Origin of the sequence: Pseudoalteromonas sp. Z1A8 (assembly GCF_011378855.1) — a bacterium.
Lineage (GTDB): Bacteria > Pseudomonadota > Gammaproteobacteria > Enterobacterales > Alteromonadaceae > Pseudoalteromonas.
The window spans coordinates 1-57671 of the sequence record NZ_WTLB01000019.1; the positions used below are offsets into that span (position 1 = coordinate 1).

The 57671-nt window shown below is 38.9% G+C and carries 46 protein-coding genes and 1 pseudogene (1 of these 47 running past the window's edge); 21 read left to right on the forward strand and 26 right to left on the reverse strand.

The window, feature by feature from the left end:
- Positions 1-223 precede the first annotated feature (223 nt).
- The gene (locus GQR55_RS09240; RefSeq protein ID WP_240916839.1) at positions 224-496 is read right to left on the reverse strand and encodes a DUF2798 domain-containing protein; all 273 of its coding nucleotides are present in this window, start codon (positions 494-496) and stop codon (positions 224-226) included.
- A 302-nt stretch (positions 497-798) separates the two neighbouring features.
- Here GQR55_RS09240 and GQR55_RS09245 point away from each other — a divergent pair, with 302 nt between their 5' ends.
- The 5 genes from GQR55_RS09245 (at position 799) to GQR55_RS09265 (ending at position 5468) form a co-directional block, all read left to right on the forward strand.
- Positions 799-1866, forward strand: a complete 1068-nt coding sequence (locus tag GQR55_RS09245; RefSeq protein WP_166420349.1) for a hypothetical protein — start codon at positions 799-801, stop codon at positions 1864-1866.
- A 54-nt stretch (positions 1867-1920) separates the two neighbouring features.
- On the forward strand, positions 1921-2757 hold the full coding sequence (locus tag GQR55_RS09250) for a TonB-dependent receptor (protein ID WP_231615040.1): 837 nt from the start codon (positions 1921-1923) through the stop codon (positions 2755-2757).
- A 67-nt stretch (positions 2758-2824) separates the two neighbouring features.
- A complete protein-coding gene (locus tag GQR55_RS09255; RefSeq protein ID WP_166420351.1) occupies positions 2825-3610 on the forward strand; it encodes an ETEC_3214 domain-containing protein in 786 nt (261 codons plus the stop codon).
- Between the two features lie 9 nt (positions 3611-3619).
- Positions 3620-4918, forward strand: a complete 1299-nt coding sequence (locus GQR55_RS09260) for a transglycosylase SLT domain-containing protein (protein ID WP_166420352.1) — start codon at positions 3620-3622, stop codon at positions 4916-4918.
- Positions 4908-5468 carry an LPP20 family lipoprotein gene (locus GQR55_RS09265; protein WP_166420353.1) on the forward strand — a complete coding sequence of 187 codons (561 nt, stop codon included), beginning with the start codon at positions 4908-4910 and terminating at the stop codon, positions 5466-5468. Before GQR55_RS09260 ends, GQR55_RS09265 begins: the two co-directional genes overlap by 11 nt.
- A 61-nt stretch (positions 5469-5529) precedes the next feature.
- On the opposite strand, the gene GQR55_RS09270 is transcribed toward GQR55_RS09265, so the two are convergent.
- The 3 genes from GQR55_RS09270 to GQR55_RS09280 all read right to left on the reverse strand — a co-directional run bounded on the left by GQR55_RS09270 (position 5530) and on the right by GQR55_RS09280 (position 8954).
- The gene (locus GQR55_RS09270) at positions 5530-6147 is read right to left on the reverse strand and encodes a LysE family translocator (RefSeq protein WP_166420354.1); all 618 of its coding nucleotides are present in this window, start codon (positions 6145-6147) and stop codon (positions 5530-5532) included.
- A 71-nt stretch (positions 6148-6218) separates the two neighbouring features.
- Positions 6219-6491, reverse strand: coding sequence for a hypothetical protein (locus GQR55_RS09275; protein WP_166420355.1), 273 nt, complete (start codon positions 6489-6491; stop codon positions 6219-6221).
- Complete coding sequence (locus GQR55_RS09280; RefSeq protein WP_166420356.1) at positions 6492-8954, reverse strand: prolyl oligopeptidase family serine peptidase; 2463 nt, start codon at positions 8952-8954, stop codon at positions 6492-6494.
- A gap of 166 nt (positions 8955-9120) precedes the next feature.
- On the opposite strand from GQR55_RS09280, the gene GQR55_RS09285 reads away from it, so the two are divergent.
- The 3 genes from GQR55_RS09285 to GQR55_RS09295 all read left to right on the forward strand — a co-directional run bounded on the left by GQR55_RS09285 (position 9121) and on the right by GQR55_RS09295 (position 12685).
- Positions 9121-10116: a LacI family DNA-binding transcriptional regulator gene (locus tag GQR55_RS09285; RefSeq protein ID WP_166420357.1), complete on the forward strand. Its 996-nt coding sequence runs from the start codon at positions 9121-9123 to the stop codon at positions 10114-10116.
- Positions 10113-11342 (forward strand): glycosyltransferase, encoded by a 1230-nt coding sequence (locus GQR55_RS09290; RefSeq protein WP_166420358.1) that lies wholly within the window; start codon positions 10113-10115, stop codon positions 11340-11342. Before GQR55_RS09285 ends, GQR55_RS09290 begins: the two co-directional genes overlap by 4 nt.
- A gap of 116 nt (positions 11343-11458) precedes the next feature.
- The gene (locus GQR55_RS09295; protein WP_166420359.1) at positions 11459-12685 is read left to right on the forward strand and encodes a threonine/serine exporter family protein; all 1227 of its coding nucleotides are present in this window, start codon (positions 11459-11461) and stop codon (positions 12683-12685) included.
- Between the two features lie 321 nt (positions 12686-13006).
- Here GQR55_RS09295 and GQR55_RS09300 read toward each other — a convergent pair whose 3' ends face one another.
- Positions 13007-13354, reverse strand: a complete 348-nt coding sequence (locus GQR55_RS09300) for a hypothetical protein (RefSeq protein WP_166420360.1) — start codon at positions 13352-13354, stop codon at positions 13007-13009.
- A gap of 233 nt (positions 13355-13587) precedes the next feature.
- Entirely contained in the window at positions 13588-15312 is a 1725-nt protein-coding gene (gene poxB / locus GQR55_RS09305) for a ubiquinone-dependent pyruvate dehydrogenase (RefSeq protein ID WP_166420361.1), read from the reverse strand.
- 314 nt (positions 15313-15626) lie between these two features.
- Between poxB and GQR55_RS09310 the strand changes: the two genes are divergently transcribed.
- Positions 15627-17282: an RluA family pseudouridine synthase gene (locus GQR55_RS09310; RefSeq protein ID WP_166420403.1), complete on the forward strand. Its 1656-nt coding sequence runs from the start codon at positions 15627-15629 to the stop codon at positions 17280-17282.
- 36 nt (positions 17283-17318) lie between these two features.
- Here the strand turns inward: GQR55_RS09310 and GQR55_RS09315 are convergent.
- The 4 genes and pseudogenes from GQR55_RS09315 to GQR55_RS09330 form a co-directional block, all read right to left on the reverse strand.
- Positions 17319-18521 (reverse strand): annotated as a pseudogene (locus GQR55_RS09315) (IS256 family transposase).
- A gap of 63 nt (positions 18522-18584) precedes the next feature.
- Positions 18585-18803: a DUF6500 family protein gene (locus tag GQR55_RS09320; protein ID WP_166420362.1), complete on the reverse strand. Its 219-nt coding sequence runs from the start codon at positions 18801-18803 to the stop codon at positions 18585-18587.
- A 29-nt stretch (positions 18804-18832) separates the two neighbouring features.
- Complete coding sequence (locus tag GQR55_RS09325) at positions 18833-19087, reverse strand: hypothetical protein (protein WP_166420363.1); 255 nt, start codon at positions 19085-19087, stop codon at positions 18833-18835.
- 60 nt (positions 19088-19147) lie between these two features.
- A complete protein-coding gene (locus tag GQR55_RS09330; protein ID WP_166420364.1) occupies positions 19148-19402 on the reverse strand; it encodes a hypothetical protein in 255 nt (84 codons plus the stop codon).
- Between the two features lie 345 nt (positions 19403-19747).
- On the opposite strand from GQR55_RS09330, the gene GQR55_RS09335 reads away from it, so the two are divergent.
- Positions 19748-20173 (forward strand): hemerythrin domain-containing protein, encoded by a 426-nt coding sequence (locus GQR55_RS09335; RefSeq protein WP_166420365.1) that lies wholly within the window; start codon positions 19748-19750, stop codon positions 20171-20173.
- An 89-nt stretch (positions 20174-20262) separates the two neighbouring features.
- On the opposite strand, the gene GQR55_RS09340 is transcribed toward GQR55_RS09335, so the two are convergent.
- Both GQR55_RS09340 and GQR55_RS09345 read right to left on the reverse strand, forming a co-directional pair.
- Positions 20263-22779 (reverse strand): plasma-membrane proton-efflux P-type ATPase, encoded by a 2517-nt coding sequence (locus GQR55_RS09340; RefSeq protein WP_166420366.1) that lies wholly within the window; start codon positions 22777-22779, stop codon positions 20263-20265.
- Between the two features lie 284 nt (positions 22780-23063).
- Entirely contained in the window at positions 23064-23477 is a 414-nt protein-coding gene (locus GQR55_RS09345; protein ID WP_165741369.1) for a hypothetical protein, read from the reverse strand.
- 349 nt (positions 23478-23826) lie between these two features.
- On the opposite strand from GQR55_RS09345, the gene GQR55_RS09350 reads away from it, so the two are divergent.
- From GQR55_RS09350 to GQR55_RS09385, 8 genes are read left to right on the forward strand one after another with little or no spacing between them, the layout of a single operon-like run.
- Positions 23827-26187: a TonB-dependent receptor gene (locus GQR55_RS09350; protein WP_166420367.1), complete on the forward strand. Its 2361-nt coding sequence runs from the start codon at positions 23827-23829 to the stop codon at positions 26185-26187.
- A gap of 24 nt (positions 26188-26211) precedes the next feature.
- A complete protein-coding gene (locus tag GQR55_RS09355; protein ID WP_166420368.1) occupies positions 26212-28365 on the forward strand; it encodes a bifunctional TVP38/TMEM64 family protein/FAD-dependent oxidoreductase in 2154 nt (717 codons plus the stop codon).
- 2 nt (positions 28366-28367) lie between these two features.
- A complete protein-coding gene (locus GQR55_RS09360; protein WP_166420369.1) occupies positions 28368-29186 on the forward strand; it encodes a DUF547 domain-containing protein in 819 nt (272 codons plus the stop codon).
- Positions 29173-30507: an ABC transporter substrate-binding protein gene (locus GQR55_RS09365; protein ID WP_166420370.1), complete on the forward strand. Its 1335-nt coding sequence runs from the start codon at positions 29173-29175 to the stop codon at positions 30505-30507. Before GQR55_RS09360 ends, GQR55_RS09365 begins: the two co-directional genes overlap by 14 nt.
- Positions 30504-32258 carry an ABC transporter permease subunit gene (locus GQR55_RS09370; RefSeq protein ID WP_166420371.1) on the forward strand — a complete coding sequence of 585 codons (1755 nt, stop codon included), beginning with the start codon at positions 30504-30506 and terminating at the stop codon, positions 32256-32258. Before GQR55_RS09365 ends, GQR55_RS09370 begins: the two co-directional genes overlap by 4 nt.
- A gap of 56 nt (positions 32259-32314) precedes the next feature.
- A complete protein-coding gene (locus tag GQR55_RS09375) occupies positions 32315-32953 on the forward strand; it encodes an ATP-binding cassette domain-containing protein (protein WP_165740875.1) in 639 nt (212 codons plus the stop codon).
- Between the two features lie 44 nt (positions 32954-32997).
- Positions 32998-33678, forward strand: a complete 681-nt coding sequence (locus GQR55_RS09380; protein WP_166420372.1) for a CDP-alcohol phosphatidyltransferase family protein — start codon at positions 32998-33000, stop codon at positions 33676-33678.
- A complete protein-coding gene (locus GQR55_RS09385; RefSeq protein ID WP_166420373.1) occupies positions 33671-34462 on the forward strand; it encodes a sterol desaturase family protein in 792 nt (263 codons plus the stop codon). The genes GQR55_RS09380 and GQR55_RS09385 overlap by 8 nt, the downstream gene beginning before the upstream one ends.
- A 642-nt stretch (positions 34463-35104) precedes the next feature.
- On the opposite strand, the gene GQR55_RS09390 is transcribed toward GQR55_RS09385, so the two are convergent.
- The 8 genes from GQR55_RS09390 to GQR55_RS09425 all read right to left on the reverse strand — a co-directional run bounded on the left by GQR55_RS09390 (position 35105) and on the right by GQR55_RS09425 (position 44336).
- The gene (locus tag GQR55_RS09390) at positions 35105-36115 is read right to left on the reverse strand and encodes an alpha/beta hydrolase (RefSeq protein ID WP_166420374.1); all 1011 of its coding nucleotides are present in this window, start codon (positions 36113-36115) and stop codon (positions 35105-35107) included.
- 868 nt (positions 36116-36983) lie between these two features.
- Positions 36984-37583, reverse strand: coding sequence for a DUF6624 domain-containing protein (locus GQR55_RS09395; RefSeq protein WP_206012064.1), 600 nt, complete (start codon positions 37581-37583; stop codon positions 36984-36986).
- A 112-nt stretch (positions 37584-37695) separates the two neighbouring features.
- Positions 37696-37980: a hypothetical protein gene (locus GQR55_RS09400; protein WP_166420375.1), complete on the reverse strand. Its 285-nt coding sequence runs from the start codon at positions 37978-37980 to the stop codon at positions 37696-37698.
- A gap of 110 nt (positions 37981-38090) precedes the next feature.
- Complete coding sequence (locus GQR55_RS09405) at positions 38091-38366, reverse strand: hypothetical protein (RefSeq protein ID WP_166420376.1); 276 nt, start codon at positions 38364-38366, stop codon at positions 38091-38093.
- Between the two features lie 775 nt (positions 38367-39141).
- On the reverse strand, positions 39142-41985 hold the full coding sequence (locus tag GQR55_RS09410; protein WP_166420377.1) for a PQQ-binding-like beta-propeller repeat protein: 2844 nt from the start codon (positions 41983-41985) through the stop codon (positions 39142-39144).
- A 463-nt stretch (positions 41986-42448) separates the two neighbouring features.
- Positions 42449-42829, reverse strand: a complete 381-nt coding sequence (locus GQR55_RS09415) for an STAS/SEC14 domain-containing protein (protein ID WP_166420378.1) — start codon at positions 42827-42829, stop codon at positions 42449-42451.
- Positions 42830-42971: 142 nt separating this feature from the next.
- Complete coding sequence (locus tag GQR55_RS09420; protein ID WP_166420379.1) at positions 42972-43664, reverse strand: cupin domain-containing protein; 693 nt, start codon at positions 43662-43664, stop codon at positions 42972-42974.
- Positions 43665-43715: 51 nt separating this feature from the next.
- Positions 43716-44336, reverse strand: a complete 621-nt coding sequence (locus GQR55_RS09425; protein WP_166420380.1) for a glutathione S-transferase — start codon at positions 44334-44336, stop codon at positions 43716-43718.
- Positions 44337-44563: 227 nt separating this feature from the next.
- Between GQR55_RS09425 and GQR55_RS09430 the strand changes: the two genes are divergently transcribed.
- The gene (locus tag GQR55_RS09430) at positions 44564-45088 is read left to right on the forward strand and encodes a TetR/AcrR family transcriptional regulator (RefSeq protein WP_166420381.1); all 525 of its coding nucleotides are present in this window, start codon (positions 44564-44566) and stop codon (positions 45086-45088) included.
- Positions 45089-45195: 107 nt separating this feature from the next.
- Here the strand turns inward: GQR55_RS09430 and GQR55_RS09435 are convergent, their stop codons facing one another.
- The 5 genes from GQR55_RS09435 to GQR55_RS09455 form a co-directional block, all read right to left on the reverse strand.
- Complete coding sequence (locus GQR55_RS09435; protein ID WP_166420382.1) at positions 45196-46665, reverse strand: carbon starvation protein A; 1470 nt, start codon at positions 46663-46665, stop codon at positions 45196-45198.
- 270 nt (positions 46666-46935) lie between these two features.
- Positions 46936-47853, reverse strand: a complete 918-nt coding sequence (locus GQR55_RS09440; RefSeq protein ID WP_166420383.1) for a carbohydrate kinase — start codon at positions 47851-47853, stop codon at positions 46936-46938.
- Between the two features lie 2 nt (positions 47854-47855).
- A complete protein-coding gene (locus GQR55_RS09445) occupies positions 47856-49379 on the reverse strand; it encodes a mannitol dehydrogenase family protein (RefSeq protein WP_166420384.1) in 1524 nt (507 codons plus the stop codon).
- Between the two features lie 69 nt (positions 49380-49448).
- Positions 49449-51170, reverse strand: a complete 1722-nt coding sequence (locus GQR55_RS09450) for a hypothetical protein (RefSeq protein WP_166420385.1) — start codon at positions 51168-51170, stop codon at positions 49449-49451.
- Positions 51171-51450: 280 nt separating this feature from the next.
- A complete protein-coding gene (locus GQR55_RS09455; RefSeq protein ID WP_166420386.1) occupies positions 51451-52125 on the reverse strand; it encodes an HAD family hydrolase in 675 nt (224 codons plus the stop codon).
- Positions 52126-52542: 417 nt separating this feature from the next.
- Here GQR55_RS09455 and GQR55_RS09460 point away from each other — a divergent pair, with 417 nt between their 5' ends.
- A complete protein-coding gene (locus tag GQR55_RS09460) occupies positions 52543-54069 on the forward strand; it encodes a catalase (RefSeq protein WP_166420387.1) in 1527 nt (508 codons plus the stop codon).
- 100 nt (positions 54070-54169) lie between these two features.
- Complete coding sequence (locus tag GQR55_RS09465) at positions 54170-54685, forward strand: ankyrin repeat domain-containing protein (protein ID WP_166420388.1); 516 nt, start codon at positions 54170-54172, stop codon at positions 54683-54685.
- Between the two features lie 72 nt (positions 54686-54757).
- Here GQR55_RS09465 and GQR55_RS09470 read toward each other — a convergent pair whose 3' ends face one another.
- A protein-coding gene (locus tag GQR55_RS09470) for a M1 family metallopeptidase (protein WP_166420389.1) crosses the window boundary here: on the reverse strand, positions 54758-57671 show its 3' portion. The gene runs 242 nt beyond the window's last position; the window shows 2914 of its 3156 coding nt (coding positions 243-3156); its start codon lies off the right edge, out of view; the stop codon is at positions 54758-54760.

A 57671-nucleotide genomic window follows, 5' to 3' on the forward strand; every position in this document is an offset into this window, starting at 1 on the left:
TAGATAGTGGTTTGGCGATTACTATCAGATCAAATTCAGAGCATGTTTTCAAGTTTTATTCCTTAAGATCCAACCTATGAATAGTCCCTAGAAAGAACCCTTCGGGCAGCGCATGTTTGGTATTTATGCTGCGTTATCGCCTATTTATGGGGAATAACCACACTACATAGGCTCTACCTTGCCTAAAAATCAAACACACTGCTGCAAATTCAACCACTAAAGGTCAATACGCCCTAAGTAATAACTTATTAACTAGCTTATGCATTAAGGTTATCATTACAAAACCAACAGGCGTCATAACTAATACTGCACTTATAAACGAGGTAAACCAGTCGGCATAAAAATGCTCTGTAACACCCACATTCACATAAGTCATAATGCCAGTTAGAGTACCGCCGATTAGAGTGATAATACTTACCATAACCAGTATTTTATAAATAAGAGGCGTTTTTTTAGGCTCAACTAGTGCTAGATTTACGGTTACAGGAGTACTCATTTAGGCATACCTTAGGCTTTAAATTAGATGACAAAGTCTACCATAGCAAATTGATTGACAATGTCAACCAACTATAAGGCCAAACTGTTTTACAAATAATGAATTAATAAATCTGATTATTAACTGTAGTTTCTTACTAACTTTATTTTGGGCTTTCTAAGTTAATTAACTGTAATATACTCATCTAAAAATAAGAATAAAGGCTTATTTAAAAGTATATATTCATCTATATGGTTGACCCTCACAGTAACAAATGTTAAAAACACTTTAAATGAACGCTAACTTAATAAAGGACTAATTAGATGATAAAGGGAATAAAAATCGCTTTAATATCAAGCATAATGCTTTCTGGCTGTGTAGTTACTGACACTCTTAACAAAGGTATTACTAGTTTAAATAACTCCCTCACAACGGCTAAATTACCTATTATTTATACAGAAGCGGCAAAAGAAAGCGGCACTGAGAAAATGAAACGTATTGCGGTTATTTCAAGTAACAGAAGCGCGGCTACAAGTATAATTGAAACAAATCTTTCAAGCATTCGTGTGAATGGCCAATCTTACTTCACCTTTGTTGATAAAACTTCGCTTAGTAAAATTATAGAGCAACAACGGTTCAATGAAAGCGATATCACTAACTCAAAAAATAGAACCCGCTTAGGTAAACTTACAGGTGCAGATACACTTGTCACTGCTAGTTACACAGCAGATGTAGACACCTCTACTTACTACGAAAAAGACAGTGAATGTATACAAAAAGGTGATAAATGGTACAAGTGTGAAAAATCTAGAGAAGTAACGGTTCAATGCTCAGAAAAAATTGCGAAAGTATACTTTATGCCTAAGGCTGTATCTGTAGAAACAGGGCAAATTATTTTTACTAAACAATATTCACACCAATCTAGTAGTAAAGTATGTAAAGGTGACGACCCTCATCCATCTGATTCAGTGCTAAGAGGCAAAGCCCTCGCTGCTGTAATAGAAGAATTAAAACAAGATGTTGCACCACACCAAGTAACTAAAAACATAGAATTAATGGAATCTGATGATTCAGATTTAACTGATAAGGCAGAAGAGTTATTAGACCTAGCTATTGAGTTTGCAGAAAAAGACATGCCTGATAACGCTTGTAAAATCTTTGCCAAAGCCCAAAGCCAATATTCAGAATCATTAGCGATAAACTATAACAATGGTCTGTGTGCAGAAAGAGCAAACGATTTAGAATTAGCAAAAGCGTATTATGATAAAGCGAGCAACTTAACATTAGATGTTGACGAACTTAAGTTTGTTATTGAAGGCCAAGTAAGAGTTACTGAGCGTGAATCTGATAACGCAAAGCTAACTCTAGCAACAACCTCAAACCGTTTATAATTTAAGTTAAGGCCTATCATCTTTTTGTTAGGCCTTATTGCTATTGGTGAAACTATGACTACTAGAATACTCTCACTACTATTAGCGGCTATAGCATTAAGCCCTTTTTTTACTAATGCAGCATCACATTGTAGTTGCAGTTCATACTATTCAAAAAATACCCAACCTAAGTGGGTAGGAATCGATATTGTTGATGATGAAAAATTAGCTAGTTCAGGCTCCTCACAATGCTCTGGTTTAAAAACAATTGATGAACGTCGGTCAGCTAAAAATGCTCGTGAAGAGCTCGCAAAATTACTAAACACTGATATTTCAGTGAAAGAAATAATTAAAAACACCTCATCAAGCACAGTAAGCCATTCTGATTACAAATCGGTAATTGAGTCTCAAACCAATCAGCTATTAAAAAGCGCAAAAGTATATGATCGTTATGTAGACCCTATTAACTGTACTGTATATGCAGCTATTTCAATTAGTAAAGCCGATCTTGAAGAAGGCCAACAAGAAAAAATAAAACAACAACAAGCGATGCTAGGCGCAAAAAATAGTTGCTTAAAAGTAACGGGCGAAAATAGCTCTCAACTTACAGAGTTATTAACTGAGCAACTTTTACAGCATGGATATAAATTAACAAACTCGGCTTGCGAAGTGACCTATTTAGTTAAAAACTCGATAATAAAAGCACAAAGTAAACTTGTGATTACACAGTTAAAACTTCAAATAGATACACAAAGCAAAAAGTCTATTTGGCAACAACGTTTTGAAGGAAAAGGTTTGAGCTACTCTAAACGCTCAAAAACCGAGCTAACTCATTTAGCAAATCAAGACAGCACAACTAATTTAATAAATAGCATTGTAAAGTTAAAAAATACTGCAATCGATTCTTATTAGCGATTATGTTAAGCCATGTTTTAAACAATTATATTTAACACTGATAAACTATATTTTAAGGATGAAAATGTCTGTAGGAAATAACTTAGAGCCTGAGGCTAACACTGAAGAAAATAAATCTTTGTTAGCTAAATTGAAAGGTTACTTTATTTTACTTATGGTTACTTTAATGGGTCTTGGAAATTGGGCCGATAGTAAAGCACTCATAATTGAAGGGTACGACGGATTCGTTACTCACTTTACGAACCAAATCGAAGAAAAAAAGATTACTGCGCTAGATATTGGCAACTATTTACCTTACGCTGAAAAAAAAATAGGTATTCCGCAAGTAATTAAAACATCATCTTTGAATGCTGATTACGAATATAGGTATTACAAAAATACGAAATATTTACTCACACTTATTAATAAAAATACTCGTATAGTTGGCATCGCTGTGCACAGCTTAAAATACGATAAAGCTATGGTACCGGAGTTTACCCCCTTAATTCCTTTTAATAAAAAAATGCTCAGAGTTAATAGTCTAAGCGATGTTATAAAATCAAGTAACGAATTTTATTTTGATTCTCATAATATTAAATATTATATGCAGTCAAAGCAGTTAAATGCTCAAGGTATGTTTTTGAACCTTAGCGTTGGCTTTAGTAACTACGCACCATTACTTGATGAAACGCAAAAAGCTTTATTTAAACTTGATGAGTTAATGCTTACTCAAGACGATGAAAAAGCCTTAGCTAAAACAACCGAGATACTTGCTAACACTGCGGCTACATTTTATGCAGTTTCTGAGCTATCTAGTGAATACATCTCTGATTCATTACTGACCAAGTATGAATTTAACGCTTATTTTTAAGGATAAAAAATGCGTCACACTTTATTATTTTTTGCTTTATTTAGTGCTTACAGCGGGGCTACAACGCCGACGTTTGAAGAATTTAAAAAACAGCAACTTGTAAAACAGACCACTTTTAAAAACGATCATCAGTTGGAATATCAAGCATTCAGACAAGCATATCTCGAGGAATACGATAAATTTAGAGATGGATTATTGCAAAACTGGTCAAAACCAATACAAAGTTCATTATTAGAGCGTGTTGAATATAGTGCGGATAAAAAAACACGTATTATTATTGATGAACAAAATTCGACAGTGACTGTACAAACACTTGAAGACTCAAATGAAGCAGGGCTAAAAGAAAGTTCTCAAGAAGAATTATTAGCAACAAATCAACTGTTAAATAATGTTAAATTATCGCCAGTTCTAACTGATATTTTTAAGAGCCCTAGCTTACTCGATAAAGCAGTAAAAACAGCAAAAGTTGATATAAAAGCACAGCCAGACGAACATGAAAGTGAAGTCGCGTTAATTAATGAAATTACTTTTCAACATGAGCAATCATTGAGTAGTTTAGATAAAAACGAGCAATTACCTAAAGCACAAATTGATACCCAAAAAGAGCAACTTACCAAAGAAAAAAAACAACGTATTAGTAAGTTAAACAATGCGCTTAAAAAAACAAAAAAACAAAACCTTACCTACAAACGCATTAAGTCGCATACTTTCGCTTTACCCGATACTTATCTACAAAAAAAAGTAGCACCTTTTGTTACTTATTACAGCCAATTTTCTAAAGACCAATTATCTTTACTATTAGCTATTTCACATGCTGAGTCGTCATTTGATCCTAATGCAAAATCGCATATTCCAGCGTTTGGATTAATGCAAATAGTGCCAAATTCAGCAGGCTTAGATGTTGCTCGCAGACAATTTAAAAAAGATATAGCCCCAACAGCTAAAGAGTTATTCGACCCGAAAACTAATATAACTTACGGTGCCGGATACTTAGATATTTTAACTACCCGATATTTGCGCAAAATTAATAATCCTATAAGCCGAAGATATTGTGCCATTGCAGCTTATAATACTGGCGCTGGTAATGTAGCCAAGGCATTTAACTTAAATAAAAGTACGAATATAAATAAAGCGGTAGTCTTAATAAACCAATTAGATAGCGAAGGTGTGTACGCGCAACTTGTAAGTAATTTACCGTACGACGAAACAAAAAAGTATTTACAAAAGGTAAGTAAATTAGATATTCAATATCAAAAAAACTTAGAACAATGGAACCTAAACAATAAGGAAGTAAATCATGCGAAATAAACTTTTAATATTGGCAGTTGCTGGAGTTATTACAGCATGTGGTACAACGCCACAACAGTCTCAACCTCTTGCTGAAAACGATTCTGTTCCAAGCTGGGTTTTACAACCTACAGCACCCGAGGGCGGTTTGGCTTCATCTAGCTGTGTAGTGTGGACAGGAAATATGGCTGCAAGTAGAGCACAAGCTATTGCCAATGCACGTGCAGATCTAGCAACTCAAATTAGTGCTAAAGCGCAAGTAATGGATACACTAATAAACAAACAATCTCAACAGCAAGACTCAACGACGACTAATTCATCATTTACTCAAATAAGTAAACAGGTAGCTGAGCAAAGTTTAGTAGGAGCTATTGCTAAAGAAATTGGTTTTGCTCGCTTAGATGGAAAGAAGCAGTTATGTGCGCTTGTAACTATGGAAAATACTAAGCCTTTATTTGATAAATTAATCGAAACGTCAGGAAAGAATTTAAGCCCTAATGATGAAGATATGCTTTATCGTGAGTTCAGATTAAAAACAACAACTGATGAGCTTAAAGCGCTAGATAAATAAGCGTTTCATAACAACCCTAATATAAGTTAGGGTTGTTATATTAATTAGAGAACCTTAATAATTAGCCCAATGCTAACCACACACCTACTACAGCCATTAAGCTGCCTGCTATTCGGTTCATCCATTTGATGTTATCGCCACGGGCTAAAAATAAACGTAGGCTTTTACCACCTGTTGCGTAAGCTAACATGCATACAAATTCGCTGACCATTATTACACCAAGCAATACTAAAAGCTGAGGGGCTACAGCATGCTCAACACTAATAAACGGCGGCAGTAGTGAAATCATAAACGCCCACCCTTTAGGGTTAGCAATTGCGGTTACAAAACCTTGCGTAAATAGTGATTGCCTACTTACGTCACTTGGCTTTGAGGTATCGACCGACATTTTGCCTTTGGCTCGCCACATGTTAACGCCAATATAAATTAAGTATGCACCGCCTACCCATTTTAAAATAGCGAACGCATCTGGGTAATTTAGCATGATGCTTGCAACGCCTAATACCGCAGCTATGGCAACGGTTGCTACGCCTAGCAGCTCACCTATCATCATCCATAATGTGCGGCGCACGCCAATGCTCATACCGAGTGTCATGGCTAGCGTCATACACATACCTGGCGTTATAGACACAAAAAAGAAGGTAGGAATAAAAACCGCAAGTGCTGCTACATCAATCATTAATTTACTCTTATATAAAAGGCAAAAACGCGGCTATAAGTAGCCGCGCTGTTGCTTACTCATGTTTATTACTATTGCCCAGTACTTACCACGGGTTCAGTAATGACCTCTACTGGCTCTGCTGTATCATTTAACAAATACTTATCTAGCCACTGCTCTTGTTCCCACAGTACGTGTAATAAGCTTTTACGTGCGCGGTAACCATGTGCCTCGTAGGGGAGCATGACTAAACGCACGTCTTTACCAAGCCCTTTAAGTGCAGCGTACATGCGCTCACTCTGCATTGGGAAAGTGCCGTGAGATTGAGGGTGGAGCTTCTTGCACCTCTGTGTATGTGTAAGCATCTATTCGCCTGCACTTGTCACTGGTTCGGTAATTACTTCTACTGGCTCTGCTGTATCATTTAACAAATACTTATCTAACCATTGTTCTTGTTCCCACAATACATGTAATAAGCTTTTACGTGCGCGGTAACCATGTGCCTCGTAAGGGAGCATGACTAAACGCACGTCTTTACCTAGCCCTTTAAGTGCAGCGTACATGCGCTCGCTTTGCATTGGGAAAGTACCCGAATTAGGATCCTCTTGACCGTGGATCATTAGCATTGGCTCGTTAATTTTTTCAGCATGGAAAAACGGCGACATATTAGCGTAAACACTTTGTGCTTGCCAAAAATCACGCTCTTCTCCTTGAAAACCAAACGGCGTTAATGTGCGGTTATACGCGCCGCTACGGGCAATACCCGTTTTAAATAAATCAGTGTGAGCAAGTAAGTTAGCAACCATAAATGCACCGTATGAGTGCCCTGCTATGGCAATTTTATCTTTATCGGCAATACCTTTTTTAACTAATACATCTACAGCGGCTTGCGCGCTTGATACTAACTGCTTTCTAAAATTATCGTTTGGCTCGCTGCCATCAATACCTACAATTGGCATTTTAGGGTCGTCAAACACAGCAATCCCTTTGGCAAGGTAAGGCATTGGGCCCCAGTAGCCAATGTAGGTAAATGCATAAGGCGATTCGCGTACTTGCGATGCTACGGCTTTATCTTTGTATTCAAGTAGGTAAGCCCACATAAGCACAGGTAATGGGCCTTGTGTTTTATCGTACCCTGGTGGTAAATAAAGCGTGCCCGAAAGCTCAACACCGTCGTCGCGTTTATAACGTAATTGCTCTTTAGTTACGCCTTTAAATGCAGGGTATGGGTGAGCAAATGTAGTTAGCTGTGTTAGCGTGTCGTTGCCTAAATCGCGTATAAAAAAGTTAGGTTGCTCAGTTTTAGATTCACGAATAGTAATAAATCGCTCACCTTCGTCGTCAAGCAGTGCACGTACACGTTCGTAATACGGCGCTTCTGATTGCCATAATCGCTTGCTGCTATTTGTTTTAACATCGTATTGATCTAAAAAAGGCACATTGCCTTGCTCTGATGCGCCATTACCACGCAGGTAAATATAACGCCCACCTACAATTTTAATAACGTTTGCGCCTAAATCGTTGCGCTCGTAAATTGCATTACCAGGGTCTTTATACGCATCGTTATAACTACGCTCTGAAAATAAAACGCGGTTTCTGTCGGCATCTCGTGGTTGCACTATGTAAGTACGAACTTGGCGATCGCTAAAGCGCCAGTCTGTCAGCATGGCTACGTTTTCGTTGCCCCACTCAATACCAGAATAACGGCGTTCTACTTTGGCAAATAATTTAGGCTCGCGTTTAAAGGGTGCACGTAAGCTGTAAACATAATCATGATGCTCAACGTCGGTTTTCATGTCTCCGCCATCTTGCGCCTCGGCCCAAATAACCTCAGCGCCTTGATCGGCTCGCCATTCAAAATCGCGGCGGCCAGTGCGAACACTGTCATAACCTTGCGGAATATTATCGGCAAGTGGCTGTTTTGCCAGCTCTGCTAATGCATAGCCGCGCATACCCCATATTTGCCATGTGCTTGCAAATCGGCTGTAAGGCACTTGATACGAAAACGGTTCATTAATACCGGCAACTAAAATATTGGTAGAATCAGGTGACACCGAAAACGATTTAAATAAAGAAGGACTACCTATTGCTTGTGTATTGCCATCAAGTGTTACGTAAGCTAATTGCCCTTGGCCGTAAAACTTAAATTGCGCTTCATCAAACGGGCTGGTTAATAAATTTTGGTAAGTACGTGCTGGTGCTTTTTCGCCAGTACTTTGTTGAATAACTGGCACTACACTTTGGCTGTTATTTTCAAGCCTAGGCTTGCCAAAATTAACAGCGAGGTTTGCAACTATGGCGCTGCTATCTGGTAGCCATTTATAAGGTGATGATGTTAGTACCGAATTTAATGCAGCGCTTGAAAGCTCTTTTGCTTGTTTGGTTTCAACGCTGTAAAGCCATAAGTTGGCTTGGGTTGGTTGCTCAACAACAAAGGCTAAATATTTACTGTTAGATGACCATTTAGGCGAGCGAATAATGCCATTAGGTAAGTTATTAATGCTAATAACCGTGCCGCTTTGCACGTGCTTTAGCTCCACCGCACTAAATTTGGCACTCACACGAGAGCGCGAAAAATTAGCGGGGTTTAGCTTAATACCCGCAAGCTTAAGCTCTTCTTTTGCAAGTTCATCAAGGGTTACTACGCGTTTACGTTCAAATAGCGCTAGCCACTGGCCATCGCTCGATAAGTAACTAGTGGGTGCTAACTTAGCATCAACCAAAGCGGCAAGCTCAGGTGACGGGGTTTGATACCCTTGCTCTGCGTAACTTGTTGGCACTAATGCCGCACAACAAATAAAGGCAACTAACAGCCTAAAAGCGCTCATGTTTTTATCCTTTTGTTATTTTTTACTCTTATAGACGTATATAAACACGTTTTGCTTTGTTCATAAAGTATTAAGGTAAGTTAAACACCTCTAAAAGATGACTTAATAGTGCTGATTAAGCTAAACTACAGCGCTATTTATTCACCACTGCGGTACTTAAAATACAATGCATAACAAAGCTAAATCCGTCACTATTTTTGATGTTGCAAAGCGTGCTGGTGTATCAAAATCAACCGTATCGTTGGTGCTTACCCAAAGCGATAAAGTGGGCAATAAAAGTAAACAAAAAATACTAAAAGCGATTGATGAGCTAGGTTACGTTTATAATCGTGATGCCGCTGCAATGCGCTCAAAGCGTTCTAACTTAGTGGCCATAGTTATAAATGATTTAACAAACCCAACTATGGCGCAACTTGCTACCAGCCTACAACTTTTGTTAAACGAAAATGGCTTACAAGCCATGATTGTAAACAGTAATAACAGCCTTGAACTACAAGCAAACGCAGTTAAAAACTTAAAAGAATACAACGCTGCGGCATTTATTGTTTGCCCTGTTGCTAATACGTGCGCCCAATGGCTTGATACGCTCAGCGCACAACACAAAGTCATTACTCTTATGAGTGAAGTGCCCTTTAGCTCAGCTCCTTGTATATTACCCGACTATAAAAAAGCCAGCCATGTAGCCAGCATGCATTTGCTCGCACAAGGCGTGACAGATATTGCATTTATAGGCAGTGAACTTACTTTAAGTGATTCACAAGCAGTGCAAAGTGGCTTTAATACAGCGTGCGCGCAGCATAGCATTACACCATTTGCGCCCATTCACTGCGAAGTAAACACAGCTCTTAGCGCTAAGCATGCCTTTATAGAAGCGTATAAACACAACCCCACATTAAACGCAGTGGTGTGTGCAAACGATATAATTGCTCAAGGTGTTATTGCCGCTATTAACTCATTAACACATCACTCTATTAAAGTAGTGAGTTGCCACCATATTCCTAATAGCGCGGTTATAGATAACAATTTAACCACCGTTGCTATAAGTACAACTGATATAGCCAAGCGGTGCCTTTTAATACTGCAAGAGCTACTACAAAATACAGCCCCGCCAGTAAAAACACTGGTAAATGTAAACTTACAAATTAGGGATTCTAGCCAATGAAAAAAGTGCTGGTAATTGGCTACGTATGGCCAGAGCCAAATTCGTCTGCTGCGGGAACGCACATGATGTCGTTATTAAATGCATTTAGAGCGCAAAACTGGAACGTTGAATTTGCAACGCCTGCGCAGCGTACCGACCACATGGTAAACCTTGACGACTTTGGCATAACGAGCCAAAGCATTGCACTAAACTGCGATAGCTTTGACGAATACGTTAAAGCCTACAATCCAGATATAGTAATGTTTGACCGTTTTATGATGGAAGAACAGTTTGGCTGGCGTGTTGATAAACATTGCCCTCATGCAGTTAAAATTTTAGATACCGAAGATTTACAATGCCTGCGTAACGCTCGCCACGAAGCATTTAAAGCTGAGCGTGAATTTACAACCAGCGATTTACACTCAGACATAGCAAAACGCGAAATTGCCGCTATTTTGCGCTGCGACCTAAGCTTAATTATTTCAAGTTATGAAATGAGCCTACTAAACAGTGTATTTAAAATAGAGCCAAGCTTATTACACCATTTACCGTTTATGGTTGATTTAAGCTCACTACCTACAAGTACAAAAACGTTTGAGCAGCGCCAGCACTTTATGACCATAGGTAACTTTAGACACGCACCAAACTGGGATGCTGTACTTTACCTACAAAAAATATGGCCACTTATTCGCAAGCAACTACCAAAAGCAGAGCTACATATTTATGGCTCATACCCACCACCAAAAGCCACGGCTCTTAACAACCCTAAAACAGGGTTTTTAATAAAAGGCTGGGCCGACAATGCGTTTGATGTAATGCAAAGCGCACGCGTATGTTTAGCGCCACTTCGCTTTGGTGCAGGCATTAAAGGTAAATTACTTGAAGCCATGATTATGCAAACACCCAGCGTTACCACCAATATTGGCGCAGAGGGCATGCATAACGATTTACCATGGCCTGGTAAAATAGCCAACACAGCTGATGATTTTGCAAGTGCAGCCATTGAAATGTACACCAATCAAAGTGACTTTGTTCAAGCGCAGCAAGATGGCAATACACTCCTTAATACGCTGTACAACAAAACCCAATTAAGCGCTGCGTTAATTAAAAAAGTTGATTCAATAAGTAGCGATTTAAACGCCCATCGCGAAAAAAACTTCACAGGCCAAATGCTCAAACATCATACAATGCGCAGCACTCAATACATGTCGCAATGGATAGCTGAAAAAAATAAAAAATTAGATTAAAAATGACTAGACACACACCAATTAGTGTTTAAAATCGCGCCCATCAAACGTGGGCAGTTTTAGCTGTATTGTCTATATTTTTAGCTTAGTTATCGCAATATTTGGTCCAAAAAGATTTGAAAACTGCAACCTTTACAGAAAAACGCAAATTTATCGTTAAATTGGGTAAAATGCTTCATAAATATGGTACGCCTGCTTACCGCTTAGAAGCTCACCTAATGGAAGTAGCTACATACTTAGGACTTAAATCGTCATTTGTTATGTCGCCAACCTCTGTAACGTTTGTTATTTGGACTGATGGCCACGAAGACGAGTATACCCATGTTGCACGTGTAGACCCTGGCGATCACGATTTAGGCTCACTTGCCGACACCGACGATCTTGTAAACCAAATGCTTGACGACAAGCTAAGTTTACAAGAAGTTGACGCGCAACTAGACGCTATTTTTGTTATGCCAAACCCATACAATAAACTTATTACTGGTGTTGCGTTTGCAACCTCTGGTGGTGCGTTTGCAATGTTAATGGGTACTAGCTGGACTGATGTTATTTGGTCATCGCTACTTACTTTAGTGGTTTATGTGTTTGTGCTTTGGTCGGGTCGCTCAAAACGCGTAGCTCATATGCTTGAGCCATTAGTGGCCATAATATCGGCAATACTTGCGTGTGCAGTGAGCGTGTATATAACACCCGAAATAAACATACGCTTGGTGGTACTTTCAGCCATTATTGTGTTTATACCCGGTTTAGCACTTGCGCTTGGTTTAGCAGAGCTGGCAGCGCGGCATTTAGTGTCGGGAACTGCGCGAGTAATGGACTCGTTTATGCTGTTGTTTAAGCTTTATTTTGGCGGTTTTATTGGTATAGGTATTGGCTTTGCACTCTTTGGGCAAGCCGACTTTGTACAACCTGAGCCATTACCAAAATGGACCGCATGGCTAGCTATATTTTTACTTTGTAGCAGCTTAATAGTTATTTTTAGAACCAAACTTAAGCATGCTGTTTGGTCTATTGCATCAGGCTTTATAGCTTATGGCACCAGTATTGGCTCGGCTATGTACCTTGATTACACATTAGGGACGTTTGTGGGTGCTTTATCGGTAGGTATATTTAGTAACTTGTTTAACCGCGTTGCTAATGCGCCCGCCTCTATTGTGGCTATGCAAGGCTTGATTGTATTAGTACCGGGTAGCAAAACGTATATTGGCTTAAACTCGCTCATTGAAGGCCAAGACTTTGTATATGCAGAGCACATTGGTCAACAAACGTTTTTAATATTTATGTCGCTTGTTGCAGGGCTAATATTTGCCAACGTAGCCCTACCGCCTAAAAAGAGTTTGTAAATCATATTGATAACTCGCTTTACTTCGATTGAGTAAAGCGAGTACTTAATTTTAAGTATTACATTGCACTTGAGTCAAACTCAAAAACCTCATAATGATTCCAGCGTAAAAATAGTTCGCCGCTTTCTAAATAACCTGAACTTCTGGATAATAAATCTATCTCAAGCAGCTATTTTCAGCGCTAACTGCGTTGAATTTACTTGCAATAGACCAGCTATTGACGCGTAAATTCGCCTTGTTTTCACTAAAAATCTCTGGCTAGAGAAAATAAATTTAAATATCACTATGATTCAATACTTTAGTAAATCTCTTAACCAGAGTTCAGGTTAAATACAGATTTATATCATTACTTGATGGATAGCAAAAATCATCCCAGTGATCACAAAAAGTTAGCCAAGGAAGGGTTAATGCTGTTTCTTGATCCCAACAAATTGTTACTGTTTGCGAATCATTCACTAAGCTTATTAACCATTGGCGGGTTAATTCATTTCCTTCTGTGGAGTCGAATCTTTTTGCGCCAACCGGAAAGTTAATGGGAGTGGTGGCAATTAATGCCCTTGCTTGCTCTTCACTCAACGGAATAAGTTTGTTTAATGTATCTTTAGAAAAATCACCATGGGATGCGCTAATCCAGCGCCATGCTAAAGAAAAGTCTTCAATTTTAATCAACGCTCTATACCTACTTTTACAAACACTTAATTGACTCAACAGCTAAACTGTAATGCCCTATTAGTTTACCATTCTTATAGCCAATCTAATGATCTACTTTAATACTTAAAATCTTACCTGTAAGCCCTATTTTTACGTTCATAAAATAAGTAATAAGACTCCAAATGGAGTCTTAATATTATTAATTCATATTTTCCTAAAGGGCTAACCAGCTCAATAGGAAAATTACTTAATTAGCGTGACCAGTTAGTTTTGGCAAGCTCTATAATTTCGTTTCCTTTGCCGTTTATTAACGCTTTCATCATGTAAACACTAAAGCCTTTTGCTTGCTCTAATTTGATTTGCGGCGGCATTGAAAGCTCTTGCTTTGCAGTATCGACTTCTAAAACAACAGGCCCTGAATGGTCCATCATCTCGTCCATTGCTGATGGTAGTTTTTCAGGGTCCTCCACATGAATCCCTTTTAAACCACAGGCCTCTGCAATTTTAGCAAAGCTTGGGTTTTCTAAATCAGTATCGCTTGATAAAAACCCACTGGCTTTCATTTCCATCGCCACAAAACTAAGTGAGCGATTATTATAAACAACAATTTTGATAGGTAAATTAAGCTGTTTAAGCGAGATTAAATCACCCATTAACATGGAAAATCCGCCATCACCACACATTGCAATGACTTGGCGATCTCTATCTACAGATTGAACGCCCATTGCCTGCGACATCGCATTTGCCATAGAGCCATGATTAAACGAGCCAATTAAACGGCGCTTACCGTTCATTGATAAATAACGCGCAGCCCACACTGTTGGCGTACCTACATCACAAGTAAAAACAGCATCGTCTGCTGCTTTATCGTTTAGTAAACGCGTTAGATATTGCGGGTGAATTAAATTTTGCGACGTTTTTCCACTGGCAAGTTCATCGAGATCTTGTCGAGACTCTTTGTAATTTTTAACACTTTTTTGTAAGTGCGAACTTGTCCGCTCACCTTTAATATAATCAAGCAGTGTGGTTACTGAATTTTTTGTATCGCCTAATACACCACAATCAATTTGCACGTGTCGCCCAAATGATGCTGCCTGATTATCAATTTGCAATATGGTGGTATTTTCTGGATAAAATGCACGATAAGGAAAGCTCGTACCAATCATAAGTAACGTATCGGCTTCTTGCATTGCATGATAGCCCGACGCAAAACCAATAAATCCGGTCATTCCAACATCGTAAGGATTGTCGTATTCAATAAACTCTTTACCACGCATGGCGTGCACAATCGGTGCTTGTAATTTTTCGGCTAGCGCAACAATTTCGTCATGGGCATCCTTACAACCAGCACCACATAATAAGGTTACTTTTTTACTTTTATTAAGATGAGTCGCCATTACTTCAATATCAGATAAAGCGGGAGTATACGTTGCTGGTTTTGGCACGTTCCATTTTGGCTTAATAGCTTTAGGCATCTCTTTTAATGCAATGTCGCCAGGTAGCACAAGTACACTCACGCCTTTGTTTAATATTGCTTGTCGCATAGCCGTTTCAAGCAGGTAAGGCATTTGCTCGGGGCTCGACACCATTTCACAATACACACTGCATTCTTTAAATAATTCTTGCGGATGGGTTTCTTGAAAATAACTACTACCAATTTCAGATGAAGGAATGTGTGCAGCAATTGCTAATACCGGTACATTATTACGCTGACAATCAAATAAGCCGTTAATTAAATGAAGATTACCAGGACCACATGAGCCCGCGCACACTGCAAGCTCGCCTGATAAATGCGCTTCGCCACCGGCTGCAAATGCGGCAACCTCTTCATGGCGAGTGCCTAGCCATTCAATTGTTCCCATTTTTCGCAGACTTTCACTAATGCCGTTAAGTGAATCGCCAGTTACTCCCCAAATACGTTTTACGCCAGCTTGTTCAAGGGTTTTAGTAATAAAACTTGCGATATTTTGACTCATAATAAAGAACTCCTAAATATTCAGTTATTCTGTAAATTGATTTTTCGTCTCTGATCTACCCGGTAAGTTATCGTTTCGAAATACGCTCAATTAATGAGAAACAATAAGCTTAGATATTTTGATAATGATAGATATATTACTACTGAGATTTTACCAACATACGCCTAAGTATGTTGCACCCCCATACTGATACATAAAACATGAATGTCCGCTTTAAAGTGTTTATGAATATGCGGGTACGAGATTTTTAGTGGCTTAACTATGAATATGTTATTATGCGCTCAATTATTTTACTGAATACTTTTCTTATATCTATGTCAAATTCTGCTTCTTGCTTTACATTATTTTCTCAAAATATTGATGATCTCGCGCTTCCTGAAAAGTTTACTTTTCCTTTTTATTACGAGCCGCAACCATTAGCTGTAGCAGCCACTAAACAATTACAGCAACAACTTGAAACTTTAACGCATTTAAAAGCAGATAATGCCGGTAAAATGTTTGGGGTTTTAGTAGTGCAAAACGCTAAGCAACAGTTAGGCTTTTTAAGTGCTTACTCGGGGCAAATTGAAGACGATAAAGGCAATATTAGCTTTGTACCGCCGGTTTCTAGCATGCAATTACAAGACGAAAGCTATTTGGCTCAAAGTAAAATAATTAACGATATTAATGCTCAAATTGAGCAGTTAGAAAATAGCGAACAACTACTAGAAGTTAATAGCAAACTTGATGATGCAACACACAGTTACCAGCAGGCGCTATTAGCTCAACAGGCGGTAATGCAAGCTGGTCGTCAGCAACGTAAAATACAACGTACCGAAGGCGAATTAGAGCTTAGCGAAAGTGATTTTGAGCAGTTAAAAAATAAGCTTGCAGGGCAAAGCATCGTAGAAAAAAAGCAACTACTGGCACTTAAAGCCTATTGGCAAAATATAATAGAATCATTACAGCAAACACACACTAATATTACTGATGAAATTGCTCATTTAAAAAAACGCCGTAAAACGCTTTCTAAAAGCTTACAAAAAAAGTTATTTGCGCAGTACCAATTTTCAAATGCAAATGCCGAAGTTACAGACTTAAATGCCATATTTGCAGCACTACCAGAGCACACTCCTCCTTCGGGTGCTGGCGATTGTGCAGCGCCTAAATTATTACAATACGCCTATAAACATGACTTAAAGCCACTTGCAATGGCTGAATTTTGGTGGGGAGCTGCGCCTAAATCAGCAATTAGGCAACATAAAAACTACTACCCTTCTTGTTATAGCAAATGCCAACCAATACTTGGGCACATGTTAAAGGGCTTAAACGTTGAAGATAACCCGCTACTTATCAACCCAGCACAAGGTAAAGATCTAAGTATTGTTTATAAAGATGACGATTTACTTGTAGTAAATAAGCCTGCTGAGTTTTTATCGGTGCCTGGCGTAAATATTGAAGACTCAGTGTATATGCGAATTAAAACGCAATTTCCAGAGGCTTCAGGCCCGCTAATTGTGCACAGGTTAGATATGTCGACTTCTGGCTTATTGATGATCGCACTTAATAAACGCGTGCACAAAGCACTGCAAAAGCAGTTTATTGACCGCACCATAGATAAGCGTTATGTGGCATTAGTTAATGGTAATGTAGCTGAGGATAGCGGAGTAATTGATTTACCCTTAGTGCTCGACTTTGATGATAAACCGCGCCAAATGGTGTGTTACAAACACGGAAAACCTTCACTTACTACCTGGCAGGTTTTAGAGCGTAATAACAATATTACCCGATTACAGTTATACCCTAAAACAGGGCGAACTCATCAATTAAGAGTACATTGCGCGCACAGTTTAGGTTTAAACATGCCAATTATAGGCGACACACATTACGGACAAAAAGCCGATAGATTACATTTACATGCAGAATACTTAGCATTTACTCACCCAATTACGGATAAACGATTAGAGTTTGAAGTAGCCGCAGATTTTTAAGCGAGGGCGTTCAGAATTCTGTGTCAGCCTAAATTGCTAAATATCTAGCACACCATCTAACCTACCTTCGAAGTGGATGGCCAATTGCGACAATGTCAGATTCCAGTTATGGATTGGCATTGTCCATTTCTTTGAGGCATTTAATATGCCTGCATACAATAGTTTCATCAAGCTGTTTTCATTAGGGAATCCTCCCTTAGTCTTGGTGAGTCGCCTAAACTGACGATGTACAGCTTCAATCGCATTCGTGGTATAAATAGCTTTACGCACGTAATCTGGATACTTGAAATAAACCGACAGATTGCCCTATTTACGACGCCAAGACGCGATAACAATAGGGTATAACTTGCCCCATTTGGCATCTAATTCGTCAAGAGCGGCTTCTGCTGCATCCTTAGTGGCAGCCTTATAAACGGGTTTCAAGTCAGTCATAAACTCTTTTTGGTGCTTTGAAGCAACGTACTTCATCGAATTACGAATTTGATGAATGACGCACTCCTGCACTTCGGCGTCGGGGTAGATTGTTGCTATTGCTTCAGGGAAGCCTTTTAGTCCATCAACACAGGCAATTAAAATATCGGATACACCACGATTATGTAAATCTGTTAATACTGCTAACCAATAGTTAGCCCCTTCACTTTCAGAGACATATAAACCAAGTAACTCTTTTCGGCCCTCGATATTCACACCTAGCACGGTATAAATAGCCTTACTCACGTAGCGTCCATTTTCTTTAACTTTATAGTGAATGGCATCAAGCCAGATAAACGGGTAAAGCGTATCTAAGCTGCGAGCTTGCCATGCTTTAAGCTCTGGTATCAGCTGGTCTGTTACGGCAGTGATGGTGGACTCTGATACTTCAACGCCATACATATCCTGTATGTGGCCTCGAATATCTCGATAGCTCATACCTAAAGCAAACATAGATAGGATTTTCTCATCAATTTCAGGCGTTAACTTAGTTTGGTTCTTTTTAACAAGCTGAGGTTCAAACGAACCTGAACGGTCTCTGGGCGTTTCAAGTTCGAATTGGCCTATGGATGACTTAACTGTTTTTTTGGTTGAACCATTTTTACGGTTAACTTGCGTCTCAGATTGTAGATGCTGCTCTAATTCGGCTTTAAGAGCCGCTTCGGTGAGTTGTTTGATTAAGGGTGTTAGAACACCGTCTTCGCCAGTAAGACCTTTACCAGCTTGAAGTTCAGCTAATGCTTTGTTGAAATCGAAAGATTGAGTCATGTGTCACTCCTGTTTTCTTAATAATACTGAAATGACACAGATTTCTAAACACTACCTTTTAAGCTAAAGCCTATCTAAGATCATTTGTTTGATGGTCTTTGCTTTTACAAAATGATCTAATTTATGAATGTGTATCCACCAAGTAGCTGCTTCCATGAGTAGCTCTGGGTTGTCGTTTTTATTGGCAAAAAATGCATAAAAAGAAAGCCCAACGTTTTCGCCTTTGCTGGCTATTTTTTTATCGCATACGGTAATTATTTTTGCTCTTAGTTCTTCCCTCATACATACCTTATTTAATTATATTTTTACTATTAAAATACGCTATTTAAAACACTAACAAGTATTTGTAAAAGGCTTCTATCAACCACACCATGATTTTCAAGCTCTTTATTAGGCGTATTTACTTTTGTAGCTTTGCATTCATTATCTAATGACTCATTTTTAAGTGTGTCGGTTTCGTATGCAATATCAGCTTGTTCCATGCACTTTGCTGAGCCCGCATAAGGTTGCGCTGCACAGCCGTTTAATAATAATAAAAGTGAAATTGTTATCAAAAATTGCTTCATAACTAATCCTATTTTTACGCAACTTATTTGCTTTAGACTATAGCTGCAAGTTAGCCGTATTTACTTTTCTACCACCATTACAAAAAATTCAAAAAAGAACGCCCCCACTGCATCAAAGAAAGTGTCGTTGTTTTCATCTTTTTTTATTTGCGCACTTATGCATTGATTATAAACCTCTGTGCTTGTTTGAGCGCCATTTCGATCAAATGTTTCAGCCTCTTCAATGCAAAAGTTAGGGTCAGAACGCGGGGCTGTACTACATGCACTTAATAAAGCGCACAGTAATAATGCGACGACGAGGCTTTTTATGTTCATCCTTAAACTATCCTATTAAGTTAACGTGCTACTTGCATTTATACCGATTGGTATTATATGTGGGAGTAATATATAGGTTGTACCTAAATAACGCTGCTACTTTATCACTGCAATAGAATAAACAACCAGTAAGTATTTGTAAGGTTCTGTAGGGATTTATACTCTATTTATAATTGAACTATGTAAAAGCCTGAAATTTTTGCATTCATGTCACTGTAAAATTTACAGTAATAGCAGCCTGAAAATAAAAAATAAAAATAAACTCATTAAAATACATCAACTTAATATTTGGCATTTAGTTTGCTAATTAATGATATAAACAAATAAATTGTAAAAGGATGAGTTATGAATATTTTTGAAGCACTACGTCACGATCATGACAAACAACGAGAATTGGTAGATGCGCTTATTCAAACACACGGCGACACAGAGCAGCGCCACAAGCTAATGGATGAGCTAAAAACGGAATTAGAAGATCACGCAAAATTTGAAGAACGTTACTTTTATAACCCCCTTATGTTTGATGACTTAACTCATGAAAAAGCGCGCCACAGCGTAGCTGAACATCACGAAATTGATGAATTAATTGAACAACTTGAAGATACCGAAATGAGCTCGTCTGCATGGTTAGTTGCAGCTAAAAAGTTGCATCATTTAGTGCACCATCATCTGAGTGAAGAAGAACATGAAGTATTTCAATTAGCCGGTAAAGCATTGACCGAAGGGCAAAAAGAGAGCCTAGCAAAACAATACAACGATGCTATGCACTAGTTGCATAAATCATAAACCGAATTTAACACACCCTGTGTACTTATTGGTTATAAGCCACTTGGCTTATAACCATTTTTTAAGCCTATGTGCTAATTTTTCTCTAGTAAGGGAGCTTCTGTTGGATCAAAAACTTTATAGGCAATTAGTTTTAAGCCATCATTAATAAAAAACCACACCAAGGCATATCCCCATACAGCAAATGCCCATCCCCATCCTAGTGGAGTCATAAACACGCCGTAAACAGCAATCAACGTTGCTATAATTTGCGTACCAAATACCGCTGCCATTAATATATTTGACGGCTTAATTGACCAAAATGGACCACGAGTACGCGCTGAAAATATAGTTAAGTGCCCCGCTACCGATAGTAATAAATACATTAAGGTTTGAAGATGAGGGCGGTCAAATTCAAATACTTTATCGCCTAAATAAAACAAACCAAAGGCAGCTATTGGACCAACAATCCCCAGTACTGAAGAGATCCCTAAAACGAGTCGCATATTCCATGTTTCGGGCTTATTTTGATAATGCACATTATCGTACGCAATAGATAAAATGGCCGCATCGTTAAGTAGCGCAAGCATCACTATCATCACGGCTGTTAGTGGATAAAAGTTAAAAATTAATATCGCCATGGTCATAAACAGTAATACGCGAAGTGTTTCTGCAACGCGGTAAATTGCATAACTGTTCATGCGTTGAAAGATTTTTCGGCTCTCTTTAACTGCATCAATAATAACCGACAAGCCATCGGTCATTAACACAATAGATGCTGCTGAACGGGCAGCATCGGTGGCACCCGATACAGCAATACCACAGTCAGCTTTTTTAAGTGCTGGCGCATCATTTACACCGTCTCCGGTCATACCCACAATGTGCCCTCTATGCTGTAGCACATCAATAATATGGTATTTATGCTCAGGGAATACTTGCGCAAAACCATCCGCGCTCTCGATAGAGTCATCTAGCTGCGTTGTTTTATGATGCTCAACGGCACCAAAACCACTGGCATCTAAAATATTTGTTCCTAAACCGAGTTTACTGGCAGTTTCGCGTGCAATCGCCACTTGGTCGCCGGTGACCATTTTAACGCTCATTCCCATTTCTTTTGCATCGGTAATCGTTTGTATTGCCTCTTCACGCGGTGGATCAAAAAGCGGCAATACACCTATAAATTGCCATTTACCCTGACCGTCTGTTTTAGCAACCGCTAAAGAGCGAAACCCACGTGCTGCAAATTCATCTATTGACGCCTCAACTTGAGTTTTAACTGCCTCAATATTAGCCGACAAGGCTAAAATAACTTGTGGTGCACCTTTGGTTACTTTAAACGTTTTGCCGTCAGCATTTTTAACTGACGCTTCAGTGCGTTTGCTTACAGGATCAAATGGTTGAAAATGCTCTATATAGTAGGAATCTAGATGATGCTCAGCTTTTACACTTTGTAATACTGCTAAGTCAATCGGATCGTTATTTTCTGAGCGAGATGCCAATGCGGCGTTCAATATAACGTCATCGCGGTTTACTTCATTAAGTGCATTATCAACACAAAACGGGTCACCTAACGTTAATAAATTTTGCGTAAGTGTGCCGGTTTTATCAGAGCACAAAATATCAACGCCTGCTAGCTCTTCAATTGCAGCTAAGCGCGTTACAACTACTTGCTTTTTAGCCAATAAACGAGCGCCTACCGCCATAGTAACTGATAGCACTGTTGGCATTGCTACCGGTATTGCCGCAACGGTTAATACGAGTGCAAACTGTAATGTGGTGATCATTGGATCATCGCGAAACAAAGCAACAATAACTATAAGCAGTACTAAAGCCGCAGCAAGCATTATTAAATAATTACCAATTTTAAGCACTGCTCGCTGAAAATGACTTGCAGTTCGCTCCCCTTGTACTAACTGCGCCGTTTTACCAAAAAAGGTATTTGCACCGGTCGCGTATACTATTGCCTCTATTTCACCTTGGCGGATAATAGATCCCGAATAAACAGTTTCACCCGCCGACTTTATAACCGGTAACGACTCACCCGTAAGTGATGATTGATCGACCTCTACTGTATCGCCATCTAACAAACGCGCATCAGCAGGCACTATATCGCCCATACGCATTCTTATAACATCGCCTGGCACAAGGTCACTGGCATTTAAGTTTTGCCATTGAGTATCGCGGCGTACTCTCGCCTTATTTGCTAATTTTGCTTTTAATGCAGCAATTGCATTGCCCGCTTGGTGCTCTTCCCAAAAACCTACCAATACGTTAGATAACAATAAAACCAAAATAATAAAAAAATCAGCCCAGTGTTTAGCAAGTGCCGATAAAATAATAGCGGCCTCGATCATCCACGGTATTGGCCCCCAAAAGTAAGATAAAAATTTGAGTAATAAGTTTGTTTTTTCTTCGACTAGTTCGTTAGGCCCGTATTGTACCAATCTTTGTGTTGCGTCAATTTGGCTTAACCCGTCGGATGATGTTTTTAGTTTTTCTTGAAATTGCGCTAAATCGAGGTTACTCCATTCATCACTATTTTGATTGTTTGTTGATTTATTTGCTGAACGGTTTGGTGATTGATGTACTGATGAGATTTTGACCTTTTTCATGCAAGCCTTCTATACAACATTGAGTTGAATAATTTTTAAAACCGACTAACCGTATAGCTAACATAAACTAAAGCTGTCGATATTGTTCTTAAAAATGTATTAAATTTGATCTAACGCAATATTGAGACTGAAATAAAATGAAAAATTTATTTTAAAAGGATGACTAAGAAATTGGATTATGAGGAGAATTGCCGAAAGGCTATATACGGGGCCGAAGTAGTAAATAGCTTAGCCCCGTGTACTTTTTAGTTACAGCTCTGTCGGCTTATAACGATTAGTTTTGATTACTTTACAGTAAACTTAACGTCTTGGTCACGTAGTAAGTAAAGTGCAAAACACGCTGCCCACATTGGCCACGCTGTAAAGAATAATAAGTTGTTAAAACCGTCTATATACTGATTGTACGAAGAAAGCGTAGATAAGCCGTGCATTACAAAAATGATACCGTAAGTAACGCGCTTTTTAATACCCGCTAAAAATGCCAACACTAAAACAAGTTGAAGAGCACCAATTACATAAGCAACAATATCAGATGAGCCACTAATACCGTAAAAATGTTCAAAAATACGTGCGCTATGACCAGGATTTACGAATTTATCAAACGTCCACATAACCATTACAATAAACACGCCTAAACGCAAAGATAAAAGTGACCATTGTAAACGGTTTTGAACATCAGAATTGATTGAGCCTGTCATAAAACTTCCTTAAATAAATATTAATAAACGATGAAGTAACCTAGACCGTATAACTTAATTTTTATTTCAAAAAATAGTAATTATTTTTATTAACGATCCGCTTTAAGTCTTTGTTGATAAAACTTAAACAGTGCCGTACATGCTTTATAAAAGTATACTATGCTTAAAAATATCTTAAAAAGCAGTTATTTACATAAACGATTAAATTAAAGCACTTAAGTACTACTTTAAAATACTTGCTTAGGCTTATGTTCTAAAAAACAAAAAAGAAACACAAATTAACTGAAAGTTATTTTTATAGCCTTCGGTCTTTATCGCCAACAACATTTTAACCGTAGAGAGAAAACGTTTGAAACACGCATATTTAGCACTATCCCTTGCCACTATATTAAATACACCACTTAATGCTTTTGCTGCCGAAGAATCAAAAACAACAAAAGATGGCACAATAGAGCGCATTGAGGTGGCAGGCCAAGTTATTAAATCTCAAGGCCTTTCAGTTAAAAATGCCACGGTAGATGGACCTTTTGGTGACAACTTAGCCCTACAAGATATAGCCCGCTCAGTAACGCCTATTTCAAGCGAATTAATAGAACAACTTAATATTACAAGCCTACAAGACGTACTCGCAGTAAGCCCTAATACCTATTCAGCTAGTGGTTTTGGCGCACCCAGTTTACCTACTATTCGTGGGCAACTGGGTGAGCTTTTTCAAGATGGTACACGCCGTCAAGCAGGTAATAATGGCTTTGGTGTGCCGTTATCGTTCAACTCTATAGAACAGATAGATGTAGTAAAAGGCGCGCCACCAGTATTATTTGGCTCAAGCCAACGCAACGGTGGTTTTGTAAACTTACATTCTAAAAAAGCATCTACGGATGAAAGCAAAGGCAAAGCAACTGTATCTGCAGGTCGATGGGATCAATACAGTGTCTTAGTTGATTACAGTGCACCCATTGTAAAAGACAAAGTAGGTTTTAGAGTCAGCGCTGAACATATTGATAACGGCAGTTACTACGATTTTTCGGGAACTAAAAGCGACAGCTTATTTGCATCATTACGTGTATTACCCGATGACAAAAGCAGCTGGGATATTAACTTTGAGTTATACCAAGTTGAATTTACCGATAACGCCGGAATTAACCGCCCTACTCAAGCGCTAATAGATAGTGGCCTTTATATTACCGGCCAAGGCGTGCAAGCAAACGGCAGCACGGTACCAGCAGCAGGTTCAATTATTTCACCTACTGGGCAAGTAAAAATTAACCGTAGCACAGTACTTACCGATCCTGATAATCAAAACGAAGCCACCACGTATTTACTACACAGTATTTATAAGCGTGAGCTTTCTAGCAATGCATCGATTAAAAACATTACGTATTTTCAGCACCTACAACGTGAAGAAATTGCACAAAATAGCTTTGTTGAAATTATAGATGGTGCCGATACCGCGCAAAACCGTACCGAGCTCACTTACCTTTGGAATAGCGAACAGCAAACCATTTTTGCATTTGATGTGCGTTACAACCGTGTATTAGGTTACAGCCAATTTACCACCGAAGCCGACCTCCCTATTGATTTAACTGGTCCACTTTCAAATCGTCGCATTCCTTTAACAACAGAACAACAAGCGCGTTTAATTGAAATTAGCCCAGGTATATTTGTATCCCCTGGTGGTCAATATGATATTAATAATGACGGCAATGGCGACTTTAACTTATCAGACACTACCGATTCGCGCTCATGGCAAACAGGCTTTGCTATTCAGCAGGATTCTGATTGGACAGATAAGTTTCATACAAGTGTTGGCTACCGCATTGATTTTTATGACGTAGACGCGCACGACCCAATAGCACCAGAGGGTGAAATTGCAGCTCGTGATAGCATTAACGATAAGCTACATTCAGGGCAAGTAAGCTTTAACTACCGATTAAACGGTGATTACACCACTTATGGTGCAGCAAGTTACAACGAAGCCACATCAAATAGCATGGCTGGCGGCACGTCTCTTGGTGGCGACAACACGATTAGCGCGCAAAACTTTTCAACCGAAAATACTTTAGTTGAATTTGGTTTAAAATACGCACCAACCGACAGTGATTGGTACGCCGATGGAGCAGTGTTTAGCCAACGACGTAGTTTACGTAATCGCGATGGTAGCAATACCGGCATTCGTACTACCGGCTTTGAAAGCCAAGTATTTTATGATGCTTACCCTTATTGGCTAAGTGCTGGCTACAGCTATATTGATGCTCGCTACGATAATTCTGCAAGTAGCCAAGATTCAGCTCAAGTAGCCGATGCATTTGACAACTCACGTCCAGATATTATTGAAGGTACCAGTGTTGGCGCACCTAGCTTTACCGCTTTTGCACCTTCAAACACCCGTGTACAGGGTATCCCTGAGCAATCGTTCAGCTTTAACGGAAATTATTCAATTAATTCGAAATGGCAAACGGGTTTTTCGGGTCTATATACAAAGAGTTACCCATTAGACTTTTTGGCGACAGTAAAAATTCGTGATCAGTACACACTAAACGTAAATACTAGCTATGCTTTTACGCCTAGTACCAAGTTACGATTAGATGTGAACAACATAACGAATCAAAAAAACTGGCGCCCAGTATTTGAAGGCGGTTACTTTGGTGCAACTTTAGCTTTTCCTGAGTTGCCAATAAACGCCAAGCTTACGCTTACCCATAATTTTTAAAGACAAGTTTGAAAGAGAGAGAACATGATTAAAAAAATATTTTTATTATTGATTGCAGCGACCGCCGTAGGCTTGTTCTTTCACTTTAATTTGCATCAATTGCTCACGCTTGATGGCTTAAAAGGGTCGATGGATCAGTTTAGCGATTACAAAGAGCAATCACCGCTACTCATTATTGGTGGGTTCTTTTTATTGTATGTAGTGGTAACGGCTCTCTCTTTACCGGGCGCCGCTATTTTAACACTTGCAGCAGGTGCATTGTTTGGTTTAGTTGAAGGCTTATTGGTTGCATCTTTTGCATCAACTATTGGCGCAACACTTGCCTTTTTAGTATCGCGCTACTTACTACGTGGCACTATTAAGCAACGCTTTCCTGAGCGCTTAGCTGCAATTGACGCAGGCGTTGAAAAAGAAGGTGGATTTTACTTATTTACTCTTCGTTTAGTACCGGTGTTTCCGTTCTTTTTAATCAACTTACTAATGGGTGTTACCTCAATAAAGTCATGGACTTATTACTGGGTAAGCCAGCTAGGTATGCTAGCAGGTACATTTGTATTTGTTAATGCAGGTACGCAACTGGCCAAAATAGATAGCTTATCTGAAATTTTATCATTCAACTTAATTTTATCATTCGCTTTATTGGGTATATTCCCTTTCATTGCAAAAGGAATCTTAAACGTGTTTAAAAAACGTCGCGTATACAAAAACTACACTAAGCCAAAAAAATTCGACCGTAACATGATTGTTATTGGTGCTGGGGCAGGTGGTTTGGTAACAAGTTATATTGCTGCTGCTGTTAAAGCAAAAGTAACCCTTATTGAAGCGGGCGAAATGGGCGGCGACTGTTTAAACTACGGTTGTGTTCCAAGTAAAGCAGTTATTAAAAGCGCTAAAATTGCAGAGCAAATTCGCCATGGTGAAAACTACGGCTTAGAAAACGCAACACCACAGTTTTCGTTCAAAAAAGTAATGGCACGTGTACATAAAGTTATTGCCGATGTAGCACCACACGACAGTGTTGAGCGCTACACCGACTTAGGCGTAGATGTTGTAAAAGGTTACGGTAAATTAATAGACCCGTGGACTGTAGAAATTAAGCTTAACGATGGCGGCACGCAAACACTCACCGCCCGTACCATTGTTATTGCCACTGGCGCACGCCCATTTGTACCGCCACTACCTGGTATTGAAGAAACAGGCTATGTAACAAGCGATACTTTGTGGAATAAATTTGCAGAGCTAGACGAGGCCCCTAAAAAACTTGTAGTACTAGGCGGCGGTCCAATTGGTAGCGAATTAGCACAAAGCTTTGCACGTTTAGGCTCAAGTGTTACGCAAATTGAAATGGCAGAACGCATCATGATCAAAGAAGACCTTGAAGTGTCTACTTTTGCTCACGAAGCGTTAACCGAAAGTGGCGTTAATATTTTAACATCGCATCAGGCACTGCGCTGTGAAGCCCGCGATGGTAAAAAATTCATTATTGTTAAACATAACGACCAAGAAATCGAGATTGAATACGACGAGCTATTATGTGCTGTTGGCCGAAGTGCACGCCTTAAAGGTTATGGCCTTGAAGAGCTAGGCATTGAAACAAACCGCACCGTAGTAACAAATGAATACCTCGAAACGCTATACCCAAATATTTTTGCAGCGGGCGATATTGTAGGTCCATATCAATTTACACATGTTGCCGCTCATCAAGGTTGGTACGCTGCGGTAAATGGTTTATTTGGTCACCTTAAAAAGTTTAAAGTAGATTACCGTGTTATTCCGTGGACTACGTTTATTGACCCAGAAGTTGCACGTGTTGGCTTAAACGAGCAAGACGCAAAAGACAAAGGCATAGATTACGAAATTACTCGCTTTGAATTTGAAGAGCTAGACCGTGCAATTACCGACAGCGCTACAAAAGGCTTTATTAAAGTGATTACACCAAAAGGCAAAGACAAAATACTCGGTGTTACTGTGGTGTCTGAACACGCTGGCGACTTAATTGCTGAGTTTGTACTGGCAATGAAACACGGCTTAGGCCTTAACAAAATACTCGGTACTATACACAGTTACCCTACTTGGGCTGAAGGTAACAAATACGCAGCAGGCGAGTGGAAACGTGCTCATGCTCCTGAAAAAGTACTTAACTTGCTTGAAAAATACCATACTTGGCGTCGAGGTTAATTATGTTTAAAACACCTCTAAAGGCATTACTACTTGGCTCGGCTTTAGTTGCAACATCGTTTGCAACGTCATTTTCAGCCCAAGCCCAGAACATGCACGATAGCTGGAATACATTGTTAAATAAGCACGTTATCGAAATTAACCAAGGTCACAGTACTGAGGTTGATTACGCTGCTATAAAACGTGAGCATGCACAGCTAAAAACGTATTTAGATTCGTTAACGGCGGTAACGCAAAGCGAATTTGATGCGTGGGAAAAGCCTAAGCAACTTGCGTTTTTAATCAATGCTTATAACGCCTGGACTGTTGAACTTATATTGACTAAATACCCTGATATTAAGTCAATTAAAGACTTAGGGAGCTTTTTTAGCTCACCATGGAGTAAAGAGTTTGTGCCGCTGCTTGGTAAAACACGCAGCCTTGATGATATAGAGCATGGTTTAATCCGTAGCAGTGGTAAATACAACGACCCACGCATTCACTTTGCGGTAAATTGCGCGAGTATTGGTTGCCCAGCGCTTCGAGAAGAAGCGTATACAGCCACTGATTTAGAAAGCCAATTGCAAGAGCAAACGGTGCGCTTTTTATCAGATATGACACGTAATATGGCTCAAGAAAATACGCTAAGCGTGTCTTCAATATTTAAGTGGTACGGCGATGACTTTGAAAAAGGCTTTAGAGGTGCAAACACGCTACAGCAGTTTTTCTTGCAGTATCCTGATGCCCTTAAACTGATACCCGCTCAGCAAAAATCACTTAAAAATGATGACATGAAAGTTAAATTTTTAGACTACAACTGGGATTTAAATGTTCGCCATTAAGTTTTGGCAAACACTGACGCGATACAGTTTTTGCTGTGTCGCGTTTTGCGTTTGTACAATCGTAAATTTAGCTGTTTTTTCGAGCACTGTGTTTGCTAATACCGTTATTAATTCAAATAGTAAAAGTAATTTAGTAATAAACACACAGCAACAATCTCGCTGGCAACAAGTTCAAGCACTTGGTAGTAATCAAGATGTATACTTTTATGCATGGGGTGGCGACGCGCAAATAAATGCGTATATTCAATGGGCAGCGCAGCAAGTTAAAACTAAGTACAACATTAACCTAGTGCATGTAAAATTAAGCGATACCAGCGAAGCAGTAAGCCGTGTACTTGCCGAAAAATCAGCAAACAATAGCAACCAAGGCAGCGTGGATTTAGTGTGGATCAACGGGGCTAACTTTGCCACAATGAGCGAGCACTCTCTTCTTTTAAAGCAATGGGCGAATAAATTACCTAACTTTGTATTTACCGATCCTGTTAACAATCCTGCTGTAACCTTTGATTTTGGACTACCTACCAATGGAATGGAAGCGCCATGGGGGCAAGCTTCACTTACGTTTTATTACGACAGCATTGCAATAAATGGTAATGCAAACAACAAATTGCCAACTACATTAAACGAATTATTAAACTGGAGCGCACAAAACCCTGGTCGCTTTAGTTACCCAAAGCCGCCTGACTTTTTAGGCATGAGCTTTTTAAAGTACGCCTTAGTTGTACTGCATCAGCAAAGCAGCGAAAACATTAAAGCGCAGCTAAACCAACCAGCTACTACTAAAAACACGGCGCAAGTGTTAAACCCTTTGTGGGAGTTTTTAAATAAACTGCACCCAACTCTTTGGCGCGGCGGCACTCATTTTATGCAAAGTGGCGCGCAAATGCGCCGCCTAGTAGACGATACAGAGCTAAGTTTAGCCTTTACTTTTTCTGCACCCGAAGTACCAGCTGCTGTAAAACGCTATGATTTACCAAACAGCATTCGCAGCTATGCAATGAGTGACGGCAGTTTAAGTAACACCCATTTTGTGGCAATTCCTTATAATGCAAGCCACCAGCAAAGCGCGCAATTAGTCGCTAATTTTTTAATGAGCCCAGAGGCGCAAGCTGAAAAACAAAAAGCGCATATATGGGGCGATAAAAGCGTACTTATTCAATCAACGCTAACGCCTGATCAGCAAGCCTTATTTAAAACAGCTAAACCGCATCCAAGTGCACTGCCTTTAAACAGTATTAAACGCACATTGAGTGAACCTCATCCAAGCTGGGTAAACGCCATTATGCAAGGTTGGCAAACCCGTTATGGAGTAAGCCAATGAGCGTTATTTCAAAAAGTGTTCCGGTAAATACCAAAGCAACAACGCAGTGCAGCACCGATATGTTTACGCGCATTGTAAAATTTAGCCCGCGATTTTTACTCGCTTTACTTATACTACCCGTACTTGGTGGCTTAATTAGCGTATTGCTGCCTGCCTTTGGTTATGCGCCCGTACTTGAGCAAACAACGTTTAGCTTGCAAGGTTTTAATGCCCTTTGGCAAACATCTGGCCTTACCCAAATGGTTACCTTAAGCGTTGCAACGGGCTTAATAAGTACTTTGCTTGCATTTATCATTACCTTAATGATTTTAGCTGCGTTTTTTAATAGTCCGTGGCTTAACCGAATTCAGCGTTTATTGAGCCCTATATTAGTGATACCTCATGCCGCAGCGGCTATTGCAGTAGGGTTTTTAATTGCCCCTTCAGGTATGATTTCACGCTTAGCGTCGCCTTGGTTAAGCGGCTGGGAACTTGCGCCAAACGGCATGTTTCCGCATGATTCGTTCGGTATTAGTATTATTTTAGGCTTAACACTCAAAGAGCTGCCTTTTTTACTATTAATGGCACTGGGTGTACTTGCCCAACCTGAGCTTGGCAAAAAGTTACGCCAGCAACATAAGGTTGCGCTTAACTTGGGCTATTGCCCAATGACCGCCTTTTTTAAAGTAATACTGCCTAGCCTTTATCCGCTGCTGCGTTTACCGCTTTTAGCAGTGCTTGCCTATGCCAGTGCCAGTGTAGAAATGCCACTCATTTTAGGCCCAAATACACCACCCACGCTGGCCGTTGCAATAATGCATTGGTTTAACGATGTTGATTTAAACCTGCGTATTAAAGCCTCTGCAGGTGCTTTATTACAACTGGCTGTTACAGGCGGTTTGTTAGCCCTTTGGCTTGGCGGGGAAAAGGCCGTAAAAGTGCTATTTAGCGACTCTCTCACTAATGGAGTGCGCGAATACGGCGGATTTTATTGGCAAAAAATAACGGTCGTACTCACCGCATTAGTAATTAGCTTTATAATGTTGTCACTTATTGGTCTAGTTATGTGGTCGATTGCCGGCTTTTGGCGTTTTCCAGATGCAATGCCTGAGCAATTTACACTACTGCATTTTAAAAGTGCGCTAATGCAAATGGGCAGCCCGCTTGTTAATACGCTAGCAATCGGTTTAGTAACCACACTATTTGCCATTATCCTTACTTTATTGTGTTTAGAGTCAGAGCAGTTGAGTGATAAACCTATTTCTCGTTTTACTAGTTTAATTATTTACTTACCGTTATTAGTACCCAGTATTGCCTTTTTGTTTGGGCTTGTATGGATACAACAATTGGTAAATAACCAAGCTGCATTTTTTAATGTAGTACTTACTCATTTACTGTTTGTGTTGCCTTATGTGTTTTTGTCACTTGCGAGCAGCTATAGGCGCTTAGATCCTCGTTTTTCTCATGTTGCAGCAAGCCTAGGTGCAGCGCCATGCAAGGTGTTTTTTAAAGTAAAACTACCTCAGTTGTTTGCTCCTATTTTAATTGCAGCCGCACTGGGCTTAGCCATTAGTTTTGGGCAATACCTACCCACGCTTTTAGCTGGCGGCGGGCGAATAGCCACAATAACAACCGAAGCCGTTACGCTTGCCAATGGCGCAAGCAGACGCACCAGTGCCGTGTACGCTATTATGCAAATGGCGTTGCCACTTATTGGATTTATATTGGCATGGGGTTTACCTAAATACTTTTTCAAAAGCGCACGTATTTAAAAGTGCGCAAATTTAAAGCACCCATGTTTAACATTATCAGGGTTAAGGTTTTTTTAATGCAGTCATCATTACAGATTAAAAATTGTCAGCTTTATCGCCAAAATGAGTTGCTACTTAGCTTAAATGAGCAAGTTAATGGCGGTGAAATTCTAACTATTATGGGCCCTTCAGGCAGTGGTAAATCAAGCTTATTAAATTGGCTTACAGGTACTTTACCAAGTAGCTTTAAGGCCAATGGTGAAGTATGGCTTAACGGTCAAAATATCGATAACACCCCTCCACACTTGCGCCATATTGGAGTTCTTTATCAAGACGCTTTATTGTTTTCGCATTTAACGGTTGCTGGTAACATTGCCTTTGCAATGCCCAAAGGTAATAAAAAACAACGCCTTGAAAAAATAGAACACGCACTTGAGCAAGTAGGTCTTAAAGACATGGGCAATCGCCATCCCGATAACCTCTCTGGCGGACAACAAGCCCGTGTTGCATTATTACGTATGCTGCTGAGCGAACCTAAAGCCATTTTACTCGACGAACCCTTTAGCAAACTCGACACACAACTGCGTGTTGATACACGCGAGCTCGTGTTTAGCCAAATACGGGATCACAAACTACCCGCAATAATGGTAACCCACGACCACAGCGACGCAGAAGCTGCAAATGGCACACTCATTACTCTAAGTAGCGCACTTTAATACATGATTTTAATACATAGCTTTAAACGCATAAGGCACCAAACATGTTAGACAAATATATTACCCCTGTAATAAAGCCGCTGTTAACACCGGTTGTAGCATTAATGCACAAGCGCGGTATAACGCCCGACCAGCTTACCGTAGTTGGCTTTTTAGTTGGATTATTAGCGGTGCCATTACTGGCGTTTGAAATGTGGTACGGCGCATTAGTGGCCATTGCTTTAAATCGAATTTTAGATGGGCTTGATGGCGCATTAGCACGCTATGCAAATTTAAGTTCAAGCGCAGGTGGTTTTTTAGACATTACGCTCGACTTTTTATTTTACGCGGCTATTCCACTTGGGTTTATTTTGGCAAATCCTGAACAAAATGCGATTGCAGGCGCTATATTGCTTGCCACATTTATTGGCACGGGTTCAAGCTTTTTGGCATTTGCGATTGTAGCCGAAAAATTTAAACTCGAAAAACCGCAATTTAAATACAAAAGCTTTTATTACTTAAACGGCTTAACAGAAGGTACTGAAACAATAGCGCTATTTATTGCATTTTGTATTTGGCCGCAGCATTTTGCCATTATGGCGAGTATTTTTGCTATTGCGTGTGGCATAACCATTTTTACCCGTATACATGGTGGTTATCATACACTTAAGCAACAAGAAGCTGGTGCTAACAAAGCAACTGAAGATACCCTTAGCAGTGCAAATTCTGAGGTAATAAATGACTAACGAAATATGGTGGCGCTTAGGTTTCTTTTTTAGCATTTTAGTTATTATGATGCTGCTTGAATCGCGTATGCCTGCGCGTACATCTCCCATTAAAAGCAGCACTCGTTGGTTTGCTAATTTTGGATTAGTGTTTGCATCATCAGTTATTGCGCGCTTAGTGGTCCCTATTGGGTTAACTGCCGTGGCACTTTATAATCAAGAACACGGCATAGGCTTATTTAATCAAATCGCCATGCCAAGCGTAATAACTATTGTTTTAAGCATGCTATTACTCGATATACTCATTTACTGGCAACATAGGTTATTTCATAACGTACCTATTTTATGGCGTTTGCACCGTGTACACCACGCCGATGCACACGTAGACACCAGTACAGGCCTGCGCTTTCATCCTATCGAAATTATACTTAGCATACTTATAAAGCTCATTGCAGTTACTGCCTTAGGTGTACCTGCTATTGCAGTATTAATATTTGAAATAGCACTTAATGGTTTAGCATTATTTAACCATGCAAATATACGCCTACCCAATGCAATAGAAAAACCACTGCGTTTAATATTAATGACGCAAATATTGCATCGTATTCACCACAGCCAAGTAGTTAGTGAAACTAACTCAAACTATGGTTTTAGTGTAATTTGGTGGGATAAATTATTTGGCAGCTACAAAGATAAAGCAAAAAAAACCGACGCAGATATAAACATTGGCTTAAAAGAATACCCCAGCCAAAAGCAAAATACCTCGCTTTGGGGTTTACTGTTTATGCCATTTAAGAATAAATGAGTGGTGGACTCATTCGAGAATTAAACTACGCAATTAAACTAGACACACACCCTAATTTTACTGCGCTAGGTAAACTAGCACCTACAGCAGTGATGTTATATTTGTAGGCGCGGCTTTATACCGCGTTTTTGGTGCTAGTAATAATTAAACTAAACACTAACCTTAATGAAAGAATTAGGATGGGTGTCACGTTAATTTTCTTGTTGCACAAATGATTGCCAGCGGTTACGGCAATGCAAATGGCGTTATATGCAATATCAGGTTGGTAGTAAGCTCCTTTGCCTTGTGTCCAATCAACAAAAACCTTGTTAGGAATAATTACTTTATCTATTCCTTTTAAAACGTTGCAATGGCTGGTTTAAGTATTCACCTTTCATAAAATTACCCTAACTCATTGAGATGGTCGCAAACGATGAGAAGTTCGAGGAAATAAAAAAGGCGTAATTTGCACTTCTAAAAGAACCTTTAAAATAGCTGAGAAAGGTATTAACACTAAAAATTACAATTTAGTTGTTCCGTACAACCTGCACCCAAATACAAACTGCGAAAAGCTAAGTGTCTTACTTTATTTGCTTCAATAGTTAACGTGATATCCGTGGGGATTTGAGTAAAAATTTTATGCTTACGTAAACTCACCAAAAATTAAAGAGATAAAAAATCCAATACTGCACGATTTACTTGCTCAGCTTGATCGACTGTTAAAAAATGTCCCGCATCTTGAACCTGTATAGTTTGAACTTTTTTCAGCATTTTATTTGCCCTCTCAAGACTATCTTGATTGTTCATTATGTCATTATCACCAATCATAACTAGTGTAGGCTGAGTAATTTGTTGGAGCTGCTGATCTGAAAATGGTCGCATTTCGGTAATTAAACCTGGTACAGGATTATCATCAAGTGCTGCCACATATTGATCCAAGTAAATAGAGTTAATCAAGTGCACTTTGGTAGACAAAGTTTTTAAGCTCTCTTGAACCTCATCGCGTACAGGGTTTAACGTAAACAAAATACTCGACAATAAGTCACCGCTTAGCTCAATCCAACCGAACGTTTGCGCAGGGCTAAGCAACACCAAAGCTTGAATGCGCGACATTTCATTATTTGATTCTGCTAGTGCAATAGCAGTCGCCTGCCAACCTCCCCGCGAGGCACCAACTAGATTTATCGAGTCCAATTGCAATAGATCAAATAATTCTTGATACCAACTTACCACTTGAGTCATTCCTGAAATATCGGTATCAGCAAGTGAGCCTCCAGAACCAAGTAAATCGTCAATGGCATAAACCCGATAGTGTTCGGCTAATGCCGCTATATTAGGGTACCACATAGCTGAGTTCGCTTGCATACCATGCAATAGAACAACAGCCTCAGCATCTTCTGGCCCTGCTACAATAACCCGAGCCTGACCAAGTGAGGTAGGAATACTAAGCTCGCGATAAGCTACAGGCCACAAACTTAAAGCACGACGATAAAGCTGCTCATTAGATAATGTTTTAGCCGATAGCTTTTGTAACTTAACGTTCTCTATATGACGTTCAGGTATCAAATAAGCCTGTTGCTCAGGTGCCACTGTTACTTTATCGTCAAACCAATCGCACCCAACCAGTAATGTCAGTGTGGTAAGTATCGCAAACGTGCCTTTCCAGATTTTCATCTACATTCCTGTATATAAGATGCATTAGTATTTTTAGTATGAGGGAGAGTTTGGCCCTGCCTATTTACTTGTATTAAAATCATAATTCGTTATGTTACTTTTAATGTCTCAATCCTATCTAAAAATTAGCCTCGACTCGATTGTTTAGTGGTTTTCTAAGCTAAACATCCATCTTAATTTAAAAAATAAGATAATACTTCTAAATTTGTTTTTTAGCCTGGGTATTTGTCTTTTATTGCTTGGTTGCTCTCATCTAATCAATTAAATATGCCATTGTTGCTATTAAACCTGAATTACACGCATGAAAATAACTGCAGTGATGCAGGCTTGGTGCTTATTAATAATTTCAAATGTTATGCGAGTAAATTTTTACAATTACTCACATTAGTTCGCCAATGTGTAATGCGGCGGCTACTAATAACACCATGTGCATAGCCCAGAAAAATAATCTTTAGCATTACCGAGAGTGGATACACCGCCGCGCCCGTTTTGTCGTTGTTATACCACGTGTCAAAGCCTGACAAGTCGATTTTATTTTCGACAATATAACAAAGGGCATACTCAAAGGTGCCAGGCAAAATTTGCTCAGCAAAATTGATAGGAATGAATTTATTTTGACAGGATAAGTCAGGCTTAACTTCTCACCCAAAGAAAGTGCCATAACGGTTTACCATAGGTGAATAATATCTATTAGATCACAGCGAATAGATGGATTAAAGGTTAAAAAGCAATCAATTGAATGTAGTTGGATACGTTCCTAAAAAGAGTAATTCTACAGCCTCAATGCCCTGTTTACAGGCAATAAAATAGTTGGTTAAAATTAGCGAGCCAACTGTTTTTTGTCCTTGTTTAACAGCTTATATGGGCATTAATTCAAGTCTATTTCAGGATGTTCTTTAATCCCGTACATTTTTTCCATTATTTTTAAATAAAAATCTAAAGGGAGCATCTTCATCTTTTCACGACGTTTATCTACATTAGTCTCATCTTCTATAGGGCTAAACACAACTTTACCTTCAGTCACATTAGCTTGAGTACCATAGATTTGTTTCTTTCCTTGTGCAATAAGAACTCTATCAGTTAAAAGGGCAACTTGTTGTCCGCTAACACCTTCGCCATTCAAATATGATTGTTTTAAATAAGGAAGCATTTTTTCTTTAAATGCAACATCAGGTGAATGCTGGATGACTAAAAATGCGGCACCAACTCCCTTAACCCCGACTAAATCCTTTGTAACCCATGAATGCTTTTTGATGATAGTTTTAAGTCTTACTGTATTACTATTATCTATTTTTATCATTTTCTCTAGGAGTTCTTTAGGTGGGTTTTGCCACCCTACCTCACCTATTTTGTTTCGAATATGTTGATCTTCGACCTCCATTTCAATTAGTTCTTTTTGCAGAGGAAGGTTAACTTCAGCAAAAGAATAAAAAGGTATTATCAACAGTAATAATAGGTAACGTATCAATTGAACTCTCCTTGTACATATAGTTGCCCCAAGCAGGGGATTTTTTGAGCGTTTTGCAGTGAGTAAAATTCCCGCTAACTTGGCTTGTTAGGTTGCTGTTTTACGACAAACACTATTGAGCCTCGATGCTGTGATAGTCGGCTGATTTTTCGTAACAATTGACACATACAACAGACATTTTATTAAATGCTCGAAACTTCTCAGTCATACCATCTTCCTCTTCAAACTCCGCTTCACATTTAGAACACCAAGCTTGGAGATCATTAGGTTCGCTTGAGTTCTCAATAAAGCCTACGCGCTCACCTTCAAGCTTCAACAAATGGCAACATACAACGGAAGCAACTCTCTTCCCATGTTCGCCACAATCAACATACATTGGTTCAATCTCGGTGCTCATCTGCAACCTAACGCCCATATTAATAGGCAAAAATGGTTGGCTAAAATAAGTGAACGTAGTGAACAAAAAGCCAACTGTTTTTTGTCCTTGTTGAATTGCTTATATGGCAATTACTCAACACAAAAAGAACTTGAGTTTACCGAAATAACATCACCAGACTGCATTTCTATTTTAAACGTATTACCATCTTGGCTAATTGTATTTACAGATGCTGATTGTCCGCAAGGACTTTCATTTGGAATACATACATTTGTACAATCGCTAAACTTAATTACGATATTTTCTAGATGCAATTTAAAGCTTACAAGCGTTAAAGCATTTACCCAATCAAATTCAATATTGATTAGAGTTGCATCATGTAAATTTAAATCTGTAAAATTAGCCATAATCGCCTTGCCATATAACGAGCCTGTAGATTAACTCGCTTTTTATTTGTTTTTATTGATTAATAAACCATAGCTGAGTTCCTATTTTGGTTCAATTGATTACTGTATTTTTACGCAGAATATAGAAGTATTTGATATTGTTTTAATTGGCGTTTTGGAAGGGATTAAGGGTGCTTGAGTAGCTTAAATTTAGGTTAAAAGGGCTTCCCCTTCTTAATGTATCGTATTTTGCAGCTTTTCTATATTATGAACAAGGTAATACAGCTGCCGCACAATAAATTAAAGGCATTCACTTTCACCAGGCCCCGTAAGGTCAATTTATTCATGCCTTAAATCACTGTAATATTCCGCTTTCTATTTGAAGAAAAGTAGGCTCTATACGGTCAAGTCATTTGGCTTTCTTTAATAAACAGCTGTTGTCGAGCAATTGGTCTGTCTATTTTTACTTTCATTTTGTCTACATAGCTCAGCTTTTTGTGTGATTCATTATTTATAAACACTAAAGGCAAAAAGAAAGACCTGAGCCAAATTATTAAGGCTGTACTTAACATTTTTCTTAAGTACTTAACTATGACATCCGTGTAGGTAACAAAGGAGCATCTTCCCTAGAAAAAACCAAAGGTCAGCGCGCTCTAAAATAGCAGCGCACTATAAGTAATATTTTATATACATTAAGGTTTCTTTATCACGTAAACTTTAATCAGAGTAATTAATTTTATAGTACTATATTTTGTAAGCTCCAAAATATACGGTTTCTTTTATTGCACCCATTTTTCTATAATCGTTTTTCTAAAGTGATATCTAAAAACCTAAACCCACCTGTAGGTAACTGAACATTAATCTTCCCATTTGTGATTTTAAACTCATCCCCTGACAAAATATCTTTAATTTTTTTAGGCGATATAGTGTTAAAGGTTACCTCAGCTAGTGCTGTTTGTGGATTAATATAACCACCATCAACCAAAGTTAAACGTAAGTTAGTCGGTGAGGTTTGCGCGACAACCCAAGCTACATTGCCCTTTACTGTAATGGGTAATAGCTTTGATTTATCCTTAATACTTTTTTCTACCGTTTTATAAAATTCTTTTGCTGGAAAACGTTGTTTACCATCTGCAGAAACATACTCTCTACCGTCAGTTAAGTACTCTTGCATAATGTTTTTATAAATAGGGTGTAAATGATCAACTAAAGCACCTCTAGCTGCTTTATCATCAGCGAATACGCCCTTTTGTGGTGGTGTAATTAACACTAAACCGTTTGGGTATTGAGGTAAGAAACCCAAACGCCTTTCTTTAACACCTGCGGCATAACGTGAAAAATCCCACTCAGTCACAGGAGCCCCAGGCCATGAGCCATTTAGTCGGCTGAATACCATTGGATTTTCATCTTCGACCTTTTGATCATACAGCGACGTTGTTTTAACATTATTCCCTTCATCTAAATAATGATTATCTGGTGGCAACATGCCAATATTTACAGGTGAATAGCTTAAAATTTCATTAGGTTTAGGTATGTACAACGCGCCTTTGCCAATTAAATCCCAAAAGGTTTTCATGTGTGTTTGGTCAACAGGAAAATTATTAATATAAGTCGCGCCATTGGCTGCACTATAGATGTACTGTCGCAGAGCATGATTAGGCAACATTTGATGCGAATTTTGTCTTAATCGATCATAACTTGTGTTATCTCGAGCTAAACGCGCTCCCCAATTGTTAACCGAACCACTAGCCCACAAACCGACTCTACCGGCAATGCTTAATTCCATCGATTTATCAGTAGTTTCTTCCATTGCAGGTACAAAAACATCGGCGAATTCACCGGAAATTAGCCTTGACCACCCTTTTTTATAAACCATTGATTGCCAGAACGTGTGCTTGTTCCTTAAAAACAAGTTGCCGTTGAGTTTTTGTGCCGCCTCCGCTAAAGGAAACATAAAATCTTCTAACATTATTTCAAAATCTTTATCGTAGTGAGCCACTTCAGGAAAAATTAAAACAGATTTTTTCCCATTGGCTACTTTTAAGGTTTTAATATGAGTATCTAAACTACGGTAGTATGGATCGTTACCATGACCGCCCCAATAGGCTGCACCAACATCACCGCTATAGAGTTGTTTGGCTTTTTCTAATATTTCTGCTTGCGATAAATCATATTTTTTTCTTCGGTCACGTTTATTTTGATAAACCTTGTTCGGTATTGCAGAACGATCCCAATTTTCAGTACCCAGGTTGCCTGAATCAAGAAATATAGGGCTATCGTATTCATTCGTGATGTGTTTAACCACTTTCTTTGATGTCTTATTTATATCAGACATTAAATATACAGGTAATGGTTTATGTTTATATGTCGTTTCTTGGTAATGCGTTAACTGCTGGTTTACCTTGTCAATATTATTCAAAATAGCAGCAATTTTTCCAGGAGGATTTAAGTTTTTAAATTGATTATCCCATCCTTTTTTCGCAATATCTAAAACGTGAATGCTGCTACCACCACTTTGACTACTGGCTAAAATAATTTTATTTGTTGCAGGGTCTTTCCACATATCGTTATACGAATACTTTCCTGTAACCACATTAGTTTTAGTTTTAGCTTTTTTCATAGTGGCAGGAATAATAGTTAAACTATTACCGTAAAGGATAAATATACTTTTTTCACCTTGATATTCAACTAGTTCGGTTTGAGCTATTCGATAACCAAACTTACCGAATATAGGTGATATTGTTTTTAATGGAATAACGGTTTCAGACTTTGTTTTAGGATCATATAAGGCGATGCTTTGGTTTTTCATTTTAGTGCTGCCCAAAAGCACCTCTTGATTTGCGTCGTCATCAATATCTACTACACGTATATCACCAATGGGTGAGCGCATCGCTTTTAATGGGTCAGCAATAAATGGCTTATCTGTGAGTGGTTTAAATAAATATATAGCGCCAGATCCTTGCATTGAATTAACAACACCTAGCACCGCTAAAACATCACTACCGTCGGCTTGTTTAAGTGCTCTTAAAAAGTTGATTGAGTGACGTTTCGCTGGTTGAGAGCGCGCCTGAGGGTTATCTTTGGTTGCTTTGTTTGGGCGCGATTTTTCAATTGAATAAGTTGAAGATGCAATGGTTTTTATTAACTTACCTTGAGTGTCTAAATAATAAAAATTATTATCAAAACCACCGGCGACCACATATGAAGTATTATCTTTTTTTATAGCGGTAACAGAGTACATAGGTGCATCATTAATTTTAAATGACCATTTCAATTTACCTTTGTCGGATAAACAATACACATGACCATCTGCATTAGCGGTCAATATTTCATCATTACCATCACCGGTAATATCTTGTGTCCAAACATCATGGTTCATAAAACCAGACAATTTATTTTCCCATAAAACTTTACCGTCATAATCTACTGCAAATAAAGTCCCCTCGTAACTTGAGCCTACGATGTATGAGCCAGATTTGCGATTAGCTGATCTCACTTTACTAATAGTGTATGGGGTTTCAATACTATACAACGCAGGCGTTACATCAGGCCCTAATCTACTAGGACTAGCGGTAGTGCAACCGCTTGTTAGCAATACACATAATACAAGGTATGACATTTTTTTGATTATAGTTTTCATTTTTATCCCTGAATTAAGTATTTACTCAAACATTTGATATTTCTATTATGCGGAAGGATTAAACAAGAGAACCACTTTAATTACTATAATTAAATAGACAAAGCCGAGTCACTAAATTTACTTTTGGACTAAGCGTTCATCTTTTTACTGAACTAGACTGCCACCCTAATGAAATATACAAAACGGTGCCATTAAATTTAATTTTAGATTAATAATTTATCTTTTATCGCCGGGTTATTTCATTTCATCCATTAAATAAGTCATTAGCGCTCTTACTACAAAACAAGACTGTTGTGGTCAACTAATTCCGGACAGTGGGTTAAGTTTGTCTTCTGCTACAGCAGGGGCAAGCATTCGATTATAGCTATATGGCCCGCGCCAGTTATAGTAATTCATCAAATAACGTTACCCATAAAGAAAAAAGCACTCTATAAGAGTGCTTTAATTTAAGTTTTCAATCAGGCTATTCGTCTAGCCAATCTATGGCTGCGGTAGCATTTTCAAAGTATTGAACCTCACCCGATATGAACCAGTTGCCTATTTTGGCCATTCGAGCTTGCCACTCTTTATTACCGTAAATGGCTACTTTTTTAAATTCTTTAGAGTGCTTAATACCTAACTTGAGGTCGTCCCACGCTGCGCGTAGTTCCCAGCCTTCAAGTTCACTGCCATCTATTAAAACATTTACTACAGGATGATTAACTTCGCTAAGTGCTGAATTTATCATTGGGGTGATTATTTTATAGTCGTCGTGAGTAAGTGTACCAACGGCTTTAAGTTTTAAAAAAAACTCTCGTCCTGCACGTTCAAGACCAATAGATAAACCATGTGTTGTGTGTACCATTGCCACTCTCCTTAAATAGTAAGTAACAAAAATACACCTTCTAAAGTTAATTAGTCCTGAACTAAATCAATAAATAGTCCTGAACTGGATCAATAAATAGTCCTGAACTAGATCAATAAACAATCTCAAATAAACTACTCAATTATGCGTTTTGTACGCGGGATATCTGGTTTTCTACATCAGTTAAATGGCCAGTTTTAAGCCATACTTTTGCACCATTACTTCCCGCTTTAACATTAATAGTGCTATTAATAGGCACTCTTAACCAACTGTTTTTTACAAGGGTATCGGCTTGCTCATCTAATGAGCCTTCTAGTACTAAGAACTCTGCTCCACCTTTTGCGTTTATAACCATGCAGGCGTTAGGCTCAAAGTGCAATAAGCTTACCTCTTCAAAGTCGTCTTTATATAAAGGTGTTACGGCTACATTTTTAAAATGTGGATGCACCGTACTTTGCATCAAGTCTGTTTGCAAACGCACATGCGTTCGATCCTCTGGCTGAAACTGCCATAACTTTACAAATATAACGCAGCCATTTTCAGACCCCGGTTTGTGCTTTGATTGCGGCGGGTTACGGATATAGGAACCTGCCGGAAAATCGCCATGCTCATCTTGAAATACACCTTCTAGCACAACAAACTCCTCACCACCTGTATGTACATGTGGTGAAAATTCACTGCCCGGTGCATAACGAACAATAGTTGTTGCGCGGGCAACTTCGTCGCCCACCCGGTCCAGCGCTCGCCTATCAACGCCCGCCATTGGCGATGCAACCCACGGGAGTGTTTCGCTATGTACTACAACTCGTTTACTAAAATCGGCAGCAATTTTCATATTTGGCTCCTAACCGGTGTTTTACTTAAACCCTAACCTAAAACAAGTAAATTAAGCAGCAACACTTGGGCGTTTTGCTACTTTTTCTTGCCATGCTACTAAATGGGTTAACTCATTTGGGATTGCTATTTGTGCAAATCCAGCAAATACCAGCCCAGCATACAATGTAATATCAGCAATACTAAACTGCTCACCACCAACAAATGCTGATTGCGCTAATACATCATTAAAATAGCTAAACCCTTGGCGTGCCTTTTCACCTTGTTTTTCACCCCACGCTACGTTTTGATACGTTTCTAGCTCTGGGCCTAAACCATCAGTTGCATGATGAAAGTAAGTTGCCACAGCGTCAAGCACCATAGATTCTGCACGCTTTTGCATCATGTTAATTACTGCACGCTCTTTTGCGGTTTCACCCATTAGCGATGGACCTTCAAACGCGGTATCAATGTACTCAGTAATAGCCGTACTTTCTGATATAAACGTGCCGTCATCTAGCTCTAATACGGGCACACCGGCTGAAGGGTTTTTAGCTAAAAATGCGTCTGTTCTATGTTCACCATTTAATAAGTCAACAGGTACAAACTCAACATTCGCAGTGGCATTTTTTTCAGCTAAAGCGATACGAACACGAAGTGGATTTGGAAAGTTTTCTACATCATAGATTTTCATAGCAGTCTCATTCTTTATTGTTTAAAAGTTAATTGATGGCAGTAACCTACCTATCGATAGGTAATTTATATTCCTAAATTAAATGTAAGTCAATTTTTAAATTAACCCTTCATTTGGTCATAATTTAATAACCTTTAAAATCATAAAGTTGCTTATAAAAATAAAATGGCTTGTAAATGACTACCTACTGGTCGATAATTTTATTATTGCAATGGGGAAGTATGTAAATGAGTAAAAAAGAAGAACTATTAAAAGCTGCGCAGGATAAAGTACGCCTTGGTGGTTACAGTAACTTTAGTTTTAGAGAGCTTGCGAGCGAAGTCGGTATTAAAAGCGCCAGTGTGCATTACCACTTTCCTACAAAGGCTGATTTAGGTGCAGAGCTTGCTCATCACTATACCAACTCGTTTTTGGCTGCGTTAGGTGAGCCGGACGAGCTAAAAGCGAGCGGTAAAAACCCTATTGAAGTGTACACGCAGCTTTTTAGAGGGGCATTAGTAACCGATAAAAAAATGTGTTTATGTGGTTTGTTAGGTGCCGAAAGCGATAGCCTACCTGATAAAGTACGCCTTGAAGTACAGCGATTTTTTAATCATAACTTACAGTGGCTTAAAGCAGCTCATTTAGCTAATGATGAACCTAATCCCGCCCAAGCTGCTATTAAAACAGTGAGCTTACTAGAGGGCGCAATGATGATAAGCAAAACACTCGACGACAACAGTTACTTTGAACTTGCTACCCAAACTGTTTAATTTAGCTTTAGTTTAGCTTTAATTTAAATATAAAAAACGAGCTATAAAATAGCTCGTTTTTTTGTTTGGCTAAGTTACGTAGTTTACTTTACGCAACTCATAAGTAACTAAACCGTTGTTGGTTTAACTTTATGCTTAGAATGCACAATCACCAAAACAATTAAGCCAATCACTGTAACTACAGCGCCAATAGGTTTGCCATAATCGCTTGATAAGTTAAGACCAATTGCGGCAGTACCAATATAAGAAACAGTAACCGCTGTTGCTATAACAGCCGGAATACTCGCAATCCAATGGAATGTACCACGGTCAAATAAGTACTTAGTGGCAAGCCATAATACGCTTGTAGAAAGTAACATGTTTGAGAACGCGAAGTAGCGCCAAATTAATGAGAAATCGAGCTTCGTCATAAAGTACGCAATAGTAAGTATAGGCACCGCTACCAATAAGCGATTACGTAAACTTTGCGGAATATTAAACGCATCAACAACGGTTAAACGTAGTGAACGGAACGCTGTATCACCAGAAGTAATTGGGAACACGGCTACAGCAATAATTGCCATTATACCGCCAAATACACCTAAGTAAGTATTAGCTACATGGTTTACAACTAAACCTGGACCACCTTGGTCAAGTAATGTTTTTAAGCCAGCGTAACCATCTGGGAACGCTGCAATACCAGCAAGTGCCCATACACAGCCAACAATACCTTCACACGTCATAGCACCGTAATAAACTGGGCGTACGTATTTTTCGTTAGTTAAACAACGCGCAACAATAGGTGCTTGAGTAGAATGAAAACCACTAATAGCACCACAGGTAATTGTTATAAATAACAATGGCCATGTTGGTAATCCGTCGGGGTTTGGCTCTAAAAAGTCATGTGCGTGGTCGGCTTCAAAGTAGGCTAAAAAGTCACTTGGTATCGGTAAGTGCGGCGCATTAATTAATAACGAAACAGCAATTGCTACTGTCATTACAATCATTAGCGCACCAAAAATTGGGTAAAACTTAGTGATAATTTTATCAATTGGTAGCAAGGTCGCTAAAAAGTAATACGCTAAAATAGCAAGCACCCAAAAGGTGTTGTTTGCCAGTATAGTACCTTCAAAAAAATCAAGGTTACTTAGCAAACCTGCCGGGCTCATAATAAATACTACGCCTACAAAAAATAGTAGCATGGCAGTAAATATAAGCATAAAGCCTTTAAATACGATGTTGTAATAATGGCCTGCGATTTCTGGTAGGCTTTTACCGTCTTCTTTTATACTCATTACACCTGAGAAGAAGTCGTGTACAGCGCCACCTAAAACATTACCAAGTACAATCCATACTAGTGCGACTGGTCCGTATAAAGCACCTAAAATTGGGCCAAATATTGGGCCTACACCAGCAATATTTAAAAATTGAATTAAAAATGCACGTACAGGGTGAATAGCTACGTAATCAACACCTTCGCTAAAGCGTTTTTGTGGTGTTTCGGCAGTTGAATCCAAACCGGCTTGTTTTTCAACAAATGGGCTGTAAAACTTATAGCCCAGTATTAAAATAGTGAGGCAGATAAAAAAGATGATCATAAAGCACGTTTCTCTTTTTGTATTTTAGTTATAGAGCGCATTGTGTGTCGCCCCGCCTTTTCAATCCGTGAATAATCGACGAACAATAACAAAGCTTTACCCCGCAAACAATAAGACGTTTAGCTAATACTATAGTCGATATAAGCCACTATTTACGCAACCTGCGCACTTAACGTTCCACATTGAATATTTATTACACACGTCTTATTTTGGGCACAAAAAAAGCGGTTAAACTTTTACGTTATAACCGCTTTCACACACAATGTTTTTTTAAAGTGGGTTCATAAACTCACTAATTTGTTGATGCGTTAAAGTAGGTGTTGCACCAGAACTTTCGGCGACCATAGCTCCAACGGCACATGCAAAGTCAACGGCATATTGCGCATCGTCGTTGCTACAAAGCTGATAAATTAACGAACCTAAAAACGAATCCCCTGCGCCAACAGTATCAATTACGCTAATTAAATAACCTGAATTATAAAAATTCTCGCCTTTGATTGTTAATAAAGCACCGTGACTACCTTTGGTTACACATAAGTAATCGGTATTTGTTTGCTGTGCTATAAACGCTAAATTTTGTTCAAGCGAATGAAACTTACAACCCATCGCTTTAGCAATTTCGTATAGCTCTTCATCGTTTAATTTAATAAAATCTGCTTTATTCATTAAATCTACAAGTGTTTCTAGCTTGTAATGCGGTGCACGTAGGTTTACGTCAAATACTTTAAAGTTTGCTACATCAACTAGTTCATTTAATGTTGCTAAAGACGCTTCGCTTCGCCCAATTAGGCTGCCAAATACAAATACATCGCTACTTTTAACTTTACTAAGTAACTCATTGTTAAGCGCTATATTATCCCACGCAGTGTCTGCCACTATTTCATAACTAGCTGAGCCACTACTGTCGAGTGTTACCTCAACCGTGCTAGTTTTTTTGTCACTATTAATAGCAATGTATTCGCAGCTTACGCCTTTGCTCGTAATTTCGCTTAGTAGCTCAGCGCCTAACTCGTCGTTACCAACAGCGCTTAACATGTCGGCTTTAATGCCAAGTGAGTTAATACGCACACACATGTTAAGTGGAGCGCCACCTAAACGTTTACCTGAATCAAAACAATCCCACAGCACTTCGCCAAAGCAGCTTACGCTTACGTTTTCGCCTGATTTATGATTAATTAAAATACTCATAATTAGTTACTCTTTTGATCAAGTACGTTATTCATAATGGCTTTAACTTTACTTGCAGGTGCATATAAAGCTTCAATATTATTTTTGTAATGAATAGTAAATTCATTTTGCTCGCTTAAGTTACCAAATAAACTAGTAAGCGATAAAAATGCTAGCGGCTGTGTATGAGTTTTAACTGCGGCTTCATGCAGCTCACTTTGCATTGCATCAATGACTTCTAACTTATTGCCTTGCTCATCAACTTCTTTATCACTGTAAAAACACCATGCAGCAATTACAAGCGCAGCAAGAGAAACATCACGCCCTTGTGCTAGGTTTTCGTTAATAGTAGCAATTAAAAATTTAGGAAGCTTTGCGGCACTTTCTGAGCAAATGCGCGAAAGGCTATCTTTAATATTAGGATTAGCAAAACGCTCAATTAACGTATCTTTGTAGCTTTCAAGGTCAATACCTTCAAGTGGTTCAAGATTTGGGGTTACTTCTTTATCCATAAAAGCACGCAGGTATGTGGCAAATAATTCATCAGATACCGTTTCGTCAATAGTGCCGTAGCCATGGATTGAACCTAATAAACCAAGTACTGAATGCCCTGCATTAAGTAAACGTATTTTCATGGTCTCATAAGGCGTTACATCAGTAACAAACTGTGCACCAACAACATCCCAATTTGGACGAGAGTCACTAAATGTGTCCTCTATTACCCATTGTGTAAACGACTCACAGGTAATTGGCCACTCGTCGCTAACACCATATGCATCAACCACGTAATCAATATCACTCTTTTTAGATACCGGTGTAATACGGTCAACCATCGCATTTGGAAACGATACGTTTTGTTCAATCCATTCACTTAGGTCTTTGTCTTGCTCTGTAGCAAAGGCTAAAAGCATTTTGCGTGTTACGTTACCGTTGTGCTGAATGTTATCGCACGACTGCACAGTAAACGCGCCTAGGCCTTGCTCTTTACGCAGTTTTAACGCAGCAGCAATGTAACCAAACGCTGTAATTGGGTCGTTCGGGTTATTAATGTCATTAATAATATCTGGGTTGTTGTAGTCAAACTCGCCCGTTGCAGGGTTAAAGTTATAACCGCCCTCGGTAATAGTAAGCGACACAATTTTAGTATCGCTGTGCGCAAGTTTATTAATTACCGCTTGCTTGTCCTCTGGGGCAAACAAAAAGTCGATCATTGAACCAATAACTTTATTATCTATTTTTCCGTCTGGGTGTCTAACAGTAAGCGTATAAAGGTAATCTTGCTGCTTTAAAATATCACGCAGCCCACGGTTACCTTCTAAAAGGCCAACACCACAAATGCCCCACGGCTCAGAACCTGGCGTTTTTAAAAGCTCGTTAATATATACCGCTTGATGGGCGCGATGAAAACCGCCCACACCTATATGTACTATGCCCGCTTTAAGTGCGCTACGATCGTACGTTGGTGTATCAACATGGCTTGGTAATTGAGCCAAGCTCTGTTGGTTTAGCCCTGTTACAAGAGCGTCAGTGTGTTGGTGTTGCGTCATAGTGCGGCCTTACTCAAACAAAAATAAAATGTAAATTATGATACGAAACGAATATTTTAAGCACCGTAATTACGATGCTGTATTTAATACCTTATGGCGTTTTAAAGACCAGTAAGCTGATGCAAAGTAAATAACAGTACAGATAAAACACACTATTTCGAATTGCGATTTATTCTCACCGTATATGCTCATTGTTTCGCTAAAAAACATCACTTGGCTGGCAAATACAAAAATAACAAATAACGAAATAGTAGAGATAGCATTAAGCACCTTACTAAACATAGAACTATCTATAACTGGTTTTGGAACATCTTTAGCTTCTGTAGCTTGGTATTCTTTAATTGCTTTTAGCTCTTGCTCGTCTGAAGCAATCTCTTGAGTGTAATCTTCACCTGCACCGTATTTTTTAGCTAATAAAGTATAAATAACGATTGTGAAAATCCACGTAGGAATAAATAAGTAGTAAAACGACATAACATCAATAGCATTTAAGCCAAAACCAAACACAAGCGCCAGCGCCCAAGAGGCAATAGCCGGTACACTGCGGGTAATATTTTTATACTTAGCCCAGTAACGTGTTAAACCAATTTTAGGAAATAACACATGCTCAGCAAATACAATGCCGCCTACTGGTACTACTAATAAACCAGCGTAGGTAAGTAGCGGTAGCATTTGTGAAAATACAAACGGGAAACACGCAATAATTACGGTTACAACACCTACAATAGCGGTTGTGCGTTCACGTGATTGATTAACAAATATAGATTGTGCTGCAAGGCCTGCACGGTAAAGGTTTGCGTTAGCTGTAGTCCAACCGGCAATAATTACAATAACAAAGCCAGTCCAACCTAATGCATGGTATGCAACATCGCCCGGATCAAGTGATGAAATAGTTGTTTTAAGTAATACCGCAACACCTGCGCCCATAATACCGGCAGAGATCCACGCTAAGTAATGACCAAAAAACATGCCCACGCCAGAAAACAAGCCATAGCTTTTGCGTTTAGCAAATCTAAAAATAGCCATGTCGATTAAACCAAAGTGAGTAATTGAGTTAGCAGCCCATGCAAAGCCAATCACTTCTAATAGGCCAATGCCTTTTTCGCCATCGGCATTGGTGCCCGTCCATATGGAGGAGTCGCCTATGGTCATAAAGTCGCTAAAGCTAGTTAAAGAGGTAGAACCTAATACGTGATTTGAAAGCTCAGGGAATAACGCGAACGAACCTGCAATAAATATAACAAATAGCCACGGCGCACACAGCTTTGAAAAGTCAGCAACCGTAGAAAAGCCATACATCGCCACAAACACAACAATAGAGCCAACAGCTAAAACAATGGCTACAAACCAAAAGCTATTTGGATACCAATCAAGTTGTGCAGGTATATCAAACAAAAACCGCACGGCGGTGGAGGATACCGTGATCATCGCGGCCGATATAACACTAAAAATAACCACGTTAGCCCAGTTATAGAGCTTGGTCATTGAGTTACCAGCAATTTTATTAAGGTAGTTATATAAACTTAAGCGAGTTTCAACAGCTATAGGCGCGGTAATTAACCACCAAGAACACATGGCTAAAAGGTTACCTATTAATAAACCAAGTAGAATATCAATAGTTGAAGCGCCCAATGCAACAAACGTTGCACCAATAACAAATTCAGTAGCTGCAACATGTTCGCCAGCATATAGCCCTGCAAAATGTTTCCAACCGTGTAATCGGTTATTAGCAACAGGAAGCTGCTCTTCGTTTACATCTTTAAATGATTGTGTGTGTGGACTCGTTGCCATGGTATTTCCTATTGTTAACAGCAAAGTATTTGATACCAATCAGCATAACTATTTGAATAATTTAATAAGTTAAATCACTCTATATTTAAGCAAATTGGTATAGTACCTACATACTTTGCCTTTTATAATTTGGCTTATAAACGCATGATGTTTTGCCATGTTTTGTTTTATTTTTAGTAAAGCAAAACCATCTACATTTATATTTTGTGTTTGCTTGCCTGTCAGTGAGTAAGGCGAGCAAATCGCGTTTAAAACTTTGTGTATTTAAAAAGCTGCGTGTTTACTGCTTTTTAAGTGCAGGGTATGCACTAAAAAAATCTTGCCAATGCGTTAAATGATCAACATTTGGGTAAGCACTGTGCACATGATTAACAGAGCCTTGCATATGTTGCCCACCGCTGTAATGCAGTACTTGCATGTTGGCGTCAATTCCTGCATTTACGCCGGCTTTACTGTCTTCAATCACTAAACAATGCTCTGGCTTTACACCCATTTGTTTAGCTGCATGTAAAAATAAATCGGGTGCTGGTTTGCCACGCTTAACTTCGCTGCTGGTAAAAACCGTATCGCTAAAGTACTTACTTAAACTCACTACGCTCAACGCTTTTGCGGTGCGTGCTGGGCTGCTGCTTGTAGCTATACAAATAGGCACAGCTAAATTGTTAAGTACGTCTTTTATACCGTCAGTCGTGGTTAGTGATGTTTCAAATTCGTTTAACAGTGCCTCGCGGTAGTCACCTTCAAAGCTCCTTGCAAGAGTGATATTAAATACATCCGCTATTTTTTGGCTTACTGTTTTAAAGTTGCAGCCCAAAAAGTGTTGCTGTACATAAGCACGGTCAATCTCAATGCCTTTTTTAACAAGCATATTTATTAACACTTGCGCGCTTAAAATTTCGCTATCTATAACAACGCCATCACAATCAAATATCACTAGCTCAATTTTAGAATTCATCTTGTCACCTTATTAAAACTGTTTGGTTTAGCTAATTTAAGTATAACGAGTTAAGCGCGATTAATAGTGTGCAGCTTTTTAGTGCAACTTAATAATGAGCATAAGCTCATGAGTTGAGCATATTCCCTTTATTGCACGAATATGTCAACACACTGTAAGTATAAAACGCACCAGCTTGGTGAAAATACACTCTGATAAAACTAAAAATCGTTGTATTTAATCAACTTTATAAAAATGCCTATCGACTAAGGTCGTAGATGGTAAGGCTTAAAAGCACCTCTGAAATTTATTTCATCTATTTTACAAATCATATCAATCTAATTAATCAGTTTTACCGAAGTTAATAAAATCAATACTATCGTTAACAGATTCACAGCCTGCACCACTGCCGGCACTTTTAAATAGATGAGGTCGACAATGAATACTCAAATAAACAAAACAAAATTAACACTAAGTGCGCTAGCACTTGCAATGGCATTACCGGCAAGCGCAGCAACAACTCTTACTAAAGATAACGGCGCAGCTGTTGGCGACAACCAAAACTCGATTACTGCTGGTGAGCGCGGCAGTGTATTACTAGAAGACGTACAACTAATTCAAAAACTACAACGCTTTGCACGTGAGCGTATTCCTGAGCGTGTTGTTCATGCCCGTGGTGTTGGTGCACATGGTGTGTTTGTAGCATCTAAAGAGTTAGACGATTTAACAATTGCAGCCCCTTTTTCAGAAGTAGGTAAAGAAACAGACGTATTTGTTCGCTTTTCATCAGTAATTCATTCTAAAGGCAGCCCAGAAACACTGCGTGACCCACGCGGCTTTGCAATTAAGTTTTATACTGATGAAGGTAACTGGGATTTAGTCGGCCTTAACTTACCGGTATTTTTTATACGTGATGCGATTAAATTTCCAGATATGATCCATTCTTTGAAACCATCTCCGGTAGATAACATTCAAGATCCTAACCGTGTATTTGACTTTTTCTCCCACGAACCAGGTTCTACACAAATGCTAACGTGGGTTTACAGCGACTACGGTACACCAGCAAGCCTTCGTAAAATGGACGGCTGGGGTGTTCATTCTTACAAAATGATTAATAAATCGGGTGATGTTAAATACGTTAAGTTTCATTGGGTAAGCCAACAAGGCATTGATAACCTTGACGCAAAAGAAGTAGCAAAGGTGCAAAGTAAAGATTTCCAGCACTTAACTCACGATTTATACACTGAAGTTAATAAAGGTAATTTCCCTAAATGGGATCTGTACATTAAAACGCTTGATCCATCACAGCTTGATAACTTTGATTACAACCCGTTAGATGCAACAAAAATGTGGTTAGATGTAAAAGAAGTTAAAGCGGGAACACTTACGTTAAACCGCATGCCAACTAACTTCTTCCAATCTACGGAACAAGTAGCTATGGCGCCATCAAACATTATTCCGGGTATTGAGCCTTCAGAAGACCGCTTATTACAAGGCCGTGTATTTTCTTACGCAGACACACAAATGTACCGCCTAGGTGCTAACCACCAGCAATTGCCAATTAACCGTGCAAAAGTTGAAGTAGTTAACTACAACCAAGACGGCGCAATGAATTACGGTAACACTACAGGCAATGTAAACTACCAGCCAAGTCAAGAAAACGTTGCTGAAAACCCAATTGCACGTAGAAGCCAAACCGAGCTTAAAGGCTACGTACAGCAAGCCGCGATTAAAAAGCAACAAAACTTCGCGCAAGCCGGTGTTTTATACCGTGGTTTTAGCAAACAAGAACGTACAAACCTAATTAATAACCTAGCAGGCGATTTAGGTAAAGTGCAAAACAGCAATGTTAAACACAAAATGCTTAGCCACTTTTACAAAGCTGATACTGAATACGGTACACGCTTAACTAAAGCCGTAAATGGCGATATTAAAATAGTTAAACAACTAGCAGCTAACTTATAAGCAACTAGTTAAAAGCAATTAGTCCCAACTAAATAGCTATTTAAACCGCAACCATGAGGAAGGGATAATCCCCTTCCTCTTTTTATACAAGGCAATTGTTATGCGTAATTTATTAATTATAGTCGCCCTAATACTGAGCTTTACCAGTAGCGTTTACGCTCAAAATACTCCCGATACACAAACATCCGGCACACAAGCTGAAAACCAACACTCAGCACAAACTCAATACGACAGCTTATTTGCTTATTACTTTGCCGCAGCTCGTACAAACGATACAGCCGTAATAGAGCAATTTGTAGATGCCGGTATTCCTATCGACAGTTACAACAATAAAGGTTACACCGCATTAATGATTGCCACTTACCACGGTAATAAAAACACGGTTAACACGCTTTTACACTTAGGCGCTAATGCTTGCATGGAAGATAACCGGGGTAACACAGCACTTATGGCCGCTATATTCAGAGGTGAATTTAGTATAGCTAAAACACTCGTATCACTTGATTGCGACAACGCGCATCAAAACAAAGCAGGTCAAACGGCAGAACAATTTGCACAAACATTTGGTCAACAAAAAGTTATAGAGTTACTAGCAAAGGTAAATAATGGAAAGTAATCTGCACGCAACAAAAAGCCCTAAAATAATAGGGCTTTTGATTTACTAAATATATGTTCAAATTAAACGTACTTACTCTAAAAACAGTGTGTTTATTAAGCTTTCTTGTTCTTTTCCAGCTTCATGTTTTAATGCTCGTATAAAATCCATAGAATTGGCGGGACTGTTTGGATAACCATGATTTTTCCAAACCAACTTGAGCGCATTAATAATGGGTTCATCCCCAATAGCAGCGCGTAGCTTAGCAAAGACAATGGTTGCTCGCGAATATTGGTCAAAGCTTTGTGTAGCATCAACTAAGGCTGATCGCTCCTTTATGTTCATCAACATACTTTGCTCGTAGCGTGTTGTTTCATACTCAACCAGCGCTTGCATTGTCGCTTTCCCATAACGCTGCTCTATAACAACAAGCTCAATATACTTTGCCATAGACTCCACTAAAAAAGCGCTATCTGAAAATACCCCATTACCAATATCATGGCCAAACCATTGATGCGCGGTTTCGTGAACTGCACGGCGATAGCGTTGATCAAAGCCTGCATTAGCGCTTGGCTTTGATCTAAAACCAACACTGTCTTCAATAAGTATAAGTTGCGGCAATGCATAACCTGTAGCACCAACACTAGGCGAGCCTATTAAACTCAATTGTTTTGCTCTATAAGGGCTTATATTATTAAGCCATTTTATTGTATCGCCCATTGCGCTGAGGTTTATAGCTATAGACTCCGCTCGTGCTGGCTCGTTTTTATCTTTAGCAAACACGTTTAACATCACGCCATTTTGCTGCTTGGTAACAGGGGAATAAGGCACCGTCACCCAAGCTGGGATTGCATTTATGGGTGTACGAGTCTCAAAATGAAATATTTCGCGGTCATCTTTGCTGGTACGTGATATTTCCTCTCCTTGGGTTATAACCTGATAACCACTTGTTGTACTCACTTTACTCGACATAGTAAGCCACTGGTAATGAGTACTTGCTTTCACCGTTTTAGCAAATAGCTTCGTGGGTCTAATAACCGACTTCACTTTAAGTGCGTGTTGCTGACGAAGTATAGGATCGGTTAATTCATAATTACCTTGATAGCCAACAGTCGGCAATAAAGGCACTGATCGTATATAGCTAAATTCAGGGGTTATTATCTGATGGCCTCTTACTGGCCAAAGCTTAGCTTGATGAACATCAAACCGTGTAACTAGTTTACGTATTTCTCCAGGCTGCATTTCATTCTCAAACTTAAACACAGCTTGATTAAGCAAGGGAAAGCTTTTAGCCCTTTGTGCGCCATCGATTTCAATATCGGCCCATTTATAAAAACCAGAGCGCCCAACCAATATCTCTTTAATAGGGGCTTGATGGGTGTTTTTTAAGGTATATATTAAGGAAAAATGAGCTTGCTGCTGATGCGGATAAAAGTCTACATTAGCATCAATGTGAACAATTTTTGGCTGTGCTACATTGCGCCATTGTGAGAATGCTTTTTCGTATTGTGCTTTAAATGCCTCGCGTTTATGCGAGTTGGTTAAAGGCTTCTCCTCTACCAGTCTTAAATGTAATTGAGTAAATAGTGCCACAGTGATAAGTAAAGGAATAAGTAACCAAAAATGTTTAACCCCCATTACTCTTCGGCTCAACCCGGCACCTCGGTGATTAAAAATACCCGTAATTATAACTAAACTTATACACGCCGCTAACCAAACTGATATATAAGGCCAATAACTACTTATACTTGCACGATAACCCGAAAAGTTATCAGGTGCCTGCAAAGGCGTCCAACCAACACTCCACAATGTATGCGTAAGACCAAGATAAGTCATTATCGGTGTAAATTTTATCAGTAAAATAACAGCAATTAGCAAACCCGCAATAAGCTGCGAACGACACAAATTAAATACACACAAAAATACACACGCAATAATGGCAAGCACAATTGCCATCAAAAATAAAATGGTTAAATGTACTTCAAATTGATATGCACTGTGTAAAAACCACTGAGCTGCACTTGCCCCTAATAAGCTCATTGTTAAAAAAACCAATATCATAGTACCTAGGACCAATAACTGACTGTTTAAAAAGTAATATGTTTTGAGCGGTGTGGCAGCGATCAGCTCAGCTATATTATAGTATTTAGCAAAGCAGCTTACTTGCCAGCTCCACAAAGCCATTAATAAAGTGCCAAACAACAATTGCATATCAAATGCATAATAGCTAATTGCATCAAGGCTTGTGGTGCTCATAACACTCATTGGTTCAACATAACCAGACGACGAGGCAACACTATTAAAAACCATCACCGGCCAAACAAAAATAATCAGTAAAGTAACAGGGTGTGAAACCAAATTAACCAGCGTAGTTTTGTATAAACTGGCCATCATCAAAAATGGCTTTTGCGTGACTCTCGCTGTTTTATATTCAGCGGGTTTTAACGTATTGTAACGAATGTATTCGTTAGTATTTTTACTTTTTTTACTCTTTAATAATGTGTGTTTTTTATTTTTACTAAAAGTAATATAAAAAATACCAACAGCAAGCATACTCACAACAACGCGATTAATAGCAAATGAAGCCCCTAATGAATTGGTTAAACTGTTTATTACGGCTGTGTATGCAAAAGGGTCAAGCCAAACAAATAATGTATAAAAGCGATTGCTTATAATACTACTTCCAGCAAGCATTGGATTTCCGGTAATACTTGCAAGCATTATGTAGCCTATCCACAACACTGTAAAAACAACATAATTGGGTAATGAATTAGCTGATTTATGGCAAACAAAAAAGGCAACCACAACTAAAAAGCAGCTATTTGGTAACAACACTAAAAAGCTATTAAATACAGTAAAAGAAACCATATTTGGTATATAGCCCAATTGCCTTACATGCATGTATATCATTACTAAATTACTGATTAAGCTGATAATAAAAACCAAGCAAATCAGTAAGCATACCCTTGCTAAACTGCGCTTAAATAAACTAGTTTGCGTAGCATAA

Bases quoted from the DNA above. Each gene is read 5' to 3' on its own strand.
- GQR55_RS09290 (WP_166420358.1), top strand. From the start codon at position 10,113: ATGAAAAAAGTGCTGGTAATTGGCTACGTATGGCCAGAGCCAAATTCG.
- GQR55_RS09320 (WP_166420362.1), bottom strand. From the start codon at position 18,803: ATGAGGGAAGAACTAAGAGCAAAAATAATTACCGTATGCGATAAAAAA.
- GQR55_RS09430 (WP_166420381.1), top strand. From the start codon at position 44,564: ATGAGTAAAAAAGAAGAACTATTAAAAGCTGCGCAGGATAAAGTACGC.
- GQR55_RS09345 (WP_165741369.1), bottom strand. From the start codon at position 23,477: ATGACAGGCTCAATCAATTCTGATGTTCAAAACCGTTTACAATGGTCA.
- GQR55_RS09435 (WP_166420382.1), bottom strand. From the start codon at position 46,665: ATGATCATCTTTTTTATCTGCCTCACTATTTTAATACTGGGCTATAAG.
- GQR55_RS09335 (WP_166420365.1), top strand. From the start codon at position 19,748: ATGAATATTTTTGAAGCACTACGTCACGATCATGACAAACAACGAGAA.
- GQR55_RS09400 (WP_166420375.1), bottom strand. From the start codon at position 37,980: ATGAGCACCGAGATTGAACCAATGTATGTTGATTGTGGCGAACATGGG.
- poxB (WP_166420361.1), bottom strand. From the start codon at position 15,312: ATGAGTCAAAATATCGCAAGTTTTATTACTAAAACCCTTGAACAAGCT.
- GQR55_RS09390 (WP_166420374.1), bottom strand. From the start codon at position 36,115: ATGAAAATCTGGAAAGGCACGTTTGCGATACTTACCACACTGACATTA.
- GQR55_RS09370 (WP_166420371.1), top strand. From the start codon at position 30,504: ATGAGCGTTATTTCAAAAAGTGTTCCGGTAAATACCAAAGCAACAACG.
- GQR55_RS09310 (WP_166420403.1), top strand. From the start codon at position 15,627: ATGTCAAATTCTGCTTCTTGCTTTACATTATTTTCTCAAAATATTGAT.
- GQR55_RS09330 (WP_166420364.1), bottom strand. From the start codon at position 19,402: ATGAACATAAAAAGCCTCGTCGTCGCATTATTACTGTGCGCTTTATTA.
- GQR55_RS09425 (WP_166420380.1), bottom strand. From the start codon at position 44,336: ATGAAAATCTATGATGTAGAAAACTTTCCAAATCCACTTCGTGTTCGT.
- GQR55_RS09465 (WP_166420388.1), top strand. From the start codon at position 54,170: ATGCGTAATTTATTAATTATAGTCGCCCTAATACTGAGCTTTACCAGT.
- GQR55_RS09265 (WP_166420353.1), top strand. From the start codon at position 4,908: ATGCGAAATAAACTTTTAATATTGGCAGTTGCTGGAGTTATTACAGCA.
- GQR55_RS09340 (WP_166420366.1), bottom strand. From the start codon at position 22,779: ATGAAAAAGGTCAAAATCTCATCAGTACATCAATCACCAAACCGTTCA.
- GQR55_RS09285 (WP_166420357.1), top strand. From the start codon at position 9,121: ATGCATAACAAAGCTAAATCCGTCACTATTTTTGATGTTGCAAAGCGT.
- GQR55_RS09415 (WP_166420378.1), bottom strand. From the start codon at position 42,829: ATGGTACACACAACACATGGTTTATCTATTGGTCTTGAACGTGCAGGA.
- GQR55_RS09445 (WP_166420384.1), bottom strand. From the start codon at position 49,379: ATGACGCAACACCAACACACTGACGCTCTTGTAACAGGGCTAAACCAA.
- GQR55_RS09245 (WP_166420349.1), top strand. From the start codon at position 799: ATGATAAAGGGAATAAAAATCGCTTTAATATCAAGCATAATGCTTTCT.
- GQR55_RS09455 (WP_166420386.1), bottom strand. From the start codon at position 52,125: ATGAATTCTAAAATTGAGCTAGTGATATTTGATTGTGATGGCGTTGTT.
- GQR55_RS09440 (WP_166420383.1), bottom strand. From the start codon at position 47,853: ATGAGTATTTTAATTAATCATAAATCAGGCGAAAACGTAAGCGTAAGC.
- GQR55_RS09360 (WP_166420369.1), top strand. From the start codon at position 28,368: ATGTTTAAAACACCTCTAAAGGCATTACTACTTGGCTCGGCTTTAGTT.
- GQR55_RS09325 (WP_166420363.1), bottom strand. From the start codon at position 19,087: ATGAAGCAATTTTTGATAACAATTTCACTTTTATTATTATTAAACGGC.
- GQR55_RS09260 (WP_166420352.1), top strand. From the start codon at position 3,620: ATGCGTCACACTTTATTATTTTTTGCTTTATTTAGTGCTTACAGCGGG.
- GQR55_RS09450 (WP_166420385.1), bottom strand. From the start codon at position 51,170: ATGGCAACGAGTCCACACACACAATCATTTAAAGATGTAAACGAAGAG.
- GQR55_RS09405 (WP_166420376.1), bottom strand. From the start codon at position 38,366: ATGGCTAATTTTACAGATTTAAATTTACATGATGCAACTCTAATCAAT.
- GQR55_RS09250 (WP_231615040.1), top strand. From the start codon at position 1,921: ATGACTACTAGAATACTCTCACTACTATTAGCGGCTATAGCATTAAGC.
- GQR55_RS09385 (WP_166420373.1), top strand. From the start codon at position 33,671: ATGACTAACGAAATATGGTGGCGCTTAGGTTTCTTTTTTAGCATTTTA.
- GQR55_RS09275 (WP_166420355.1), bottom strand. From the start codon at position 6,491: ATGCTTACACATACACAGAGGTGCAAGAAGCTCCACCCTCAATCTCAC.
- GQR55_RS09460 (WP_166420387.1), top strand. From the start codon at position 52,543: ATGAATACTCAAATAAACAAAACAAAATTAACACTAAGTGCGCTAGCA.
- GQR55_RS09365 (WP_166420370.1), top strand. From the start codon at position 29,173: ATGTTCGCCATTAAGTTTTGGCAAACACTGACGCGATACAGTTTTTGC.
- GQR55_RS09255 (WP_166420351.1), top strand. From the start codon at position 2,825: ATGTCTGTAGGAAATAACTTAGAGCCTGAGGCTAACACTGAAGAAAAT.
- GQR55_RS09375 (WP_165740875.1), top strand. From the start codon at position 32,315: ATGCAGTCATCATTACAGATTAAAAATTGTCAGCTTTATCGCCAAAAT.
- GQR55_RS09380 (WP_166420372.1), top strand. From the start codon at position 32,998: ATGTTAGACAAATATATTACCCCTGTAATAAAGCCGCTGTTAACACCG.
- GQR55_RS09420 (WP_166420379.1), bottom strand. From the start codon at position 43,664: ATGAAAATTGCTGCCGATTTTAGTAAACGAGTTGTAGTACATAGCGAA.
- GQR55_RS09280 (WP_166420356.1), bottom strand. From the start codon at position 8,954: ATGAGCGCTTTTAGGCTGTTAGTTGCCTTTATTTGTTGTGCGGCATTA.
- GQR55_RS09410 (WP_166420377.1), bottom strand. From the start codon at position 41,985: ATGAAAACTATAATCAAAAAAATGTCATACCTTGTATTATGTGTATTG.
- GQR55_RS09355 (WP_166420368.1), top strand. From the start codon at position 26,212: ATGATTAAAAAAATATTTTTATTATTGATTGCAGCGACCGCCGTAGGC.
- GQR55_RS09270 (WP_166420354.1), bottom strand. From the start codon at position 6,147: ATGATTGATGTAGCAGCACTTGCGGTTTTTATTCCTACCTTCTTTTTT.
- GQR55_RS09240 (WP_240916839.1), bottom strand. From the start codon at position 496: ATGAGTACTCCTGTAACCGTAAATCTAGCACTAGTTGAGCCTAAAAAA.